Source organism: Glutamicibacter sp. NPDC087344 (genome assembly GCF_044744225.1).
GTDB lineage: Bacteria > Actinomycetota > Actinomycetes > Actinomycetales > Micrococcaceae > Glutamicibacter.
Window position 1 is genome coordinate 383,009 of the sequence record NZ_JBIUXY010000003.1, and the last position, 57,044, is coordinate 440,052.

At 59.1% G+C, this 57,044-nt stretch carries 52 protein-coding genes (2 of these 52 running past the window's edge); 37 read left to right on the top strand and 15 right to left on the bottom strand.

The window, feature by feature from the left end:
- The 3 genes from ACIOWL_RS07085 to ACIOWL_RS07095 form a co-directional block, all read left to right on the top strand.
- Positions 1-1,285: the 3' portion of an ATP-binding protein gene (locus ACIOWL_RS07085; protein ID WP_400383056.1), read on the top strand. The gene continues 320 nt to the left of window position 1, outside the view; 1,285 of the gene's 1,605 nt are visible here — the last part of the coding sequence; its start codon lies off the left edge, out of view; its stop codon occupies positions 1,283-1,285.
- Positions 1,286-1,294: 9 nt separating this feature from the next.
- Positions 1,295-1,966, top strand: coding sequence for a response regulator (locus ACIOWL_RS07090; RefSeq protein ID WP_400383058.1), 672 nt, complete (start codon positions 1,295-1,297; stop codon positions 1,964-1,966).
- Between the two features lie 81 nt (positions 1,967-2,047).
- Complete coding sequence (locus ACIOWL_RS07095) at positions 2,048-3,061, top strand: ADP-ribosylglycohydrolase family protein (RefSeq protein ID WP_400383060.1); 1,014 nt, start codon at positions 2,048-2,050, stop codon at positions 3,059-3,061.
- Positions 3,062-3,099: 38 nt separating this feature from the next.
- Here the strand turns inward: ACIOWL_RS07095 and ACIOWL_RS07100 are convergent, their stop codons facing one another.
- Complete coding sequence (locus ACIOWL_RS07100) at positions 3,100-3,660, bottom strand: hypothetical protein (protein ID WP_400383062.1); 561 nt, start codon at positions 3,658-3,660, stop codon at positions 3,100-3,102.
- Positions 3,661-4,061: 401 nt separating this feature from the next.
- On the opposite strand from ACIOWL_RS07100, the gene ACIOWL_RS07105 reads away from it, so the two are divergent.
- Positions 4,062-6,290, top strand: coding sequence for a polyribonucleotide nucleotidyltransferase (locus ACIOWL_RS07105; RefSeq protein WP_400383063.1), 2,229 nt, complete (start codon positions 4,062-4,064; stop codon positions 6,288-6,290).
- Positions 6,291-6,444: 154 nt separating this feature from the next.
- On the opposite strand, the gene ACIOWL_RS07110 is transcribed toward ACIOWL_RS07105, so the two are convergent.
- Positions 6,445-7,788 (bottom strand): MFS transporter, encoded by a 1,344-nt coding sequence (locus ACIOWL_RS07110; RefSeq protein WP_400383065.1) that lies wholly within the window; start codon positions 7,786-7,788, stop codon positions 6,445-6,447.
- 150 nt (positions 7,789-7,938) lie between these two features.
- Here ACIOWL_RS07110 and ACIOWL_RS07115 point away from each other — a divergent pair, with 150 nt between their 5' ends.
- Complete coding sequence (locus ACIOWL_RS07115) at positions 7,939-8,364, top strand: acyl-CoA thioesterase (protein WP_400383067.1); 426 nt, start codon at positions 7,939-7,941, stop codon at positions 8,362-8,364.
- 77 nt (positions 8,365-8,441) lie between these two features.
- Complete coding sequence (locus ACIOWL_RS07120; RefSeq protein WP_400383069.1) at positions 8,442-9,383, top strand: LysR substrate-binding domain-containing protein; 942 nt, start codon at positions 8,442-8,444, stop codon at positions 9,381-9,383.
- A gap of 96 nt (positions 9,384-9,479) precedes the next feature.
- Here ACIOWL_RS07120 and ACIOWL_RS07125 read toward each other — a convergent pair whose 3' ends face one another.
- Genes ACIOWL_RS07125 through ACIOWL_RS07140 form a run of 4 tightly spaced genes read right to left on the bottom strand, consistent with a single transcriptional unit; the run spans position 9,480 to position 14,308 of the window.
- The gene (locus ACIOWL_RS07125) at positions 9,480-10,100 is read right to left on the bottom strand and encodes a Zn-ribbon domain-containing OB-fold protein (protein ID WP_400383071.1); all 621 of its coding nucleotides are present in this window, start codon (positions 10,098-10,100) and stop codon (positions 9,480-9,482) included.
- Entirely contained in the window at positions 10,097-11,275 is a 1,179-nt protein-coding gene (locus ACIOWL_RS07130; protein ID WP_400383072.1) for a thiolase family protein, read from the bottom strand. The genes ACIOWL_RS07125 and ACIOWL_RS07130 overlap by 4 nt, the downstream gene beginning before the upstream one ends.
- On the bottom strand, positions 11,275-12,633 hold the full coding sequence (locus tag ACIOWL_RS07135) for an MFS transporter (RefSeq protein WP_400383074.1): 1,359 nt from the start codon (positions 12,631-12,633) through the stop codon (positions 11,275-11,277). Before ACIOWL_RS07135 ends, ACIOWL_RS07130 begins: the two co-directional genes overlap by 1 nt.
- Before the next feature lie 49 nt (positions 12,634-12,682).
- Positions 12,683-14,308: an ATP-dependent acyl-CoA ligase gene (locus ACIOWL_RS07140; protein WP_400383075.1), complete on the bottom strand. Its 1,626-nt coding sequence runs from the start codon at positions 14,306-14,308 to the stop codon at positions 12,683-12,685.
- 476 nt (positions 14,309-14,784) lie between these two features.
- Here ACIOWL_RS07140 and ACIOWL_RS07145 point away from each other — a divergent pair, with 476 nt between their 5' ends.
- From ACIOWL_RS07145 to ACIOWL_RS07155, 3 genes are all read left to right on the top strand, one after another.
- A complete protein-coding gene (locus tag ACIOWL_RS07145; protein WP_400383076.1) occupies positions 14,785-15,561 on the top strand; it encodes a cyclase family protein in 777 nt (258 codons plus the stop codon).
- A 97-nt stretch (positions 15,562-15,658) separates the two neighbouring features.
- Positions 15,659-17,311: a thiamine pyrophosphate-binding protein gene (locus ACIOWL_RS07150; RefSeq protein ID WP_400383077.1), complete on the top strand. Its 1,653-nt coding sequence runs from the start codon at positions 15,659-15,661 to the stop codon at positions 17,309-17,311.
- 87 nt (positions 17,312-17,398) lie between these two features.
- The gene (locus ACIOWL_RS07155; RefSeq protein ID WP_400383078.1) at positions 17,399-18,388 is read left to right on the top strand and encodes a hypothetical protein; all 990 of its coding nucleotides are present in this window, start codon (positions 17,399-17,401) and stop codon (positions 18,386-18,388) included.
- 110 nt (positions 18,389-18,498) lie between these two features.
- Here the strand turns inward: ACIOWL_RS07155 and ACIOWL_RS07160 are convergent, their stop codons facing one another.
- The 5 genes from ACIOWL_RS07160 to ACIOWL_RS07180 all read right to left on the bottom strand — a co-directional run bounded on the left by ACIOWL_RS07160 (position 18,499) and on the right by ACIOWL_RS07180 (position 24,926).
- The gene (locus tag ACIOWL_RS07160; RefSeq protein WP_400383082.1) at positions 18,499-20,895 is read right to left on the bottom strand and encodes a bifunctional salicylyl-CoA 5-hydroxylase/oxidoreductase; all 2,397 of its coding nucleotides are present in this window, start codon (positions 20,893-20,895) and stop codon (positions 18,499-18,501) included.
- Between the two features lie 66 nt (positions 20,896-20,961).
- Positions 20,962-22,593, bottom strand: a complete 1,632-nt coding sequence (locus ACIOWL_RS07165; RefSeq protein ID WP_400383083.1) for an AMP-binding protein — start codon at positions 22,591-22,593, stop codon at positions 20,962-20,964.
- Positions 22,594-22,654: 61 nt separating this feature from the next.
- Positions 22,655-23,539: an acyl-CoA thioesterase gene (locus ACIOWL_RS07170; protein ID WP_400383085.1), complete on the bottom strand. Its 885-nt coding sequence runs from the start codon at positions 23,537-23,539 to the stop codon at positions 22,655-22,657.
- Positions 23,536-24,018, bottom strand: coding sequence for a cupin domain-containing protein (locus tag ACIOWL_RS07175; RefSeq protein WP_400383087.1), 483 nt, complete (start codon positions 24,016-24,018; stop codon positions 23,536-23,538). Before ACIOWL_RS07175 ends, ACIOWL_RS07170 begins: the two co-directional genes overlap by 4 nt.
- 59 nt (positions 24,019-24,077) lie before the next feature.
- Positions 24,078-24,926, bottom strand: a complete 849-nt coding sequence (locus ACIOWL_RS07180) for a fumarylacetoacetate hydrolase family protein (protein ID WP_400383089.1) — start codon at positions 24,924-24,926, stop codon at positions 24,078-24,080.
- 131 nt (positions 24,927-25,057) lie between these two features.
- Here ACIOWL_RS07180 and ACIOWL_RS07185 point away from each other — a divergent pair, with 131 nt between their 5' ends.
- Positions 25,058-25,489, top strand: a complete 432-nt coding sequence (locus tag ACIOWL_RS07185; RefSeq protein WP_400383091.1) for a RidA family protein — start codon at positions 25,058-25,060, stop codon at positions 25,487-25,489.
- A gap of 86 nt (positions 25,490-25,575) precedes the next feature.
- On the opposite strand, the gene ACIOWL_RS07190 is transcribed toward ACIOWL_RS07185, so the two are convergent.
- Both ACIOWL_RS07190 and ACIOWL_RS07195 read right to left on the bottom strand, forming a co-directional pair.
- Complete coding sequence (locus tag ACIOWL_RS07190) at positions 25,576-26,460, bottom strand: PaaX family transcriptional regulator C-terminal domain-containing protein (protein WP_400383093.1); 885 nt, start codon at positions 26,458-26,460, stop codon at positions 25,576-25,578.
- A 172-nt stretch (positions 26,461-26,632) separates the two neighbouring features.
- Complete coding sequence (locus tag ACIOWL_RS07195; protein WP_400383095.1) at positions 26,633-27,193, bottom strand: purine-nucleoside phosphorylase; 561 nt, start codon at positions 27,191-27,193, stop codon at positions 26,633-26,635.
- A 124-nt stretch (positions 27,194-27,317) separates the two neighbouring features.
- Between ACIOWL_RS07195 and ACIOWL_RS07200 the strand changes: the two genes are divergently transcribed.
- The 17 genes from ACIOWL_RS07200 to ACIOWL_RS07280 all read left to right on the top strand — a co-directional run bounded on the left by ACIOWL_RS07200 (position 27,318) and on the right by ACIOWL_RS07280 (position 47,333).
- Positions 27,318-27,809 carry an S-ribosylhomocysteine lyase gene (locus tag ACIOWL_RS07200; RefSeq protein ID WP_400383096.1) on the top strand — a complete coding sequence of 164 codons (492 nt, stop codon included), beginning with the start codon at positions 27,318-27,320 and terminating at the stop codon, positions 27,807-27,809.
- Positions 27,810-27,945: 136 nt separating this feature from the next.
- On the top strand, positions 27,946-28,323 hold the full coding sequence (locus tag ACIOWL_RS07205; protein WP_400383098.1) for a hypothetical protein: 378 nt from the start codon (positions 27,946-27,948) through the stop codon (positions 28,321-28,323).
- A 133-nt stretch (positions 28,324-28,456) separates the two neighbouring features.
- On the top strand, positions 28,457-29,878 hold the full coding sequence (locus ACIOWL_RS07210; RefSeq protein ID WP_400383100.1) for a 3' terminal RNA ribose 2'-O-methyltransferase Hen1: 1,422 nt from the start codon (positions 28,457-28,459) through the stop codon (positions 29,876-29,878).
- Complete coding sequence (locus tag ACIOWL_RS07215; protein WP_400383102.1) at positions 29,875-32,397, top strand: polynucleotide kinase-phosphatase; 2,523 nt, start codon at positions 29,875-29,877, stop codon at positions 32,395-32,397. The genes ACIOWL_RS07210 and ACIOWL_RS07215 overlap by 4 nt, the downstream gene beginning before the upstream one ends.
- 353 nt (positions 32,398-32,750) lie before the next feature.
- Entirely contained in the window at positions 32,751-34,511 is a 1,761-nt protein-coding gene (locus ACIOWL_RS07220) for an FAD-binding protein (RefSeq protein ID WP_400383103.1), read from the top strand.
- Positions 34,512-34,527: 16 nt separating this feature from the next.
- Positions 34,528-35,430, top strand: a complete 903-nt coding sequence (locus ACIOWL_RS07225) for a LysR family transcriptional regulator (protein ID WP_400383105.1) — start codon at positions 34,528-34,530, stop codon at positions 35,428-35,430.
- Between the two features lie 98 nt (positions 35,431-35,528).
- Positions 35,529-36,890 (top strand): MFS transporter, encoded by a 1,362-nt coding sequence (locus ACIOWL_RS07230; RefSeq protein ID WP_400383107.1) that lies wholly within the window; start codon positions 35,529-35,531, stop codon positions 36,888-36,890.
- 1 nt (position 36,891) lies between these two features.
- Positions 36,892-37,758: a shikimate dehydrogenase gene (locus tag ACIOWL_RS07235; RefSeq protein WP_400383108.1), complete on the top strand. Its 867-nt coding sequence runs from the start codon at positions 36,892-36,894 to the stop codon at positions 37,756-37,758.
- Positions 37,759-37,851: 93 nt separating this feature from the next.
- A complete protein-coding gene (locus ACIOWL_RS07240) occupies positions 37,852-39,012 on the top strand; it encodes a Gfo/Idh/MocA family protein (RefSeq protein ID WP_400383110.1) in 1,161 nt (386 codons plus the stop codon).
- 26 nt (positions 39,013-39,038) lie between these two features.
- Positions 39,039-39,869 (top strand): sugar phosphate isomerase/epimerase family protein, encoded by an 831-nt coding sequence (locus ACIOWL_RS07245; RefSeq protein ID WP_400383112.1) that lies wholly within the window; start codon positions 39,039-39,041, stop codon positions 39,867-39,869.
- Between the two features lie 58 nt (positions 39,870-39,927).
- The gene (locus ACIOWL_RS07250) at positions 39,928-41,736 is read left to right on the top strand and encodes an FAD-dependent oxidoreductase (RefSeq protein WP_400383113.1); all 1,809 of its coding nucleotides are present in this window, start codon (positions 39,928-39,930) and stop codon (positions 41,734-41,736) included.
- A gap of 29 nt (positions 41,737-41,765) precedes the next feature.
- Positions 41,766-42,050 carry a YciI family protein gene (locus tag ACIOWL_RS07255; RefSeq protein WP_400383115.1) on the top strand — a complete coding sequence of 95 codons (285 nt, stop codon included), beginning with the start codon at positions 41,766-41,768 and terminating at the stop codon, positions 42,048-42,050.
- 44 nt (positions 42,051-42,094) lie between these two features.
- Positions 42,095-43,195 carry an alcohol dehydrogenase catalytic domain-containing protein gene (locus tag ACIOWL_RS07260; RefSeq protein ID WP_400383117.1) on the top strand — a complete coding sequence of 367 codons (1,101 nt, stop codon included), beginning with the start codon at positions 42,095-42,097 and terminating at the stop codon, positions 43,193-43,195.
- On the top strand, positions 43,192-44,871 hold the full coding sequence (locus ACIOWL_RS07265; protein WP_400383119.1) for an FAD-dependent oxidoreductase: 1,680 nt from the start codon (positions 43,192-43,194) through the stop codon (positions 44,869-44,871). The genes ACIOWL_RS07260 and ACIOWL_RS07265 overlap by 4 nt, the downstream gene beginning before the upstream one ends.
- On the top strand, positions 44,868-45,635 hold the full coding sequence (locus ACIOWL_RS07270; RefSeq protein WP_400383121.1) for an SDR family NAD(P)-dependent oxidoreductase: 768 nt from the start codon (positions 44,868-44,870) through the stop codon (positions 45,633-45,635). The genes ACIOWL_RS07265 and ACIOWL_RS07270 overlap by 4 nt, the downstream gene beginning before the upstream one ends.
- Positions 45,636-45,785: 150 nt before the next feature.
- Entirely contained in the window at positions 45,786-47,156 is a 1,371-nt protein-coding gene (locus ACIOWL_RS07275; protein WP_400383122.1) for a M16 family metallopeptidase, read from the top strand.
- 39 nt (positions 47,157-47,195) lie between these two features.
- Positions 47,196-47,333, top strand: coding sequence for a hypothetical protein (locus ACIOWL_RS07280; RefSeq protein ID WP_400383124.1), 138 nt, complete (start codon positions 47,196-47,198; stop codon positions 47,331-47,333).
- Positions 47,334-47,412: 79 nt separating this feature from the next.
- On the opposite strand, the gene ACIOWL_RS07285 is transcribed toward ACIOWL_RS07280, so the two are convergent.
- Positions 47,413-47,697, bottom strand: coding sequence for a hypothetical protein (locus ACIOWL_RS07285; RefSeq protein ID WP_400383126.1), 285 nt, complete (start codon positions 47,695-47,697; stop codon positions 47,413-47,415).
- 311 nt (positions 47,698-48,008) lie between these two features.
- Between ACIOWL_RS07285 and dapB the strand changes: the two genes are divergently transcribed.
- Positions 48,009-48,767, top strand: a complete 759-nt coding sequence (dapB, locus tag ACIOWL_RS07290) for a 4-hydroxy-tetrahydrodipicolinate reductase (RefSeq protein ID WP_400383128.1) — start codon at positions 48,009-48,011, stop codon at positions 48,765-48,767.
- On the top strand, positions 48,764-49,219 hold the full coding sequence (locus ACIOWL_RS07295) for a tetratricopeptide repeat protein (RefSeq protein WP_400383129.1): 456 nt from the start codon (positions 48,764-48,766) through the stop codon (positions 49,217-49,219). The genes dapB and ACIOWL_RS07295 overlap by 4 nt, the downstream gene beginning before the upstream one ends.
- A gap of 88 nt (positions 49,220-49,307) precedes the next feature.
- On the opposite strand, the gene ACIOWL_RS07300 is transcribed toward ACIOWL_RS07295, so the two are convergent.
- Positions 49,308-50,492 carry a heparan-alpha-glucosaminide N-acetyltransferase domain-containing protein gene (locus tag ACIOWL_RS07300; protein WP_400383131.1) on the bottom strand — a complete coding sequence of 395 codons (1,185 nt, stop codon included), beginning with the start codon at positions 50,490-50,492 and terminating at the stop codon, positions 49,308-49,310.
- A 67-nt stretch (positions 50,493-50,559) separates the two neighbouring features.
- Between ACIOWL_RS07300 and dapA the strand changes: the two genes are divergently transcribed.
- The 8 genes from dapA to ACIOWL_RS07340 form a co-directional block, all read left to right on the top strand.
- The gene (dapA, locus tag ACIOWL_RS07305; RefSeq protein ID WP_400383132.1) at positions 50,560-51,471 is read left to right on the top strand and encodes a 4-hydroxy-tetrahydrodipicolinate synthase; all 912 of its coding nucleotides are present in this window, start codon (positions 50,560-50,562) and stop codon (positions 51,469-51,471) included.
- Between the two features lie 19 nt (positions 51,472-51,490).
- Complete coding sequence (locus ACIOWL_RS07310; RefSeq protein WP_400383133.1) at positions 51,491-53,197, top strand: ribonuclease J; 1,707 nt, start codon at positions 51,491-51,493, stop codon at positions 53,195-53,197.
- 290 nt (positions 53,198-53,487) lie between these two features.
- A complete protein-coding gene (locus tag ACIOWL_RS07315; protein ID WP_400383135.1) occupies positions 53,488-54,222 on the top strand; it encodes a hypothetical protein in 735 nt (244 codons plus the stop codon).
- Between the two features lie 191 nt (positions 54,223-54,413).
- Entirely contained in the window at positions 54,414-54,872 is a 459-nt protein-coding gene (locus ACIOWL_RS07320; protein ID WP_400383137.1) for a hypothetical protein, read from the top strand.
- A gap of 47 nt (positions 54,873-54,919) precedes the next feature.
- Positions 54,920-55,381, top strand: coding sequence for a hypothetical protein (locus ACIOWL_RS07325; protein ID WP_400383139.1), 462 nt, complete (start codon positions 54,920-54,922; stop codon positions 55,379-55,381).
- Between the two features lie 183 nt (positions 55,382-55,564).
- On the top strand, positions 55,565-55,969 hold the full coding sequence (locus ACIOWL_RS07330; RefSeq protein WP_400383141.1) for a TM2 domain-containing protein: 405 nt from the start codon (positions 55,565-55,567) through the stop codon (positions 55,967-55,969).
- A gap of 237 nt (positions 55,970-56,206) precedes the next feature.
- Positions 56,207-57,040 carry an ABC transporter ATP-binding protein gene (locus ACIOWL_RS07335; protein WP_400383142.1) on the top strand — a complete coding sequence of 278 codons (834 nt, stop codon included), beginning with the start codon at positions 56,207-56,209 and terminating at the stop codon, positions 57,038-57,040.
- Positions 57,037-57,044 carry the beginning of an ABC transporter permease gene (locus ACIOWL_RS07340; RefSeq protein ID WP_400383144.1) on the top strand. The gene runs 682 nt beyond the window's last position, so the window shows 8 of its 690 coding nt (coding positions 1-8); its start codon is at positions 57,037-57,039; its stop codon lies beyond the right edge, outside the window. The genes ACIOWL_RS07335 and ACIOWL_RS07340 overlap by 4 nt, the downstream gene beginning before the upstream one ends.

The following is a 57,044-nucleotide window of genomic DNA, read 5'->3' on the forward strand; positions in this document are numbered from 1 at the left end:
AACGATTGTGACCTCCAGCCATCCAGATGAGATCGGCACAAAATCAGTCCCGCCCGAAAGCACTGTGCTGGCGGGCCGGGCTTGGAGTGGAGATGTGAACCGCGGGGGCAACAGGGTGCTGATTGCCCAAGTGCCGGTTTATGACGTAGAGGGCGTGATGGTGGGTTTCGTGACGGTCGGCCAGAACTATCCGAGTACCGAAGAGATCTTCAGTGAAGTCGCGCCCACCACGGCACTGGTGCTCCTGGTGTCGGTGCTGTTAGGCGGTGTCGGCTCGGTATTGCTCTCTCGCCGGGTGAAAAAACAAACCCTTGGGATGGAACCGGCAGAGATTGCTGGACTTGTCGAATACCGCGAAGCGCTGCTGCACGGAGTGCGCGAAGGAGTGGTGTCTATTGGCTCGGACCGCAGGATCACCCTGGCCAATGACGAGGCGCGCAAGCTGCTTCAGCTGCCCACGCGGTGCGTGGGACGAACCTTGGAGGAGCTTCAGATGCCCGGGGCGGTCAGCCAGGCATTGATGACCGAGCAGCCTGTCCCTGACCGGCAAATGCTGGTGGGTGAACGGGTCATCGTATTCAACCGTATGCTGGTTTCCTCCTCGGGCCGTGACCTCGGGTCGGTGACTACGTTGCGTGACCGCACGGACTTGACGCTTTTGGAACAGGAACTCGGCGATACCAAGGCCACTACGGATATGCTTCGGGCGCAGACCCACGAATTCGCCAATCAGCTGCACACCATCTCCGGGCTCGTGCAGCTTGAAGAATACGGCGAGGTTGTTAACTTTATTGACGGGGTGAGCTTCAGCCGAAGCCGTATCTTTGAAGAGATCGCCGCCCGCATCACTGATCCGACCATCGCTGCCCTGCTGATTGCGAAAACCAGTGTGGCCACCGAGAAGGGAATCATGATGCAGCTGGGGGAGGAATCCGGACTTGAGCGTTGCGATGACGAACTGGCCCGCGACCTGACTACCGTCATTGGCAACCTCGTCGACAACGCCATCGACGCGGTGGCCGACGCATCGGCGCCGAGCATCAAAATATCGCTCACCGCGAGCGATGGGCTGATTACGGTGATCGTTAGGGACAATGGTGTGGGTGTCACTGAGGACGAACTCGGGGAGATCTTCACCCAAGGCTATTCCACCAAGGCCAGTTCCAGCGCCGGAGGCAGGGGATTCGGTCTTGCCCTCACTCGTCTGATCTGCCGCAGACGCCTCGGTGATGTGCAGGCAAGCAATGACCACGGTGCATGCTTCACCGCCACACTTAGAAAGTAGGACTTCTCCTTGATCAAGGTACTGGTGATCGACGACGACTTTATGGTCGCCAAAGTTCATTCGGGATTTGTGAACAGCGAGCCCGGGTTCGCTGTGGCGGGTGTGGCCTACACCGCCGCGGAGGCGCTACGCGCGGTCAAAACGCTGAAGCCGGATCTTGTGCTGCTCGATATTCATCTGCCCGATATGAACGGCCTTGACCTGCTCCAACGCCTGCGCGAAGCCACACCGGAACTCGATGTGATTGTCATCAGCGCGGCCCGCGAAATGGAAACTGTGCGCCGGGCTTTACGTGGGGGAATAGTCCACTATCTGATGAAGCCCTTTTCTCGCGAGGACCTGCACGACCGGCTGGAGCACTACCGGAAAACCTATCGTTCGATGCGCGAACCGGACCAGCCACTTGACCAGGAAGAGGTCAATCGGCTCTTTGGGCTGGGTGGACAGGGCCGGAAACCATTACCCAAGGGATGCAGTGTAGAAACCATGGGACTTGTCGAGCGGATCCTGCGAGAATCGGCCAAACCGATTTCAGCAAGCGAAACCGCCGAGCAACTCGGCACCTCGCGGGTGAGCGCTCGCCGGTACCTCGAATACCTCGCCGACGAAGGTATCGCCCAGGTCAGCTTGAAATACGGCGGGGTGGGCAGGCCCGAACGGCGGTACTCAGTGGGCGCTTGAGCCCGGAGAACTGTCGGTGCCGTTGGGTACATTGTTGGTAAAGCGTCGACGCTGTTCAACGACGAGTGATTAGGGGACAGAATGAAATTCACCAATGACCTCCAAGACCGTGCGCGCGGGGTCCTGTTGGGGCTGGCCTCCGGTGACGCGCTTGGTGCCGGATACGAATTCAAGCCCGCCTTTGGGGCCGGAGAGCCGGTGGATATGATCGGCGGCGGCCTGGGGGACTTTGCACCTGGCGAATGGACCGATGACACCTCGATGGCTATTGCCATGGCGCAGGCTTTGCTGGCATCTGGTGGGGCGGCCTCGGAGGCTGCCTGCACGCAGATGGTGCAAAGCTGGGCAGACTGGGCCAAGACTGCGCCGGATGTGGGGGTGCAAACCAGTGCGGTGCTACGTGCGGCTCAAGTGTTGGCCCGACAGGATGGAAGGCAGCTTCCGATTGCACCTGACGCCAGGCAGGCGGCAGAGGCCGCGCATCACCGCACCGGACGTTCCGGTGGCAACGGGAGCCTGATGCGGACCGCCCCGCTCGCCCTGGCGTACTTGCATCGTCCCGTGGAGGAAGTTTATGCGGCGGCAGTGAAACTCAGCGCACTGACCCACTTTGATTCGGAAGCCGGCGAGGCCTGCGGTCTGTGGAGCGTGGCGATCCAACACGCGGTGCTCACCGGGGAGCTGGAGATTCGTGCGGGTTTGGGCCTGCTGGCACCGGCGCGAGCCGAGCTCTGGGAACAGCGCATCATTGCGGCGGAAAACGCCGCACCACGGGATTTCGCCAACAACGGCTGGGTGGTCGAAGCATTCCAGGGTGCTTGGAGTGCCATTAGCGCCGCCACGGTACAGGGATTGGATCCGGAACCATCGAGCCAGCAGGTTTTGGTTCGGTCGTTGGAAGGCGCCGTGCGCGGCGGGGTGGATACCGACACCGTGGCCGCGATTGCCGGCTCGTTGATCGGCGCGGCCTGTGGCGCCTCGGCAATTCCCGGGCGCTGGCTTGGGATGCTGCATGGCTGGCCCGGGCTCACCGCCGCAGAGCTGAACGGTATTGCCCTGGAGCTGTCCGCTGAGGGGGCATCGAGCAAGGCCTAGGGCTTCGGGAGCGTACCGGCATTCACCACGTATGCCGGCTATTGCTCAACAGGTGGCCAGTTCTCGCGGGTGGCCTCATAGGAATGCTCTTGGTCCCGGGTCACTACGGTCACGCTTTGAAGGTTCTTGTCCCGTGCGCCAATGCGAAGCATGGTGTTGCTGCCGACGTAGGCTAAGTCGCTGAAAGCATCGGTTTCCCAAGCGTACGGTTCAAGTGTCAGCACCAGGTGCCCGTAGCGCGGCGCCTGGAAAGACTCGATATGGCCGTGCGGGTCACTCGGATACCACTTGAGAAAATCGGCGGGCTCATCGATGTCCATGACGACATCTTCCCAGCCTTCATTGATGTCATCCATCCAATCCTGTTTTTTCTCCTCGGCCCAGGCCGCAAGTTCTTTTTCGGACGACGGGTTGCTTGGCGCGGAATCGGTTGCGCTGGGAACCGCCGGGGTCTGTCGCGAATCGTGTTCAGATGGTGCGGAGGCTTCCGAGGCTTGGACCGTCAGTTCACTAGCTGCTGTCGACTCTGCGTGTGTGCAGGCGGAAACCAGTAGGGTGCCAATGGCAATAAATATCAGGGCTGCGGGTTTGTGATTCATGGACCTTCCTCAGATCAAGTTTTTTGATTTTACTTACACAGCACCGCTTTAAGGTACTTGGGGACGTGCAATGTATCTCGGTCAAGTGAAGTCGTGGTCTTTAACGTGCATAAGTTTTGGTGCCGCCCACATGCCCAAAATCGGCAAAAACTGCGCCGTTGGGCAATTCCCGGTAGGCTTAGATGTGGATCGGTGCACCTTGTGCCGAGTCCCGAATGAAAACAACTCCCAGGACTGACTAACCGTTGGTCCCGACCGCCAGTTTCGCGGTCCTCGGTAGTGATCTTCGCAGGAACCGCAGCCGGTTCACGCGCGGGTCTCGATCGAAGACCAGATCTGGGTAGGGCTAAACGGTTCGCTGATCCAATACATGGGAGCGATTGAAAGGAGTACCCCCTTACATGGAGGGTCCAGAAATCCAATTCGCCGAAGCCGTCATCGACAACGGTCGTTTCGGCTCGCGCACCATCCGTTTCGAGACCGGCCGCCTTGCCAAGCAGGCTGCCGGTTCCGCAATGGTCTACATCGATGAAGAGACCGCACTGCTTTCGGCGACCACCGCCGGCAAGCACCCGCGCGAAGGTTTCGACTTCTTCCCGCTGACCGTGGACGTCGAGGAGCGTATGTACGCTGCCGGCCGCATCCCGGGCAGCTTCTTCCGCCGTGAAGGCCGTCCGTCGACCGAGGCCATCCTGGCCTGCCGCCTGATGGACCGCCCGCTGCGTCCGGCCTTCGTCAAGGGCCTGCGCAACGAGGTCCAGGTGGTTGTCACCGTTCTGGCCATCGATCCAGATGAGCTGTACGACGTCGTTGCAATCAACGCGTCCTCGATGTCCACCCAGCTCTCCGGCCTGCCGTTCTCCGGCCCTATCGGTGGCGTTCGTGTTGCCCTGGTTGATGATGGAAACGGTGCCCAGTGGGTTGCCTTCCCGCGTCACTCCCAGCTGAAGAACTCGGTCTTCAACATGGTTGTCGCCGGCCGCATCGCCGGAGACGACGTTGCCATCATGATGGTGGAAGCCGAAGCTACCGACAACGCGTGGGAACTGATCAAGGAACGCGGCGCAGTGGCCCCAACCGAAGAGGTTGTTGCCGAAGGCCTTGAGGCCGCCAAGCCGTTCATCAAGGTACTGTGCGAGGCCCAGGCTGACCTGGCTTCCCGAGCGGCCAAGGAAACCGTTGAGTTCCCTGTCTTCCGCGACTACGAAGAAGATGCCTACGCCGCAGTCGAGGCCGCCGCTTCGACCCGCCTGGCAGAGATCTACACCATCGCCGACAAGCAGGACCGTGACAACGCTTCCAGCGACTACAAGGATGAGATTCTTGCAGAGCTGACCGCTGAAGGCAAGGGCTTCGAGGACCGCGCCGGTGAAATCTCCAAGGCCTTCGGCTCGCTGACCAAGCACATTGTGCGTCAGCGTATCCTGACCGAGCAGGTCCGCATCGACGGCCGCGGCCTGGCTGACATCCGTCAGCTCTCCGCCGAGGTCGAGGTGCTGCCTCGCGTGCACGGTTCGGCGATCTTCGAGCGTGGCGAAACCCAGATCATGGGTGTCACCACCTTGAACATGCTGAAGATGGAGCAGCAGATCGACTCGCTGTCCCCAGTGAAGTCCAAGCGCTACATGCACAACTACAACTTCCCGCCATACTCGACCGGTGAAACCGGCCGTGTGGGTTCGCCGAAGCGCCGCGAAATCGGCCACGGTGCACTGGCCGAGCGCGCACTGGTTCCAGTGCTGCCAAGCCGCGAGGAATTCCCATACGCCATCCGCCAGGTCTCCGAGGCGCTGGGCTCCAACGGCTCGACCTCCATGGGCTCGGTTTGCGCCTCGACCCTGTCGCTGCTGAACGCCGGTGTGCCGCTGCGCGCCGCTGTGGCAGGTATTGCCATGGGTCTGGTTTCGGACACCGTTGACGGCGAAACCCGTTACGCTGCCCTGACCGACATCCTGGGTGCCGAAGACGCCATGGGCGACATGGACTTCAAGGTTGCAGGTACCGCCGAGTTCGTGACCGCAATCCAGCTGGACACCAAGCTCGACGGCATCCCAGCTTCGGTTCTGGCTGCTGCGCTGACCCAGGCTCGCGAAGCCCGTCTGCACATCCTGAACGTGCTCAACCAGGCGATCGACGCCCCGGATGAGCTGAACGTCAACGCTCCACGAATCATCTCCGTGAAGATTCCAGTGGACAAGATCGGTGAAGTTATCGGCCCTAAGGGCAAGATGATCAACCAGATCCAGGAAGACACCGGAGCGGACATCTCGATCGAAGATGACGGCACCGTACTGATCGGCGCAACCAACGGCGAATCCGCCGAGGCTGCCCGTTCGGCCATTAACGCCATCGCCAACCCTCAGGTTCCTGAGGTCGGCGAGCGTTACCTGGGCACCGTCGTGAAGCTGACCACCTTCGGTGCGTTCGTTTCGCTGACCCCGGGCAAGGACGGTCTGCTGCACATCTCCGAGCTGCGCAAGATCAATGACGGCAAGCGCGTTGAGGACGTTGAAGACGTCGTCGGCGTTGGCCAGAAGATCCAGGTTGAAATCACCAAGATCGATGACCGCGGCAAGCTGTCGCTGGCACCGGTTGTTGAGGAAGACGCCGAGGCTGTAGCCGCCGAGTAATCTCGCCGGTCAGTTTTTACGAAGTCCCGTTCCACCTAGCCGGTGGGGCGGGACTTTTCGTGTTCCTGGGCACACAACAGGGCTGAGGCTGCCGAAAAGGTGCCCCACCGAAACGAATCTCGGCGGGGCACTTGGTGGTTCTCTTTGTGGATCGTTAGTCGGTGACAAGCTCCTTGCCGACGCTCGGCGAACTCGATTTGTCTTCGGTGATGCGAGGTGGGATCAGGGCGACGGCCACGGCAGCGATTACACCTACGATGGCGAAGAAAATGAAGTTGAACTCGAAGCTAACCCCGGTCGCGGCGATCCAGCCACCGATGATTGGACCTGAAATTGCTCCGATGCGGGCGAATGACAGGGCCCAGCCCGTTGCGGTTCCGCGCTGTGCGGCTGGATAGTAGTCAGCGATGTATCCGGTCAAAACGAGCGAGGTGGAGATTGAGCCAACACCCGCAAAAGCAACAAGGCACAGATTCACGAACATGGAGTTCGGGAACATCAGCATCAAGATGCCGCCGGCACCGAGCAGGTAGAACACCACCAAGATGACCTTCTGTCCGTACTTGTCGGCAAGGTAACCCAGGATTAAGCCGCCAATTGCGGAAGCCAGCGAGAAGACCAGCAGGAAGGTCAGTGAGGAACCCAGATCGTAACCGGCCTTGCGCATGATCTGCGGCAACCAAGTATTCAGTCCGTAGACCAAAACCATGCCGCAAAACAGCGAGATCCAAAAGAACACGGTTGAGCGCAGGTACTTGCCGGAGAACATCGCACCCATGACTTCACGCCACGGCACCTTCTTAGCCGGGCTGGCTGGAGCCTGCGGCTGGTAGTTACGAACGTTGAGTTTTGAAGCAAGCGACTTGGCTTCGGTAATGCGGCCCTTGGCCACAAGATATTCCAACGACTCGGGCAGCAGCCAAGCGATCACCGGAAGGACGAGTACCGGCAGGGTGCCGACGGCGATGACCCAGCGCCAGCCGAGCACCGGTAAGAGCGCCATCGCAACCAAAGCGGCGGCGACAATCCCCAGAGAGTACCCCGAGTACATGATGCCGTAGTTCAGCGAACGTTTTTTCGGCGCTGAGTATTCAATGGTCAAGGCGGCTGCAACGGGAATCACTCCACCCATACCCAGTCCACCGAGGAATCGGAATAAGCCGAAGATTTCCGGGGTCGGTGCCAAAGCCGCCCCAGCTTGGGTGATGGTAAAAATCACCATGGAAACAAGTAGCATCTTCTTGCGTCCAATGACATCGCTGAGAGTGCCGATGAACAGCGCGCCAATCAGCATGCCAACCAGTGCGTAGGCGCCCAATCCTCCTAGCTCCAGCGGAGTTAATGACCACTGTTTGTATTCGGCCAGGGCTGGCAAGACCGCACCCAGGACGCCCACGTCATAACCTTCGGCCAGAATAGCCAACCAACACGCGAACAGCACCAACCCCGTAGTTCGTTTGGGAATATTCCACGCTTCAACGGTCTTGCTCGTAACCATGTTGCTCCTCAGCCAGATGTTTCGACGGATTCTCTGATTCACATATTATGGCGTTAACGTGACGAGCGTTACAATAGTTCTAGATAAGTATTTTCGAAACTTCGGGAGTGCATGATGAATGGTGCCGGACGGCATGGGCGAATTGAAGACATGGTTGAAAGCTATCTCGCGGGAGCGCTGGCTGGTACCGCTAACGAGCGTGTTATCGAGTGGGTTGATACCGATGCCGCGGGGCATCAGCACAACTCCGCAATCATGAGATTTGTGGAAGCGGCGGAGTCGAAATTGTTTCGCGAACTTGATCTTCCGGAGTACTTTCCCATCGCTCCGCGCGTACGGCAGGAAGTTGACTACAGGGCCAAGCTCTTTTTCGGTCAGCGTGTCACCACGGCGCTACGTATTGATCGGTTGGGGGAGAAGTCCATGAGCTTTTCGTTTGAGGTCTTCGGCCATGAATACGAGGGGCGGCCAATCGTGGAAGCGGCCTCGGGCAAATTCGTCACCGCTCATGTTCCGCTCGGTTCTGACCGGTCCAGGCCGTGGCCCGCATCAATTCTCCGAGTACTGGTTTCCTAGCGACTAGGTACGCTGACAATAGGTCCCAGCGAGGGTTATCTATACTTTGGGACAGTAGCAAAAGATAGGATCATCCGATGGACTATGGAGTGATGCTCGGCAGCGATATCAAGATTCGACACCTGGTACTAGTCGTGGCAATTTTCGAGTACGGTAGCCTAGCCCGGGCCTCAGAAGGGCTATTTATGACCCAGCCTGCTCTTAGCCGCGCGCTTAAAGAGGCCGAAACTGCGGTTGGCGGAGCGCTGTTCGAGCGTACGCGCCAAGGGATGCTTGCTACCCCAGCCGGCAAGGCATATGTCGAACACGCACGTTCCATTCTCGGTGAAGTAGAGACTCTGCGTAGACGTGTACGAGAGCTCAATGACCCGAACAGCTCGTCGGTTTCTGTAGGAGCTTTTGTTACCGGGGCGAACTTACTGGTACCGCGAGCGGTCGCGCACTTAGCTGAAGACCATCCAAATACCATAATTCGAATCAGCGAGGCACCTCCGGAAACGTTGATTCAGGAACTGATAACAGGTGATCTGGATCTTCTAGTCGGACGAATCACTCCGCATCCAAGTACCGCTCAATTGAAACTTGTCTCACTCTATCGGGAACCCTATCGCATCGTTGCGAAACAGGGGCATCCTGCCCTTGAACGACACAACAAAAAACTGCATCGACTGGCAGAGTTTCCTTGGGCTATGCCGATCGCGGGAACGCCACTGTACGATTCATTGATCGACGAGTTTAACGCATCCGGGGTTCCGTTGCCCAAGCGTCGATTGGAATGTGCAACACCCGCACCGCTGCGAACGTTACTGCTTGAATCTGGTTATTTGGCGATTATGCAGGAGTCGATGGTGGAAACTGAACCGCAGCTGCAGATGCATTCATTGAAGATTTCGGGTCTTGCTCAAGATGTCGGTTACATGCTTAGCCCAGATCGTCCACTAACACGTGCTACAGAACTCCTGATCGATTACCTAACCAGCGAGGCAAACCGTATCGGGCAGCAACTGGCTTCGCTATAGTCGGCCCAAGAGCTTGGCCTGCCGACAGGCATCCACGAATCGTGAATCGGTTTTCTATTCCTGTGGATGCCTGGCAGCGAGAAGGCGGGCATCGAATCAGTTCATTCGAATGAAAATTTCGTCGTTCGTGCCACGGCCATGCTTGGCGGACGCCACTGAACTTGCCCCGTGCGTCAGTGCGAGTTGGATAAGCTCTTGCGCAAACGGCGAATTGATGTCATCCAACAAGATCTTCTTGCCAACAAGTGAACTATTAAATTCATTCCCCCATGGCCTCGGAACGTCCGTTTCATGAACCCTGCTTTCAATCTCAGGTCGGGCTACCAATACAGGGCGTCCCGACTCATCTATTCGAATGTCGACGATGACTTTTTGATCTACGCTGCAACCTGGCAAGAGGTGGCAAACTAAAGAAACATCATTGATATTGCGCACCATTCCTATTCGCCAAGGAAGCCGCTCGGAGAAGTAGGGCTCGTTGCTGACCCGAATGAGTGTTTCGGCCAGTAGAATTCCCGAACCATCAACAGGCTTCCACGAAAATTCTCCACAGAGGCAAATTCTGCACGCATCACTAGGTGGGTACTGGATCTCACCGCAGTCGATGCAAGACTGCAACGTGAGATTGCCGCAGAACGCGCCTCGTAAAAGGCCCAAGGCTGTGGAACTCCGCGCCGCAGGTGGCTGAACGGCATTGAATTGTGATGTTTTGGTCATGATTCGCTCCGAGTCAAGATTGCTGCAGCTGTGCAAAGACCACGGTCATAATTGATCATTCCAAATCCAGACACGAGCCCGGTCGCGCATTCCTTTGTCTGTTCTCCGAGCGGTTTATGCAAGATCTGCCTGAGCAGTTCGACGGTGCCAAGATGCCCACCTGCGGCACCGGCTTGCCCCGTCGAGAGCTGCCCGCCGGACGTGTTATGCGGGAATGATCCATTTGTAGTAAACGTATGGTTGCGGACGAATTCTGGCCCTTCGCCCTTGGCACAGAAACCTAGATCTTCAAACTGAATCATTGAAATGACTGGATAGTCATCGTAAGTCTGCACGACGTCGATGTCCGTATGGGAAACCCCTGCCATATCCCACAATTCTTGGGAATCAACTTGCCATCCGCCACGTGTCTGGATTTCGTCTTTGGGAAAGGCATTATGCCGCTCAATCGCGCTTAGGAGGACTGCGTAGTCGATACCCAGCGCCTCCGCAGTGACGGAATGCATGACGAGGTATGCTTCAGCGCCGGAGCAAGGCATCACACAGTCAAATAAACGGAGTGGGTCGGCAATGAGGCGACTGCGGAGATAGTCGTCAATTGTCAGTGGATCCTTCAATAGAGCAATCGGGTTAGATCCGGCATTCAGGCGTTGAGAAACAGCTAACTTTCCGAAGTCCCCGGCCGTTGCGCCGAACTGACGCATGTAATGGTTAGTCAGCATTGCAAAGCTTCCATTGGGACCAGCTCCGGCGTAGGGATAAGCTGCATCTTGTGAGAAACGGCTGAATGAAGTGACCAGATCACGGAACGCGCCGGGCTTGTTGATGTCGGCACCGATGCAAGCCACTATAGTTGCATCTCCTGCTTGGACTGCCCTGGCCGCTCGCCGGAGTCCAACGAGACTGGACGCCCCACCCATCGCGATTCCATCGACCCATCGAGGACTGAGCCCCAAATGTTGTGTCATGGCTGCTGGACCGTCGGGTGCCAAGGTGAATGATGAAAGAGACAAACCATCGATCTGATCCTTAGAGATCCCGGACTCCTCACAAAGCTTGCGCAATGCTTGTCCGATCCACCACTGAACCGGGTGTTCCGAATGACGTGAATAAGGGACGGTAACAGGTACCGCTACGGCGACGCCTTCGTATCCTTGCCGAATCGAGGCTCGCATCACTTGACCTCGGATTCGACGATGAAATGTTTATCTGGAGTGCTTTCGTGCCCTTGCCCGTTGGCCTGAACTCTGCGCTGACCGAGATTCCTCGAAAATGCCAACGCTATCAAAGTGATGCAAGCCAAAATGATGGCATAGATGGAGACGGGGATGGAGCTGTCATATTTCAGCAGCAATGCCGTGGCGATAAGGGGAGCTAGGCCACCGGCTACAACGGCTGCTACTTCGTGGGCTATCGACATGGCGGAGTATCGAATCTTGGCAGAGAATAGTTCATGGAAGAATGCCGGCTGAGCTCCAATCATTGCGGCATGACATAGCCCGTTGGCCATAAAGAAGGCTAGAAGAATCAATGGCGCAGAATCTGACTGAATGAGCGTGAAGAAAGGGAACGCAAGGACAATGAGCATGAGTGCACCGAATGTATAGACCCTACGGCGACCAATCTTGTCGGATAGATGCCCGAAGAAAAGCGTGGTTCCGAATGACATGATCATCGAAAGCATGCAGCCGATAAGTAGAATTCCTTGGTCAACCCCAACATGGACACCGTAAACGATCGAGAAGGACAGGAATAGGTAGGAGCCACCATTTTCGGCGATGCGCAGTCCCATTCCAATGAGGATTTCCTTCGGATGCGTTTTCAGTGCTTCGATCACGGGGACGCTACTGTGTTTCGGTTCATTTGAATCTTTGAAATCAGTGTTGTCAGGCAACCTGAAACGAATGTACATTCCTACGACAAAAATCAGGAGCGAGAGCATGAACGGAATTCGCCAACCCCAACTGAGGAATTGTTCTTCAGGCAGCAGCTGAACCAAGAAGAATGCTCCTGCGGATAGCACGAATCCCAAGGACACCCCGGACTGACTGAACGCCGAGAGCAAGCCCCGTCGTTCGGCCCCAGAGTTTTCGCTGATGAGAAGGACTCCGCCGCCCCATTCGCCACCTGCCGCAATGCCTTGAACAATTCTCAATAGGATCAGAAGGATTGGCGCAACAATACCAACCTGCCCGTATGTGGGTAGCAACCCCATGAGGAATGTCGCTGCGCCCATGATCGATAGTGTCAAAACAAGAGAAGTCTTCCTACTTACTTTGTCGCCAATATGGCCAAAAATGAGTCCTCCCAGCGGTCGAGCCGCGAAACCTACCGCAAAACCGGCGAATGCACCCATCGTTCCTACAAGCGGGTCGACGCCGGCAGGAAAGAAAAGGCGACCTAAAACTAACGAGGCGGCAGTCGCATACAAGAAAAAGTCGTACCATTCTAGAGCGCTGCCAAAGAGCGAGGCTATCACGTATTTCTTGACGTCGCGAGAGCCGTTTTGCTGAGTAACACCTTTGGTGCCCATTTTGTCCTCCTCAATCGTGGATCTAAAGTCATCGCATGGTGCGATCGGGTTATCTCGTGAGTACATATGTTGAGTTGTCTCTGTCCCACGTTGTTGGTGTGATTCCGGTTTCTCTCAAAACAAATTTCTTGATTTTTCCGTTCTCTGTAGTTGGCAGTTGAGCAACGATATCTACGTATCTCGGAATAGCAAAGTAGGAAAGAATAGGCTGGCAATGATTCATGAGGGTGAGTGGGTCTAAAATAAATCCGTCATTAAGTACCAATGACGCCATCACTTCGTCTTCCGCTAGCTCGGACTGCACCGGATATACAGCGACATGTTTGACAGCAGGGTGTCGACAGATGGCTTGTTCGACTTCGAAAGACGAGATGTTCTCGCCACGTCTGCGAATTACGTCTTTGATCCGGTCCTTGAAAACAAAGTATCCTTCGTGGTCACGGATGACTCTGTCGCCAGTATGTAGCCACAAGTTCTTCCACGTTTCGATGGTCTTTTCAGGCATTTGGAAGTAACCGGAAGAGAATGCGTTAGGCTCGTCAGCGCGTAGTAATAATTCACCCGGTGTTCCATCCGGAACAGCAATTCCTCGTTCGTCAACGACTGCTGCTTCAAATCCTGGACGAACCGTGCCCATTGTGCCAGTCTTACGTTCTGGATAGCTGGAACCAATGACAAAATTTGACTCAGTTGAAGCGAAACCATCGAGAAGGTGAGTGTTGAACCTCGATTCAAATTCTCGTGCGGCTTCAGCTGGAACGCCTGGGGCCAAAATGACTCGCACATTGTGCTGCTTGTCGGCTTCGGAAGGGGGCATGGACAGGAGAAACGGCACCATGGCGCCCAATAGGTAGGTGACGGTTGCGTCTGATTCACGAAGTGACGGGAGAAAGCCCGAAACCGAGAAACGGTGCTTGAAAAATGCGCTAGATCCAGTGATGAGTGCTTGGAAGAACGTGCTTAGAGCATTGGTGTGAAAGAGTGGCAGTGATGTGAGCAGGACGTCGCCGGCGGTCAATTCCAGAATATCGGCGTTGTGAAATGCCCACCAGAAATACTGTGCGTGCGAGCAGACTACACCTTTAGAAACTCCAGTGGTCCCGGAAGTGTAGAGAATGACTAGCGGATCGGAATCGTCCGCATCATGCGCTTCGAGTGTGGAGTCTGACAGTTTCCACTCGTGAGTTGAAAGGTTTGATTCGTCTACGAGGTTCGGTGAATTAGGGCCAATGGTGAGGACAGTCTTTAGTGCCAAGCCCGATACGTCGAGGAGCCCCAGTTTTTCTAGATGATGGTCTCCGGCAACGAGCAGTTCTGCTCCACTGTTTTCGAGCATGTGCTGAAGTTGTTCTCCCTTGGCCGCCGTATTTAGTGGAACCGTTACGGCTCCTAACCAGGCTGCTCCGAGGAAAACTTCAAAGAATTCAGGAATGTTGTCGCATATTAGTGCAATTCGATCTCCTGGAGTGACGCCGTATTGTTTTAGGGTCCAGGCACCGCGAGCGGCGATGTTCGTTGCCTGTGTATTGGTGACAGTACAGCCATCGAAGCGATACAAGACTTCATCTGGAATGGATGACGCCTGCTGAGTCAACATGTTCTGAAGAGATCTTGACCCTGACGGGAACTCTCTTTTGAGGCGATCCAATGGTGGGCGATGAGTGGATTTGGACATGACGGGACACTCCATTTCAATGTGAGAGGTGGGTCACAGTGAAGTTATAGGAATGGTGTGTCGAGCGTCAATAAGTCTCCGCACCTTCGCTTAGGGGTGCTCTCGCACTGAATGCGCCACGGGAATTCTTGCGCGGCAAACTTGCTGCGCCGGGGGCAAGCTCTCGAATCGATTGAAATTGACTAAGGTCATTGCTTTATCTAATTGTAGTGATTGTATTTGCGCTAAAAGATATACATAAGAGGGTTTAGTGTCAGTCTTGATTCACGAAAGCCTGAGGGGTGCAAGTGGTTTGGGGTTGCATTTTCGCTCCATTGGAGGAGGAAAGTGTAATGGTCCGACGGTGACTCATTTGAGGAGGTTGCTTGATTGGTCTTTGGCCTCTGATAGATTTACTAGCATCACCTCGTGACGATCGTCACAGGCGTTCGATATTAGTGCGAGGGTCCAAATTCCAATTTCTGCATGGGAGAAAAATGAGCCAAACAAACATACTTCTCGCTTCCCTGGCATCAGGTACTTTCACGGTTCAGGATCTAACCACTCCGCTGTCCAAAGACACGCCGACTTTAGTTCTGCCCGAGCCATTCGCAAACCTCATAGATTTTAATCTAGAAGAAGTGTCCGCGTACGACAGTCCGGGACCGTTTTGGAAGCACCACAATATTCATACTGGTGAGCACATTGGTACGCACCTAGATGCACCCATTCACTGGGTGACGGGACGGGATGGTAAAGATGTCTCGCAGATCGATCCGAAAAGGCTTGTCGGGGCGGGTGTTGTCCTTGATTTTAGAGACAAGGTGGCAAACAATCCAGACTACCTGATCACCATCGACGACCTAGAAGAATGGCAGAGAAATCACGGCTCGTTCCCGTCGAACGCTTGGCTGTTGTTCCGAACAGGTTGGGATCAGTACGGAAGTGATCGTCAAGCATTCCTCAATGCAGATGAGACTGGTTCGCATACGCCTGGGTTCACGGCCGAGTGCGCGAGGCATATTGCCCTGAATCTGGATATATCGGGCGTAGGAGTCGAAACTGTCGGAATCGACGCGGGCAATGCCGCTCAGCTAGACCCGCCATTTCCAATGCACAATTTTTTGCTTGGCAATGACAAATATGGTGTGACGTCACTGAAGAATCTAGACAAGCTGCCTCTCAGCGGATCCCTAATTGTAGTTGCCCCACTTCCCATCGTTGGTGGAACCGGAGCACCCGCGAGGGTGCTCGCATTGGTTCCCAACGAATAGGCGTTGTTGCAGCCATCACGATCAGGGCTGCCACGCATCATCAGAGTGTCCCATTGCTGTATTCCCGTATGGGGCGCAGAAAACAAAGGAGCGATCCATGAACGTTGCAGAACTAGTCGGAAAAACCCTCGCGGAACTCGGCGTGGGTCATGTTTTTGGTGTTGTCGGCAGCGGCAACTTCACCATTACCAATGCGCTCATTAATCACGGGGTGCCCTATACCGCGGCGCGTCATGAGGGTGGGGCTGCAACGATGGCAGATGCCTATTCCCGTACCAGCGGCGCGGTGGGTGTCGTTTCGGTCCATCAGGGGTGCGGATTGACCAATGCGGCCACCGGCATCGGTGAGGCGGCCAAGTCTCGCACCCCGATGATCGTGCTCGCAGCTGAAGCGGCGCCAAGCGCGGTGTACTCGAACTTTGCCATGGATCAGGACTCGTTCGCGGCCTCTGTCTACGCCGTCTCTGAGCGGGTTCACAGCGCACAGAGTGCGGTCGCAGACACGGTGCGTGCCTACCGCACCGCTGTTAACGACCGCCGAACCGTGGTGCTGAACCTTCCGCTGAATATCCAGGCACTTCCTGCGCCTCACGGAATGGAGGCAACTGAAGTGGCGCCGCGCGAACCGATCCGTCCCTCGCGAGATTCTGTGCGAGCTTTGGCCGTCCTGCTTGAGAATGCGCAACGTCCGGTCTTTGTTGCCGGTCGCGGTGGTCGTGGCGCCAAACAGGAGATTCTTTCCTTGGCCCGCCATACCGGTGCGCTGGTGGCGACCTCGGCAGTCGCCAAGGGATTGTTTAATGCTGACGATTTTGATCTTGGTATTTCTGGCGGTTTTTCATCTCCGCTGACCGCTGAGCTGATTGCCTCGGCAGATCTGATTGTGGGTTTCGGTTGCGCGCTGAACATGTGGACCATGAGGCACGGACACCTGATCGGCAAGGCTGCCAAGGTGGTCCAGGTGGATTTGGACGAACCAGCGCTGGGGGCGAATCGGCCCATCGATCTGGGTGTCGTGGGGGACAGTGCCGAGTGCGCTAAGGACGTGCTGGAGCTATTGCTCGCCCAGAAGACCGCCGTTCGTAAAGGCTATCGCACCCCAGAAGTGAAACAGCGAATCGAGACCCAAGCCCGCTGGCAGCAGGTTGAGTATGCAGATCTGTCCACCGATACGTCGATAGATCCCCGGGCCTTGACCAAGGCTCTGAACGACATCTTGCCGACCGAACGGGTGGTGAGCGTTGACTCGGGCAACTTCATGGGCTACCCAAGCCAGTTCCTCGATGTACCCGACGAAGATGGTTTCTGTTTCACCCAGGCGTTCCAATCGATTGGCTTGGGGCTTTACTCCGCGATTGGTGCGGCTTTGGCACAACCACACCGTCTGCCGGTGCTCGGCACCGGAGACGGCGGGTTCCATATGGCGATCGCGGAGTTGGACACCGCGGTGCGCCTGAAGCTCCCGCTGGTGTGTATTGTCTATAACGACGCGGCTTACGGCGCAGAAGTTCACCACTTTGGCGAGGCCGATGAGGTTCCGGATATGGGTTCGGTAGTATTTCCAGAAACCGACTTCGCCGCCATCGGCCGTGGATTCGGTGCCGACGGGATTACCGTCCGCACCCGCGCGGACCTGGATGCTGTGCAGGATTGGGTGGATTCGAACCCATCCAAACCGCTGGTGATCGATGCGAAAATAGCCTCGGATGGCGGCGCCTGGTGGTTGGCTGAAGCTTTCAAGGGGCATTAGTTATCCCGGTCCCTCACCTGTGCCCTAGGATCTAATTCAAGTGCACTAATCGGTGCACCTAGTGGAGTACTTCCTAGAAAGACCAGTGTGATTCACACCGAGTTTGATTTCAATGAATTATCCGTGGCGTATACCGGCCGGGTTCTTGATGCCGCACAGCGTGTGCGCAATGTTCTGGCACCCTTGGGACTTGTGGGAATCATTGAAGGTCCACACTTCCTGCGCGACACAACCTCGGTCCAGGTTTTACTTGCAGGTATGGAAGATGTCAGTATTCTCACCGGTGACGAGCACGGTGCGGTGAGAACGGTGGCTCTTCGAGAGGCCATCAGCCAACGGCTGGTGGCCTCTCTGGCCGCGTCAGCAGTTTTCCTCAACGATGAGTGTGTCTCCGGAGTGCCGCGACCGGGCGGTGATGATGAAGAGCCTGTCCAGTCATGGGTTGTTTTCGCCGGTGCAGGCCTGCGCGCTGAACACATGGTGATTGCCGCGGCTAAGGACAAAAGCGCACGTTGGCATTATTGGGAAGCGGACGGATGCGGATTTGTGCGATATGCGGGCGAACAGCGTTACCACCGGTTCAGATTCCCGGAAGAATCCGGGGTAGTGGTCGCACTCATTCCCGAGTTCCAAGACATTGATGTTGCAGTATTCGCTAGGCGACAGCGTCACGATTTTGAGTTCAGCGACAACATTTTTCCGCTGGTCTCCTTGGACGAGGGGACCCAGGCCGCACGCCAGCAGGCGCTTGTCTGGAATGACTGGTTTGATCTCAGCCAGGAAACTTTTGACCAGCTGGCCGAATCAACCGGTGTTCCGCGGGCGGCAGCCGAGCTGAAGCGAGGCCTTCAGAAGGGTACTGGGATTTCGGTACTCAGCAACCTGCTGAGGAACCTGAACATAAGCCGTTTGGCCCTAGACTATGCGTTATCAGGGGATACGCCGCAGTCTGCGCAAATCTTTAGTCCTCGGGGGACCTTGGATAAAGTTCGGCTCATCCGAACTGAAACCGCAAGGCGGACTGGATGCAAACCTTCATTCCTCACCGGACTGAAGATGCTCACGTCCGTTCGATAGCGACTTGTGGATACCGTATGAACCAACATGACAGTGCCCACAACTCGTCGAGCAACGGGTCGTGGGCACTGTCCTTGGGGCGGAATCTACAAACTGCGTACGGATCAGGTCTAGATGCTGGGTAACAGGTCGTCGTTTACTGTATCCCTTGTAGGTGTCCAGCGCAGATGGGTTTGCTCGTCCTGGACATTTTCCGCGAGCAGCGACAGGCGCGGGCGGACCGCGTCGGTGCGTGCGCTCGGCGGCTTGCGGCGTCCGGCCTTGAACTGAATCGGCCAGGTGGCTCCCGTTCCCACGTAGTCCTGCTCTGCCGCTGCCTGCAGGGTCCACTGCGGGTTGTACAGGTGGGTGCGTCCCAGCGCCACAAGATCGGCGCGACCTGCCAAAAGGATCGAGTTCACATCGTCGTAGGAGCTGATGGCACCCACGGCAATAACCGTGACTCCGGCGGCTGCGGCAACCTGGTTGCGGATCTTATCGGCAAACGGGGTCTGGTAGCTTCGGCCGAAGGCTGGACGCTCATCGCGGATGATCTGGCCCGAAGAGACATCGATCGAGTTGATGCCGTGGACGATGAATGCCTTGGCGATTTCCAGCGCGTCGTTCTCGGTGTTGCCGCCCTCGGCCCAGTCGGTGGCGGAGATGCGGGCGCCCAGCGGCTTGTGCGCCGGCCACACGGCACGCACCGCGTCCAGTACCTCCAGCGGGAAACGCAGGCGGTTTTCCAGCGAGCCGCCGTATTCGTCGGTACGCTGGTTGGAAAGCGGGGAGAGGAACGAGGAGAGCAGGTAGCCGTGCGCGGCGTGCACCTCAAGCAGGTCGAAACCTGCCTCGTCGGCTCGCTTGGCAGCAACCACAAACTGTTCGCGGACCTCGTCCATCTGGGCGCGGCTGATTTCCACCGGGACGTGGCAGCCCTCGCCGTACGGTAGCGCTGAGGGGGCCAGTACTGCCCAGTTGCCCTCCTCCAACGGCTCGTCAAGTCCTTCCCACATGAGTTTGGTGGAGCCCTTGCGTCCTGAGTGGCCGATCTGGGCACCGATCTTTGCCTGCGAGTTACTGTGCACGTACTGGGTGATTCGTTTCCACGCGGCGCCCTGCTCGTCTGTGTATAGGCCGGTGCAGCCCGGGGTGATGCGGCCGATGTCCGAGACGCAGACCATTTCGGTCATCACCAGGCCGGCGCCGCCCATGGCCTTGGAGCCCAGGTGGACCAGGTGGAAGTCGCCGGGCACGCCGTCGACCGCCGAGTACATGTCCATGGGGGAGACCACCACTCGGTTGGCGAGCTCCAGCTCGCCGATCTTGTGCGGCTGGAACATCGCTGGGGCGACCACCTCGGATCCGTTCAAGCGTGCAAAATCCTGATCCACGGTGGCGGCAAACTCGGGGTCGCGCAGCTTGAGGTTGTCATAGGTGATGCGGCGCGAGCGGGTGAGCAGGTTGAAGCAGAACTGGATTGGGTCCTGGTCCTTGTACTGGCCGATGTTCTCAAACCATTCAAGCGATGCCTGGGCGGCGCGCTGGGTGGATTCAACCACCGGGCGGCGTTCGGTTTCGTAGGCTTCAAGCGCCGCCTGAACCGAGCTGTGCTCGTGCAGGCAGGCGGCCAGAGCCAGCGAATCTTCCATGGCGAGTTTGGTGCCCGAGCCGATGGAGAAGTGCGCGGTGTGCGCCGCATCGCCTAGCAGCACGATGTTCTCGTGGCGCCAGTGCTGGTTGCGCACCGTGGTGAAGTTGATCCACTTGGAATTGTTGGTCAGCACCTCATAGCCGGCCAGCTCGTCCGCGAAGATCTCCTTGATCTTGGACACCGATTTCATGTCGCTCACGCCCGGAGGGAAGACCTCGTTTTCGCTTTCATCGAAGCCGGCGGCGCGCCACACGTCCTCGTGCATCTCGACGATGAAGGTGGAGCCCTGATCGGAGTACGGATAGCCGTGAATCTGCATGGTTCCCGCGTCGGTTTCCTTGACGAAGAACTTGAAGGCCTCGAACACCTGATCGGTCCCCAACCACATGTACTTGGAAACGCGCGGATCCAGGGAAGGCTTGAAGGACTTGGGGAACTTGGCGCGGGTGGCGGAGTTCAAGCCGTCGGCAGCCAGCACCAGGTCGTACTGCGCCATTAGCTCTTCCACCGGCGGGGCGATGGTGGAGAAGCGCACGTCAACACCTAGCTCGATGCTACGGCGCTGCAGCAGCTGCAGCAGCTCCTTGCGGCTCATGGCGGCGAATCCCTGGCCGCCGACGGTGTGCATGGCACCACGGAAGTGGATGTCGATGTCGCTCCAGCGGGCGAAGCGACGAGACATGTACTCGGCGATCACCGGGTCGGCGTTGCCGATGCCGCCCAGGGTTTCGTCGGAGAACACCACGCCGAAGCCGAAGGTGTCGCTGGCCGCGTTGCGTTCCCAGATCGTCACCTCGTGGGCCTCGTTCAGCTGCTTCATCAGGGCACCGAAGTACAGGCCGCCCGGACCTCCGCCGATCACTGCGATTTTCATGGTCTTTGTCCTTTCGCCAATGCCCTTGGGCACTGCGGTCAAAAATTTGTTGGGGTGGACTGCCGGCTAGGACAGCGAATCGGCGTTCAACGCCTCACGCAGCTTGAAGTGCTGCAGCTTGCCGCTGGGATTGTGCGGCAGCTCGTCGACGAAGTGGATTTCGCGAGGGTACTTGTAGGGAGCGATGGTCGCCTTGACGAAGTTCTGCAGCTCCTTGGCCTTGGCTTCGGACTGCTCGGCCCCGTCCACCAGCACCACGAAGGCACATACGATGGAGCCTCGGTTCGGATCAGGGCGGGCGATGACCGCGGTTTCCAGCACTTCGTCGTGCTGGTTCAACGCGTTCTCCACTTCCGGGGCCCCGATGTTGTAGCCGGAGGAGACGATCATGTTGTCGCTGCGGGCCTGGTAGATGAAATAGCCCTCTTCGTCCTTCAGGAACACGTCCCCGGTGACGTTCCAGCCGTCGCTGATGTAGTTCAGCTGGCGTTCGTCATCCAGGTAGCGGCAGCCGGTCGGGCCGATGACCGCCAGCCGGCCGATCTCGTTCGGGCCCAGCTCCTTGCCGTTCTCATCCAGGATCGTGGCGCGGAAACCGGGGATCGCGGTGCCCGTGCGGCCGGGACGGATGTCTTCGCCGGCGGCCGAGATGAACACGTGCAGCATCTCGGTGGAGCCGATGCCGTTGACCAGTTCCAGGCCGGTGGCTTCCTGCACCTGGTGCCAGGTTTCGGCCGGCAGGTGCTCGCCGGCCGAGACGCCGACGCGTAGCGATCGCAGCAGGTCGGCCTTGCCGTTTTTGATGATCGCCCGGTAGGCTGTGGGCGCGGTGAACAGCACCGTCGCTCCGGCCCGGTGGGAGAGCTCGGCCAGTTCCACCGGGGTGGCCCGCTCGGTCAGTAGCGAGCTGGCCCCGAAGCGCAGCGGGAAAACGACCAGGCCGCCGAGTCCGAAGGTGAAAGCCAGCGGGGGAGACCCGGCGAACACGTCGTCCTTGGTGGGCTTGAGGATATGGCGCGCAAAGGTGTCTGCGTTGGCCAGGATGTCCCGGTGGAAGTGCATGGTGATCTTCGGCGTTCCAGTGGTTCCGGAAGTCGGGCCCAGCATCGCCACGTCGTCCGCGGCGGTGTCCACATTCGTGAACTGCCCGGACTTTGCCGCGGCCAGCTCGGCCAGATCCGAGTCCCCCTCGCCACCGAAGGCCACCACGGGGTAGGCGCCATCAGCGGCGAGCACCATGTCCTCGATGAAGCGGTGGTCGCACAGGGCGACTGACGGCCTGGTCAAGTCCGTGATGCCCGCGATCTCCTGGGCGCGCAGCGCGGCCATGGTGGTCACCGCGACGGCCCCCGCCTTGAGCACGCCCAGCCAGCAGGCGACCAGCCAGGCGTTGTTCGGTCCGCGCAGCATGACCCGGTTACCCGGGAGAATGCCGAAGTCCTCCACCAGCATCTGCGCCACCTGGTTGGAGCGGGTCAGCAGCTGCCCGTAGCTGAGGGTGGTTCCGTCGGGCGCCAGCAGGGCCGGACGATCCGCGCCGAAGGCGGCGACGGCGTCGTCGATCAGCACGGTGGCCGCGTTCATCCGGTCGGGGTACTGCAGCTCCGGCAAGGTAAATTCCAGCGTCGGCCACTGTTCGAGTGGCGGTAGATGGTCTCGAGTGAAGCTATCAACGTGGGACGAGGGTGATAGAGGCATGTCGTATCTCCAGAGTTCAATTCGTCGGGTGCGGAACGTGAACGAGTAGTGGGTGAATGAACTAACCGCGCGGGCCGCGAATCATTCCCTCTTGGGCGACGGTAGCCAGAAGCTTGCCGTCCCGGGAGTAGAAACGTCCCAAGGCCAGGCCGCGGTTGTTCTGGCTTGAGACCGCTTCCTGAACGTAGAGCACCCATTGATCCACCCGGCCTTCACGGTGGAACCACATTGAATGGTCCAAGCTTGCGGTGCTCAGGCCCTCGGTGCGCCAAGGCAGTTTCAGGCTACGCAGGATCGGTTCAAGGATGGTGTAGTCGCAGACGTAGGTCAGAGCCGCCCGCTGAATGATCTTGTCATCCGGCAACGGCGAGAATGCCTTCACCCAGACCGCCTGATGCGGCTCGGTGTGTCCTTCAACAGACAGATAGACCGGGGAAGGAACATGCCGCATCTCGAAGCTACGCCCGGTGGACCAGTACTCGGCGTCCGTGCCCTCCGCGCCGGCCAGCGCCTGCGCGGCGCTGTCAAGCGACTCCGGATCCAGATCGAAGGAGCCCTCCGGGGCTTGAATGGACAGGTCCGGGCCCTGCTCCGGCACGTGGAAGGAGCCCAGGGCAGAGAAGACCGGCTTGCCGTTCTGGAACCCGCGCACCTGGCGGGTGGAATATCCGCGGCCGTCGCGCAGGTGCTCCACTTCGTAGCGCACCGGCTCGTGCATGTCGACGGGGCGCAGGAAGTAGGAGTGCATTGAGTGCAGCTCGCGGTCATCGTCCACCGAGCGCATCATGGACATGGCGCCTTGGGCCACCATGTCGCCCCCGTAGGCCTTGGGCCATGGCGCGTACTGCGGGGTGGCATTAAAAGCCTGATCAAAAACTTCCGGTGTTGTTTCGGTGAGTTCGATGGCTTTCAGGAAGGTCTGGGAATCCAGGGTCTGGGAGTTCATACTCGGCGGTACCCTTCCAACGATGCGTCATCAACGTCGTCCAGATTGACCACAATGTTTTCTGGCGTACGGGCGGTGAGCCAGACAAGTTCCTCGGTGACCGACATGTTTGCTTCGACGTGCGGCATGAACGGCGGTACGAATACCCAGTCGCCTGCGGCCATGTCCAGATACTGCTCGTAGTTCTCACCGAAGTAGATCCGGCCGTGGCCACGCAAGACGTAGCCTCCGGTTTCTGCCTCACCATGGTGGTGCGGAAGTGAACGGTAGCCCGGAGTGTTGGAGACCTGCCCGAACCAGATTTTGGTGGCCGGGGTGTGCTGGATACTGACGCCGGAGACTCGAACGCAGTCGCCGGACTGAGCCGTGTTGGTGTCTTCTTCTCCAGACCGGGTGACAACTGGGACCACTACACCGTCTGCGCCGGCATATATTGAGTTGTCGCCTTCGGTGCGGTAGACCATTGGTGTTTCAGTCATGGTTTTTCTCCTTTGGAAATGTGAGCTGAAGTATAGGGTGAAGCGAAGGAACCCAGCGGTTAAGCGTCGGCCGAGACGCGCAGGGTGAATGTGTTTACCAGTTCGCCGATGCCCGGAATTTCGGTGGAGAGCACGTCTCCCGAGCGAAGGAAACGCGGTGGGGTCATCCCCATGCCGACACCTCCCGGAGTTCCGGTGAGCACCACATCCCCGGCACGGAGTGTCGTGAAACTGGAGATATAGGACAGTAGCGATGCTGCCGCGAAGACCAAGGTCCGGGTGTTTCCGCGCTGGACTTCTTCACCATTGATCCGACAGATCACCTCGACACCGGCGACCGGGTCGAGCTCGTCCGGGGTTACGAGGTAGGGGCCAAGTGGGGTGGTGCCGTCAAAAGCCTTGCCTTGAAACCATTGGAGGGTCCGGCGTTGCCAATCGCGCATGGAGATGTCATTTGCCACCGTGTAGCCGGCGATCGCCTCGAGTGCGTCCTTTTCGGTTGCTTGGCACAGGGTAGAGCCAACCACCACCGCCAACTCGGCTTCCCAATCGACTGATTCGGAGTTTTCGCTGAAAATCTGTGCATTCGGATCCGTGAGCGTATCGGCGAATTTGGCGAAGAGGGTGGGGTATTCGGGCAGCTCGCGACCCATTTCCAAAATATGGTCGGAGTAGTTCAGCCCGCAGCAGATGACCTTGGTTGGGGTCGGGATCGGATTGAGGATGGTTGCCTCGTTAGCCGCGATGAAATTGCTTGATCCCGAAACAACGGCTTGCCGTGCAAGATTCCGCCACTGCTCGTCCCGGAGGAATTCGCTGAGGTTTTGGGCCTGCAATGGAACATAACCGCCGTCGACTACCACGGCCGCCAAGCGCTGCGTTTTGAATTGAATCGAAGCAAGTTTCATTGTGTGCTTTCTCCCTGAGACCAATGTATCGACTTTTTTACCGCCGTCACTTATGCTCAATGTAGCACGCATCACAATTTGTGCGCTAGACCTAATTTGGATATCGCATCGAATCTCTGAAGGGGATCATCATGGCCGAAACTACAGTCTTTGAAAACCTCACCGTCAACCCAGAATCTCTGCCAAAGCCCTCTGGCTATGCTCATGGAATCCGTGCAGGTGAGACTGTCTACCTAGGCGGTCAAACAGCTCTGGACAAAAACATGCAGATTGTTCCCGGTGGGATCGTGGAGCAGTTTAGGCAGGCGTTCGGGAACGTGCTGACCACTTTGGAAGAAGCAGGAGGCCAGCCAGAAGACCTAGTTTCGGTCACGATTTACCTCACGGATGTTGATGATTACATGGCCAACGGTCGGGAGATTGGCAAACTGTGGCGCGAAATGGCAGGGCGTAAGTACCCGGCGATGGCCGGCATCGGCGTTAGCCGGCTATGGCAAGAGGAAGCGCTCATCGAGATTCAGGGAGTTGCTGTCATTCAAACCCGGCAACAAGGACGGTCGTAGAACCTACAAAAGCAGCTCGCCTTCCTGCTCATCATGTGACCAGGGAGGCGGGCTGCTTTGGGTACCGCCGCGATACCTATCGGAATTTAGACTTCGGCCGTAGCCTGGGTGCTGATGACATGCTCGGCATGACGAGCTGCCTTGTCTCCCAGGATCTTGTGGAGTTGCCCAAACAGTTCGGATGCTGCAATCGCATTCCAGTCTTCGGGTAGGAGCTCGCTGGGCAACCCGGGGTCCGAATAGGGCAAGCGACGCCATTGAGTGATCAAGATGAGGTAGTCAGCAAATGCCTCGGAGTCCCGTCCAGCGAGGTCCTCTGATGCTGTCAAATCAGTCCACTTCTTGAGCAGCGGTTGGTTGTTCTCCAGAAATTCCGAATACAACAAATCTAGGGACTCAAGGTCCCACCAGAGACCTACATTCTTGGCAAGTTCATGCGTGCCTATATGGTCTGCGAGAAAAAACTCAAAATAGTTTGCCAAGTCATGGCGTTCGAAATAGGAGAGCGCTTCATTTTTGAGATGTTCCGGTGCGATCCACAACCCCGGCGCAACGGCACCAAACCCCATACGAATCAGAGTGGAACGAATCTTGTGTCGGATATTTCGCTGCGACTCGGGTACTGTGAACGTTGCCAGCAACCAGCGACTCGTAGCTGTTGCCCTACGCGGGGAAAAAATCCGTTCATCGCCTTCGGCAAAGGCGACAAGCGCTGAGTTTGAGAGTGCGTAGCCGTTCCTGTTGTTGACCTTGACGCTGTCAATGATTCCACGTTTCTTTAGCCGGGAAATCGACGAGCGTACACCAGCCGATTCAACACCAACGTCATTCATCAATGAAATGATCGTTGACACCTGCAGCTCGCCACCATGGGCACGAGCATAGAGCCCGAAAAGCGAAATGATGAGTTGATGGTGGCGTGGCGTTGATAGTTCGCTGCCACCATTTGGTTGCTCGGTCCGTGGCGTCATGCGCTCACTGTATCGAATGGGAAGCCTGATCAACCATGAAAGCGGTGTCGTTTCGCGTGTTTCGTTGGTTTAACGCCCACTAGAGCTCGACTACAACGTCATATTTCAGGCTGCTGTGCCCGGCCGAATATCGATGCGCTATTCGGCCATTGGGCATCTGGAGCCTTGAATCCTAACGCAGATTCTTGTCAAAGAACTCGCGCAACTGGAAGCTCTTCTGCTTGGCGATCTCATCCCAATCATCGATGGATGCCGAGCTGTCTGCGTAGTCGGAGGGGATTTTGAAGATCTGTAGCGGCACATTGAATCGCTGGCAGATGCTCGCGTAGGCGTAGCCTTCCATATCCACTAGCGACGCTCCGAGCCCGGAAATGTGGATGCGCTGCTCATCGTCAGAGACAAAGACGTCGCCGGTCGCCATGGTGACCTGAAGTTCTGGCAAAAGAACCTCGCCGGTCGGATCAACATCTGCAGAGGGTAGCGGGAAGTCGTGCTGGATTAGCTTCGTCACCTGGTAAATGGTGTCCAAGCTCGGGCGATCCTCGCCCGCGTGGCCAACTACACCTGCGGTTCCCAGTACGATGACACGCTCAACCGAACCATCTGCGAGTTCCCCGGCCAGAGCAACGGATGCGTTGACCTTCCCGACACCTGAGATGACGTGCTCGACATCCGTAAACGCCACAGCCTCGTCGCTATGGGCAAAAACGAGCAAGGTCTTATTGTCCGACATGAAGTTCCCTTCTGAGAAGTCAATCCGGGGTTCGCTGGCGTTCCCGAGAGTCTGTAAAAGTCTAACGGTTACGGTTCATTAACCATCATCACGGTGGGGGATAGTGAGCGGATAGACTTTGAACATGAGTGATATTGAACTTGCAGAAGTTGAGAGTTTCGCGCTGGATCACACCAAGGTGAAGGCGCCCTACGTACGCAAGATCGGCGTTGAGCGCGGCCCCAAGGGTGATGCTATTTCCAACTACGATATCCGTTTCGTTCAGCCGAACCACGGCGAGATTCCAACGGCAGGGTTGCACACCATTGAGCACACCCTGGCGGGGCTGATCCGCACCCGCTTCGAAGGGCTGATCGACTTCTCGCCATTTGGCTGCCGTACCGGCTTCCACCTGATTGCCTGGGGCGAACCGACCCCGGAACAAGTTGCCACCGCGATCAAAACTTCACTCGAGGACCTGGTGGAAAAGGTGACCTGGGATGACGTGCCAGGCACCGAGGCTGTCAGCTGCGGCAATTACCGTGACCACAGCCTGCACTCGGCCAAAGAATGGGCCAAGGTGATTCTGGAGCAGGGTATCAGCCTCGATGCCTTTGACCGCAGCAACATCGCCTAGTCTGTAGTATCCAAGAGCATCGAATCCCGGCTCTGCCTCACGGTGGGGCCGGGATTCTGTTTTTGCCGGTCACCGGTGGCCAGCGGAACAGCAACGACCCAGCGCATACCCAAGTTGTGTGGGTAGCATTAAAAACATGCGAAAAGTTTTGTCCTCAGCCGCAGTTCTGTTGTTTCTTTCCGTGGCGGCGACCGGATGCGCAAACTTCGACGCGGCCGCCACCTCGCCAGTTAGCGACGCCTGTAGCGCGGCGATCCAGAGCCAGAACGAAGCATGGTCAGATACAGACTCAACGAATGAGCAGCTTCAAGCGGCCGAGCTGACGGGTCTCCAGGAGTGCAAAAACATTGATGAGTGGAGCACCGCGGTGTCCTACAACCCGGGTTCCATGGGTTATGACGTGTTGAGCACCGAAGAAGCGGCCAACCTTGTTTATATGGCCTGCGAAAGCGGCGATGTAGAAAACCTGACACCGGTGTGCGCGGACGCGGCTGGCCGAGGTTACTTGAACTGACCATTGCTCTGCGCGTTCCGGGCAACACACAGCAGCGACTTCGTGTACCGCTACGCCAGGTAGGCAGCGAGATTCGGTAGGCTTGCATAAAATACCAAGCCATCGACTAAATGACTGCTGAGAAGGTTGCCCCGTGCTGCTGACAATAACACTGGAACCGCCCGCCGGGTCGGCAATTGACGCTACAGCCCTGTCCCATTTGCTGCGTAAGCACCCCGCCAAGGTGCAGTCATTCGAGCTGCCTGTCGGCCAAGCCCACGTTTTTTATCCAGAATGCAGCACCGAACGGACCACCGCGGCGCTGTTAATGGAAGTTGACCCGGTGGGGCTGGTCCGCAATAAACGATTCCGCGGAGACTCGGGTGTTTTGGACTACTACGTCAACGACCGCCCGTTTGTCGCTTCAAGCCTGATGTCGGTGGCTTTGGGCAAGGTTTTGCGCAGCGCCATGACCGGAGTCAGCGAAACCTACCCGGAACTAGCCGCCTCCCCGCTGCCGCTACGTATTGAACTCCCGGTCGCCTCTGCCCGCGGGCGCTCCGGCGCAGGGCTGGCTCATCGGCTCTTCGCCCCGTTGGGATGGCACGTTGAACAGCGTGTCATCGCGCTGGACGAGAACTATCCGCAATGGGGAGAATCCCAATACAGTTCCCTGGTCTTGACCGGAAATATCCGGTTGGATCTGGCGTTGCGCCAACTGTACGTGTTGCTTCCGGTGCTTGACGATTCGAAACATTACTGGGTTTCGGATGATGAGACCGAGAAACTAGCCAGACAGGGTGAGGGCTGGTTGGGAACACACCCCGAGCGAGAACTGATCACCAGTCGCTACCTTGCCCACCAAAAAGACCTGATCGCGTTGGCCACCACGCGTATGGAATCTGCCATGGCCGCTGTGCCCACGGGCGTGACAAATGGTTCTGCGAACTCCCCGGCAGAAACCACAGCACCGCTACGTGTTCAGCGAGCACTGGATGTCATCGCCGCACTCAAAACCAATGGAGCCCAACGGGTCGTGGATGCAGGATGCGGACCCGGTGCACTGCTGCGCCGGCTGCAGGCTGACCCGTTTTTCACCCGAATCATCGGAACGGATGTGTCAGCACGTTCCTTGGAGCAAGCCGCCGCGGCATTGTTCCTTGAGGAACGAACGGACGCCGAGCAGCAACGCATTAGCCTGCTGCACAGTTCTGTGGTGTACCGGGACGCGCGGTTGGAAGGTTTTGACGCGGTGGTGCTGATGGAAGTCATTGAACACGTAGACCCGACCCGGCTGCCGGCCTTGCAGGACGCGGTGTTTGCCGGAGCCAATCCTCGACTGGTGGTCGTGACGACACCCAACGTTGAGTACAACGTCAAGTATCCAGACCTTGAAGCCGGGGCGATGCGCCATGAGGATCACCGTTTTGAATTCAGCCGTGCGCAGTTCCGCCAGTGGGCTCAAGCTACGGCAACAGATTTTGGATACACCGTTGAGTTCCAACCGGTCGGACCCGAAGACGAACACGTGGGTGCACCTACCCAGCTGGCAATTTTCAGAAAGGACCAGGCATGAGTGAACTCTTGATCCCCGAGACGGGCCTCGTGGTGCTCGTTGGCATCTCCGGGTCAGGCAAGTCCAGCTTTGCGGCCACACACTTTGGTCCCTTTGAGGTCCTCTCCAGCGATTTTTTTCGCGGCCTGGTCGGCAATGATGAAACCAATCAAAGTGCCACCGAAGCAGCCTTTGAGGCGCTGAATTTTGTTGCCGGTAAGCGGTTGGAAGCCGGATTGCTGACGGTTGTTGACGCTACCAGCGTGCAGCAATCCGCCCGGCAGACGCTGATCGAACTGGCACGCAAACACGACGTGTTGGCCACCGCGATTGTCTTGGATCTGCCTATTGGGGTGTGCCTCGAACGCAACGAGCACCGCGGGGACCGCCGGGTGCCCCCGGCTGCGATCGATCGCCAGCACAAACAACTGCGCCGTTCGCTGAAGTCGCTGCGCCGGGAGGGATTCAACCGGACCCACGTGCTCTCCAGCCCGCAGGAGGTTGAGGAAACTACGATCTCCCGGCACAAACTGCTTAATGATTTCCGGGACCAGCATGGGCCCTTTGACATCATTGGTGACGTCCACGGGTGTTTGGATGAGCTGGTACTGCTGCTGGAGAAGCTGGGATATCAACTGGATCGCGACGAACTGGGGCGGCCACGAGATGCGTGGCATCCCGAGGGTCGACGCACGGTATTTGTCGGAGACCTGGTGGACCGCGGTCCGAATTCTCCGGGGGTATTGCGCCTGGTCATGGGAATGGTCGCCGCAGGCCATGCGCTGTCGGTTCCAGGCAACCACGAAGACAAATTGGTACGCGCCCTGCGTGGTTCCAAGGTCACGCTGGGACATGGGCTCGCCGAAACCCTTGAACAACTGGGTGCAGAAGGACCCGGCTTCAAGCGCAAGGTACAGGATTTCTGCAGTTCGCTGATCTCCCATTTGGTGCTTGATGACGGCAACCTGGTGGTAGCCCACGCCGGATTGATCGAAAAGTACCATGGGAGAGCCTCCAAGCGGGTGCGAGCCTTCGCACTGTACGGCCAGGTGACCGGTGAGAAAGACGAATACGGATTGCCGGTGCGGTACCCCTGGGCCCGGGACTACCGCGGCCAAGCAGCTGTAGTGTACGGCCATACCCCCGTCACCGAAGTTGCTTGGATCAACAACACCGCATGCCTTGACACCGCGTGCGTTTTCGGTGGACAGCTCAGCGCCTTGCGTTACCCCGAACAGGAGGTTGTGGCGGTGGATGCGCTGGCGCAATACGCCGAACCGGGCAGGCCGCTGGAATCCCCGTTTGGTCCCCAGCGCGACCCGGGAGTGCTGTCCATGGAGGATGTCACCGGCCCGCTGCACTTGAAGGCAGGCGAGCGGGGGACCGTGCGCCTTAGCGCCCAGCAGGCTGCCGGAGCGTTGGAAACCATGAGTCGTTTTGCCACCGATCCTCGGTGGTTGCGATACCTGCCGCCGACAATGTCTCCTGCCGAATCTTCGAATCGAACGGGGTTTCTTGAACACCCCGACGAAGCGTTCTCTTACTTCCGGAAACTCGGAGTTCAAGAGGTCATCTGCGAAGAAAAGCATATGGGTTCACGCGCGGTCTTGTTGCTGGCCCGTGATCCGAAACGATTTGGCGCATCCGATGGTTGGCTTGGTGCGCTTCATACTCGAACCGGGCGTGAGTTCCTTGACCCCGTGGCCGAGCGCTCCTTCTTGGAACGCGCCCACCAGGCAATGGATGCCACCGGGCTGTGGGAAGAGCTGGGCACTGATTGGGTCATTCTTGACGGTGAATTGTTGCCCTGGTCGCTGAAAGCCGAAGAATTGATCAAAGGCAGCTACGCATCGGTCGGCGCCGCCGCTGTGGCTGCCACGTCCGCTTCGGCAATGATCTTGGAACAAGCAGCTGGCACTGGGCTGGATGTAAGCGCGTTGCTTGAACGCACCCGCCGGCGAAACAATAATGCGTTGGCTTTCCGCGAGTCCTACCGACGGTATGTGGGTGATAAAAACGAGGTTCGATTCGCCGCGTTCCAGGTGTTGGCATCTGAGGCGAAAACCTATGAAAACCTTGACCATGGGTGGCACCTGAAGATCGGGCAGCAGCTGGCGTCGCAGGCGCCGGACTTGTTCACCACCACCTCTTGGATCCGGGTTGCACTGGATTCTGAGGAATCGATGGCACAGGCCGTGCGTTGGTGGGAGGAACTGACCGACTCCGGGGGAGAAGGAATGGTAGTGAAGCCGTGGCTGAATCTCACTCGCGGCCCCAAGGGGTGGATCCAGCCGGGCATCAAGGTGCGCGGCCGCGAATACTTGCGCATCATCTACGGTTCCGATTATCTGGAGGAAGAGAATCTGCGGCGTCTGAAGCAGCGAGCAACCGACCGCAAACGTGCGCGAGCGATGCAGGAGTATTTGCTGGGGCTGGAGGCGTTACGGCTGACCGCCCATGGCGAACCGCTGTGGAAGGTGCACCAGATGGTTTTTGGTGTGTTGGCATTGGAATCCGAACCGCTGGATCCGCGACTGTAATTGTCTGAGGTTGATACCAGAACCGGAGGTCCGAAACCTGAACTTTTTTGGCAGGGCGGGATATTGGGCAATGCCGCACCTTGGAAGATTCGGATAGGTACGAGCGGTGCGGTTCAAGATGTCGTCGGCTGCAACTGGTGAATCTACCCACCGAGCAGAGATTCGTCACGGCTCTTCCGCAAATCGATGATGTCGTGGATTCCCGCGGCAGTCCGTGCTGTGTGGAGACTTCAAATCATTGAGTGCATTTGAGTCATAATCGATGACTAAAAATATCGTGGACACTACATTGTTCTGCGTCACATAATAAACACCAGACCAACAGAAGTCATGTGATGAGTGTTTAGGAGCAGATGATGCCGCGGCAAAAGAGTCAATGGGATCTCGAATACGATGTGCTGGTTTTGGGAACCGGTGCCGGGGGCTTGGCTGCGTCGCTGACCGCCGCGGCCCATGGGGCTTCGGTGCTTACCCTGGAAAAAACCGAGTACCTTGGTGGAACCACGGCCTACTCGGCCGGAACCTGCTGGGCGCCAAACAACAAGTTCCAGCGTGAGCAGGGAATCCTGGATGATTACGAGAAAGCTGTGCGCTATCTCGACCTCGTGGTAGGCGATAAGGCTCCCCGCGAGGCCCGCCTAGGCTATCTTGAAGCGGCACCGAAAATGCTCGATGAGCTTGAGGGCCTTGGGGTGCGATTCCTGCATTCTCCTGCTGTGGTGGACTACCATTCCGAGCTTCCGGAAGCCGGAAAAACCGGGCGTGCACTGGAGCCTGAACCCTTTGACGGACGCAAGCTCTCGGCCACGGAATTCCGTCGGGTGCGCCGCCCCGTGCCGGAGTTCGCGCTGATGGGTGGAACCCTGATGCTGCGCCGCCCGGATGTGGCAACGCTTCTGAAACTGTTTAACGGCACACTCGGCGAGCGCGCCAAGGCTGTTGGCTTGGCTGGGAAGCTGGGGTTGGGGTGGGCTCGTGATCGAGTCACTCGTCCGCGCGGCACCCGTTTGGTGATGGGCAATGGCCTGGTGGCCTCGATGTACCATGAATCGCTCAAGCGCGGCGTAGATTTCCGTTTCAGTGTCCACACCACCGAGCTGATCCGTGGCAGCGAACGGGTCGAGGGATTGGTGATGGTTCATGAGGGCAAGAGATTGAGGGTTCGCGCCCGCCAGGGTGTGGTGCTGGCTGGCGGAGGGTTCTCGCAGAGTCCGGCGCTGCGTGAGCAGTATTTGCCCAAACCCACCCCGCAGTTTTCGCGCGCCGGGGAAGGTGCTACCGGGGATACCTTGGCGCTTGCCGCCGGGGCCGGGGCGGCATTGGGGCAGGATAACGCGGAAAATGCGTTGTGGTTCCCGAGTTCCATTGGCCGGCGTGCCGACGGTTCGCAGGTGGTGTTCCCGCATATTTGGGATCGTGCCAAACCCGGAGTGATCGCGGTCGGCAGTGATGGGAAACGTTTTGTTGACGAGTCCTGCTCCTACCATCGTTTTGTGCGTGCCATGTATGCCACCGAAGGGCGGGCAATCCCCGCATGGCTGATTGTTGATTCGCGCACGTTGGCCAAATACGGGCTGGGCATGATCACCATGCCGCACTTGCCGCGTAAGGCGCTTCAGCGTTATGTGAAGGACGGCTACCTCTACGAATCCGACACCGTGTCCGGCCTGGCCGCGCAGATCGGCATGGATGCCCAGGGTCTTGAAGAGACCGTGCGGCGCTATAACGGTTTCGCCGAAACTGGCAAGGATGAGGACTTTGGCAAGGGGGAGCTGCTTTTCGGGCAGGTCGCCGGGGACCCTGAACACACACCGAATCCGAACCTCGGACCTGTGGCGCGCGCGCCGTTTTATGCCATGGCTCTAGTGCCTACCCCGTTGGCCACGGCCTTCGGTGTGCTCACCAACCCGCAGGCCCAGGCCTTGGACGAGAGTGGCAAGGCAATTGACGGCCTGTATACCGTGGGCAACGATGCTGCCTCGGTGATGGGATCGGAGTATCCGGGCGCCGGAGTGCAGGTCGGTTCGGGCCTGGCTTTTGGTTGGGCCGCGGCTCGGCATGCCACCGCGAGTTTGTCGCTCACCGGTACTCTGGAGGAGTTGATAACCGACTAGGGAAAAGCGGGCAGGCGTGGAAATTCGGTGGCTTGAGGCATTTATCGCGGTGGCCGAGGAGTTGCATTTCGGTAATGCCGCGCTGCGGCTGCGTATGGCGCAGTCGCCATTGAGCCAGACCATCCGCAAGCTTGAACGCTCACTGGGAACCGATTTATTTGTACGCAGCACCCGCTCGGTGGAACTGACCGCCGCCGGCCATGCGTTGCTTCCGCACGCGCGCCAGGTTATGGAAGAGCTGACCATCGCGACCCACGCGGTGAAGGTGCCCCAGGGCAAGGTGTATGGAAAACTTTCCCTGGGGTTCACCGGTGTGCTGAATCAGTTGGCGCTCCCGCCGATGACCCGTGCCATGCGCAATACCCATCCGGACATCGAGCTGACGTTGGTGGGTCGTGTGATGACCCATGACGCAGTGCACCAGCTGGAGGCCGGATCGCTAGACTTGGCGTTTGTCGGGCTGCCCGTGGATTCCACTCGAATCAATTCGAGGCTTCTTGCGCAAGAGGCCTTTGGAATGGTGGTTCCCCAGGAGCATCCGCTGGCCGAGCATCGCTCGGTTCAACTCTCGGCTTTTGCCGATGATTCATTTATCACCCCGCCGATTTCTGCGGGGTCTGCGCTGTACCAATCAACCATTTACGCCTGCACCGATGCGGGGTTTTATCCCACCGTGTCGCAGGAAATCACCGACCCCTACATGACCATGATGCTTGTGGCCGCAGGGGTCGGTGTCGCGTTTATGCCCGAGGGAATCGCCAATGTGGTGCCGCCCGGAGCGGTGTTTGTCCCGTTGGCGGGCAAGCAGTACTACATGAATCACGGGTTGGCATGGTCGGTGCGCCCCGGTTCGCTGGCTCGGGATGCATTCCTTGAATTGAGTGAGGAAGTCTTGCCGTCCCCGGACAAGATTATGTAGTTTTCACGCATAGTCTATGTGTAATTAGGTCGTGGACATAATAAGTAAGTCGGGTCACACTTGAGGGTATTCCTCGCAATGAGGCGAAAGGACCCATCATGCGATCTGCAATTCCCTCCACCAACACCACCACGGCCCCTGTCCGGCCGCAGGCCCGCCGTGCCGCGGTTTCCGGCTTTCTGGGCAGTGCCCTGGAGTACTACGACTTCTTCATCTACGGATCCGCCGCGGCGCTGGTTTTCTCCCACGTATTTTTCCCCGAAGGCGGCGCGAACTCGGTGCTGCTGTCCATTGCAACACTCGGCGTCGCCTACATTGCCCGCCCGCTCGGCGCGGTGCTGTGGGGCCACGTCGGGGACCGCTTCGGCCGCCGCAATGCACTCATGGCCTGCCTGCTGCTCATGGGATTCTCCACGCTGCTGATCGGCCTGCTGCCAACCTATGAGCAGGTCGGCATCTTCGCCCCGATCCTGCTGGTTGTCCTGAGACTCTTCCAGGGGTTGTCCGCCGGCGGCGAGTCGCCGGGCGCGGCCTCGCTGTCCATGGAACACGCGCCGGAGCACCGCCGCTCATTTTTTGCCAGCTTCACCATGAGCGGGGTGATGTTCGGCATCGTGCTGGCCACCGTCGTGTTCATCCCGGTAGCCACCATGCCAGATGAGCAGATGCTCGCCTGGGGTTGGCGCATCCCGTTCCTGGCCAGCATTGTGCTAACCGGCGTGGCTTTCCTGATTCGCCGCCACCTTGAAGAACCTGAAGCATTCACCGAAGCCAAGGACAACAACGAAGTTGTCAAGGTTCCATTTGTTGAATTGTTCGCCCGCCACTGGGGCGCGGTGGTTCGGGTGATGCTCTCCTCGACCTTCGCCATGATGAACACCATCGTGAATGTTTTCGCCCTGGCCTACGCCGTGGAACATAACGGCATTGAGCGAACCAGCATGTTGGCAGTGATCTCCGTGGCAAACCTCGCGGCGGTCTTCACCCAACCGCTGTACGGGATGCTGGCCGACAAGATCGGTCGCAAACCGGTATTCATCGGCGGCGCGTTGGGCGCCGGAGCCATGATTTTTGTGTTCTTCAATGCGATCAGCACCGGGAACGTGACCTTGGTTTTCACCTCGGCCATCATCATGATCGGCGTCTTCTACGCGGCACCGAACGCCACCTACATGGCAGGGTTCCCCGAGCAGTTCCCGGCCAGCGTGCGGTACTCGGGTATGGCCATCGGCCTGATGCTGGGCCTGCTGGTCTCCGGATTCACCCCGGCCATCGGCACCATGATGACCGCCGGCGACACCTCCAACTGGATGCCGGTTGCCTTGATGTGCATGGGGTTCGCAACGCTCTCCGCCATCGCTTTCGCGACCGGCCCGGAAACCTACCGAACCCCCACCGCTGAGCTCGGACTGACCAAACGACAGGTTCAGGCACTGCGCGAGATGCAGGGGACCAAGTAGCATGCGGCAGTCGACCCACCGTATCGGGCTGATCGGCAACGACCTGGACGGGTCGCTGTCACCGAGCCTGCACCAAGCCGAAGCCCACGCCCTCGGGCTGACCCGCTACAACTATGAACGCATCGACCTGCAGAACCAGCCGGATGCCGACCTGGGTCACGTGCTGTGTGAGGCGCTGGCCCAGGGATTCACCGGATTCAACGTCACCCACCCGCACAAGCAGGCAATCATGCGGCACCTCGATGAGATCTCCCCGGACGCGGCCGCCATCGGAGCGGTGAACACCGTGGTGCTTCAGCGCGGACGGCTGGTCGGCCACAACACCGACCGCAGCGGCTTTCTGGCCGGGTTGCGCCGCGGACTATCGCCAGAGGCGCAACGCGGCACCGTGACCCTCTTCGGCGCCGGCGGTGCAGGCTCCGCGGTCGGCGCGGCACTGATGGACTTCGGGGTGGCTGATCTGCAGATCATCGACACCGACCTTGGACGCCTGACGCAGCTTCAAAAGCTGCTGAACACCTCCTTGAGGCCAGGCCAGACGGTGTCCACCGGAACGCCGGAGCAGGCGCGGCAATGGATCAGCGCATCCCACGGCGTGGTGAATGCGACCCCGCTGGGCATGGAAGGCATCGGCGGCGCACCCTTTGACACCTCATGGCTGACCGGCACCCAGTGGGTGGCCGACGTTGTCTACCGCCCGGTGATCACCGAACTGCTGCACGCGGCCCAGAACGTGGGAGGCGCCACCGTCAAAGGCACCGAGATGCTCGTTGAGCAAGCGGCGGACACCTTTGCGCTGCTGGTGGGCACCACCCCGGATCGCCAGCGGATGCGAGCCAGCCTGGAACTCCTGCTCGCCGCCGTCTAAGCAGTCCACCGTAGGGCCGGCACCGCCTCGAACTCCAACGGCAGGGCTCTGCCTAGCCCCTGCCATAGCACCCCAATCCTGAGGATCAAGAGAATGCAAACTCCACCGAACACCAGCAGCGCCCCGGATACCCGCATCCTGCGGGTGGGCATTGTGGGCTGCGGAAACATCAGCGCCAACCACCTCGAAGCATTTCAAGCACTTGACGCGGTGGACGTGGTGGCCCTCTGCGATGTGGACGGTGCCCGGGCACAGGCCCTGGCCGCCGAATACCACGTGGAGCACGCGGTGGATTCGGTGAAGCAGCTGCTGGAATTGGACCTGGATATCGTCTCGGTCTGCACCCCGCACCCCACCCACCACCAGGTGGTGCTGCAAGCGGCGGCCGCCGGGGTGCACGTATTGTGCGAAAAACCCATCGCCGTCAACGTCCCGGCCGCCCAACAGATGGTCCAGGCCTGCCAGGACGCCGGAGTGAAACTCGGGGTGCTGTTCCAGCGCCGCTTCTGGCCCGCGGCGGCCAAGCTGCGCGCCGAAATCGACGCCGGCGCCCTGGGCACCCCGGTGCTGGCCCAGGTCAGCGTGCTGCTGCACCGCGAGCACGAGTACTACTCGGCCACCAACTGGCGCGGCACCTGGGCGGCGGACGGCGGCGGGGTGCTGATGACCCAGGCGATCCACTACCTGGATCTGCTGCAGTGGTACCTCGGGGACGTGGCACGCGTGCAAGGCGCGGTCAACACCTACAAACACGGTGAACACATCGAGGTGGAAGATTCGGCCGCCGCGCTGCTGACCTTCACCAGCGGCGCCATGGCCACCGTGCTGGCCAGCACCGCCGCCGATCCCGCGCTGGGGGTGCAGATCCGTATCACCGGCTCCAACGGGGCCAGCGCAGAACTGAGCGAATTCCCGGAAGGCAGCGACGGGCGGCTCACGCTGCGTACCGGCCAGCACACCATCGCCACCCAGCCGGTGCACCCGGCGCAGCTGGACGCCAATGTGGAGCTGGACCAGATCAACGGGGCGCTCAAAGATCACCACCGCTCGCAGATCACCGAATTTGTGTCCGCGGTCCGCCACGATCGTCAACCGGCGGTCACCGGGCAGCAAGCGGTCGCATCGTTGCAGATCCTGCTGGCCATCTACGAATCAGCCCGCACCGCACGCCCCGTGGACTTGGCCCCCGCCACCCAACACGTGGTGCTCCCACCCGACATCGCCGACCGGCTCTACACCACCGCCCACGCCTGAGAACTTCTGAACTGACAGGACGAGGTATGAACACCGAAACCCAAGAACTCGGACTGGCCCAGCTTTCGCTGCTGAACTGCACCCCAGCCGACTTGCTGTACCTGGCCGCCGACACCGGATTCGACTTCATCGGGGCACGCGTGCGCCCGGTGACAGCTGAAGAAAAACCCTACAACCTGCAACCAGGCTCACCGCTGTTGGCCCAAACCCTCGCCGCGGTGAAAAACACCGGGCTGCGGATCCACGACATCGAGTTCATCTTGCTAGACGGCGGCGATCAGCGCGAGCACTGGCTGCCGATGCTCGACGCCGGAGGGGCGCTCAACGCCCGGACCCTGACCGTCGCCGCCTCGGACCGCAACCTGGACAGGCTGGGAGAGAACCTGGCCAGGCTGACCGAAGACGCGAAAAACTTCGGAATCATGCCGACCCTGGAAGTCATTTCCTATCAAAGCGTGAACAGCCTGGAACTGGCCGCCGAACTGGCGCAGGGAACCGGCTGCCAGATCGTGGCAGACACCCTGCACCTGAGCCGCATCCAAGCCAGCCCCGCCCAGCTGGCCGCCCACGCCGAACACGTGGCCATGCTGCAACTGTGCGATGCTTCGGCCCGGCGCCCGGAGACCCGCGAACAACTGGTTTTTGAATCGCGCAGCGAACGGATGGTCCCCGGGCAGGGAGCCGCCCACCTGGCCGAATTCGTCGCCGCCCTGCCGGCCCAGGTTCCGCTGAGTGTGGAAACCCCCTCGGATTCAACCGTCGCCCGGCTGGGCGCTCGCCGGTGGGCCGAAGAGCTCAAAGCCGGAGCCGAGCAGGTGCTGATCCAGGCACGCACCCTGCGCGCCGCAGCGGTGTAGCCCATCTGCGCCGACCGACTCACCCAACCACCAGTACCCAAGAAACGGACAAAAATTCATGAGCACCGCAACCAAACCCAGCGCACCGGCTGACACCACCGCAGATGTTGTGGTGATCGGCTCCGGAGCCGGCGGGCTTTCCGCGGCAGTCGCCGCCGCCTACCACGGACTGAAGGTCATCGTGGTGGAGCGGGCCGCTGTGTGCGGCGGGGCGACCTCCTACTCCGGTGGCTGGGCCTGGGCCCCTGGCAACCCGTTAGCCAAGGCGGACGGGGTAGATGAGGACCCGGAAGAATTCCGCACCTACCTGCAGCACCGGCTGGGGGAGCGCTACAACGCCGAACGGGTGGACGCCTTCCTTGCCGGTGCCCCGCAGATGGTTGATTTCTTCCACAACCACACCAGTTTGCAGTTCACCCCCGGCGCCCAGATCAAGGACATCTACGGCAAGACCCCGGGGGCTGGCACCGGTCACCGTTCGGTTGGCCCGGCGCCGTACGACGCCCGCCAGATCCCGCGCGAGCTGCGTGCCAAGATGCGCCACCAGCTGTATGCGACCAGCTTCCTCGGGATGGGAATCATGGCCGGCCCGGATTTGGGGAAATTCCTCTCCGCGTCCACCGGCAGCATCCCGGGCCTGATCCACGCGGCCAAACGCGTCACCACCCACCTGTTGTCCCTCGCCGTGTATCGCCGGAACATGCAGCTGGTCAACGGCACGGCGCTGACCGGGCGCCTGATGAAGTCCGCAGACGACCTGGGGGTCGAAATCAGTGTGTCAACCGCTGCCGAGCAGCTGGTCACCGATTCAACCGGGCGTATCACCGGGGTCAAGGTCAAGGGCAGCACCAAGGAATACACCATCACCGCCACCCGCGGGGTGGTGCTGGCGACCGGTGGATTCCCGCAAAACCTCGAACTTCGCCAGGAACTGTTCCCCAAGACCCCCACCGGCGCAGAGCATTGGACGCTGACCCCGCCGGAAGCCGACGGGGCCGGGCTGCGGCTCGCCCAGGCCGTTGGGGCGCGCTTCAACACCGACGTCGCCTCGCCGGCGGCCTGGTGCCCGGTGTCATTGATCCGCTATCCCAACGGCACCACCGGGACCTTCCCCCACATCATGGACCGGGCCAAACCCGGCAGCATCGGGGTGCTTGCCAACGGCAAACGATTTGTGAATGAGGCCAACGGCTACTACGACTACGTCACCGGGATGATGCAGGCCACCGAGGAAGGCCAACAGGTTGTTTCCTGGCAGATCGCAGATTCCCGCTACGTACGCCGCTTCCCGTTGGGTATGGCCAAACCCTTGCCGGTGCCGTTGACCCCGTACCTGCGCAGCGGCTACCTCATCAAGGGGGACACCCTCGCGGAATTGGCCACCAAATGCGGCATTGATCCGACCCAGCTTGAGGCGACCGTCAAGGAATTCAACGCCAACGCCGCCAAGGGCATCGACCCGGACTTCGGCCGCGGCGAGACCGCCTTCAACCGCTACGGAGGCGATGCCAGCAACACGCCGAACCCCACCCTGGGCCCGATCGAGAAGGGGCCGTTTTACGCCGTCAAGGTGGTGCCGGGAAGTTTTGGAACCTTTGCCGGATTGGATGTGGATTCCTCCGCCCGCGTACTGGATCAAAACGGCGCTCCGCTGCCCGGGCTCTTCGCCGTAGGCAACGACCAGGCCAGCGTCATGGGCGGGCATTATCCCGCCGGCGGGATCAACCTCGGCCCGGCCTTGACCTTCGGCTACCTCGTGGGACGGGATCTGGCCGCGGAGCCCGCGCAACACCGCGTGGAGCACACCGCCAGCGCCCGAGCAAACACCCAAGCCACGTCCCGGGTGCGCCTCGGCGCTGGCCGCTAGAAACCAACCACTGATGAGGAATACATGTCATGAACTTTTACGCCATCACCTACACCTACTCACCATCCACCAGCGACGCGCGGGATCAGGTACGCCCCAAGCACGTTGAATTCCTGCGTCGACGATTCGAGAACGGGGAACTGCGGGTCAGCGGGCCGGTTGATTCCGGAGCCGGGGCACTGCTGGTGATCGGCGCAGAATCCGAGCAGGCCGCCAAAACCTTGATGGACCAAGACCCGTTCGCCCTTGAAGGCCTGATCACTGAGCGTGAGATCCGCCGCTGGGATGTCTTTTTCGGCAAGGACAAACTCTAGGAACCCCGGTGCCGGTCCCGTGCCGAGACTAGCGAAGGAAAAACATGATGCTCACCGCCATCACCACGGCTAAACGCCGTATCGACTACCGCCAGGTGCCCACCCCGCCGCCAGCTGCCGGCCGGGCCCTGATCCGGGTGCAGCACGTGGCCCTGTGCGGTACCGATGCGCACATCTGGGACGATGACTATCCGGCAGACCTGCCGGTCATCCAGGGGCACGAATTTGTGGGCCTGATCGAACAGATCGAACCTGGACTAGTCGATGCCCGTGACGGGGTACCGCTGGTGCCCGGTTTACCGGTCGCCGTCAGTCCCATGGTTTACTGCAATACCTGCCCGCCGTGCCTGGCTGGACGCTTTAACATCTGCGAATCAATTTCCTGTTTGGGCTGTTATGAGGACGGTGCGCTGGCCGAAATTCTCAGTGCGCCGGTCAGCAAATTGCATCCGTTGCCACTTGGCCTGCCCAGGTATCTCGGAGCATTGGGCGAGCCAGGCTCCATTGCCATGCAGGCGGTCAATCGGGGCAGGCCACAGGCCGGGGAAACCGCCCTGGTCCTGGGTTGCGGCCCCATCGGGTTGCTGGCCACCTTGTTCCTGACCGAACGCGGGGTGAGGGTGATCGCCTCCGATCTCTCGGAATCGCGAATGGCGTTGGCCGAAGAATGCGGTGCGGTGGCTACCTTTGCGCCGGGAACCGGTGGGCAACTCGGTGATCTCTGGGGTGCCGCCACGGGACCGACGCTGATCATTGAAGCGACCGGGGTCCCGGCATCCTTCGAAACCGCGGTCAGCGTGGCCGCCCCCACCGCACGACTGGTTCAGGTCGGTATTTCCGGCAGGCAAGCGTTGCTGTCACTGCGGGATCTGCCCTTTAAGGAGCTGGATATTCTGGGAAGCCGCAATAGCCTCAACCTGATTCCCGAAGCCCTGGAGGTGCTCGCCCGCCATCAGGATGTGGCGGCACGACTGGTGACCCACCGATTCCCCTTCGACTCCCTCAGCGCCGCTTTTGAAACCATGCTCGATTCCGGCCAGAGCGTCGGCAAAATCGTGATCGATCTCCCCGCGACGGCAGTCACTGGTTTAGCCGCGGCGCATCAGGAAACCCCTCTCGGACAAGAAAGCAGCAACGTGTCATGACAACCACCACTGATTCCACCCCAGCCGTCTTGAGTGCTCTCGACAATCTGGAAACAACCTATGACGTGATTGTCATCGGTTCTGGTGCGGCGGGACTGACCGCGGCGGTCCGGGCCGCCGAGGCAGGAGCCCGGGTGCTGGTGCTGGAGAAAGCTTCCAAACTCGGCGGCACCAGCGCCGCCGGAGGCGGGGTGATCTGGGCGCCGAATAACCACCTCGCGCGCCAGGCGGGATTCGAGGACAGCGCCCGCGCCGCAACCAAGTATCTGCAGGCCGCGGCCGGGCAGGCAATGAGCGCGCAAGACATCGATTGGTTTGTGCGCACCAGCGGGCAGGCCGTGCGATTCCTCGACGAAAAGACCCAGGTCAAACTGGTGCCGCTGGGGCGGCCGGATTACCACATGGAATGGGACGGCGCCGCGCCAGGTGGCCGCAGCCTGGATAACCTTCCATTCGCGTCAACCGACTATCCAGGGTTGGCCCAGGCCTTGCGCCCACCAACCTATTTTCCCTTGCTCAGCATGAGCGAACGCGACGAACTGAACGGGCGAACACCTGAGCCTGCGTTGCTGGAACAGCGGGCGCAATCCGGTGTGCGCACCATGGGAGGCGCGTTGGTCGGCTCCCTCGCGGCGAGCGCACTGGATCGCGGGGTGCATCTTGCAGCTGATGCGGAGGTCAGCGACCTGTCGCAAACCGACCAGGGGTGGAGAATTGAGGTCGCGGGGAAAAACCAGCTCAGTGCGCGCAGCGTGGTGATTGCCTCGGGCGGGTTTGAATGGAATCCGCGGTTGCGCCAGGCCTACCTGAGTTTCGAGGTGACCCCCATCGGCGCTCCGTCAAATGAAGGCGACGGGTTGGAACTGGCCTTGGCCGTCGGGGCCACGGTGAACGACATGACGGCCATCTGGGGTGTACCGGTGATCTCGGTTCCCTCCATCAGCTATGACGGCAAACCCACTGGGCGTATGGCAAATGTTGAAATGACACTTCCGGGGTCCATCACCGTGAACTCGTCCGGTGCACGTTTTGTGAACGAGGCGCTGAATTACCACGATGTGTGCCGCGTCTTCGGGAATACCGACCCGTTGAGCTCCACACTTCAAAACAGTCCCGCGTGGCTGGTCTTCGACTCGGAATACTTCAGGAAGTACCCGGTTGCCGGGTCAACGCCCGGGGTGAAACCGCAGTGGATGAGCAGCGCCCCGACCCTGCCGGATTTGGCTCGGAACCTGGGGATCGATGCGCAAGGACTGCAGCGCAGTGTTGAACGATTTAATGTCGATGCGCGGGCAGGGGTAGATACCGAATTCGGCCGCGGGGCAAGCGAGCAGGACCGGCACCTCGGAGATGCGTTGAATCAACCCAACCCGTGCCTGGCTCCGCTGGAGCACGGACCGTACTATGCGGTGCCAATCCACGCCGGGGTTCTGGGAACTTCTGGCGGACTGGCCACCACTGAGCATGCCCAGGTGCTGGACCGCCACGGCCATCCCATCACTGGATTGTATGCCGCCGGAAACGTCTCGGCCGGTGTGTTCCGCAACAACTATCCAGGAGGCGGGGCGACCTTGGGCTCGGCCGTCACCAGGGGGTACGCGGCGGGCAGCCATCTGGCCGAGGTATTCCTGGCAACCCAGGCGACTGCGGACGCAGCGTTGGAGGCTTCCAAATGATGATTCCCGGACCCGCCGATCCCCGGGCCGACTTTGAGATTTGGGAGGGGAGATTCAATCATCGGGTGGTGCTTGTCACCGGAGCCGCCGGGGGACTGGGCGCACGGGCGGTTCAACGGCTGCACCGCGAAGGCGCAACGGTGATTGCCACCGATCTTCAGCAACCGGTCACACCGCACGCGGCGTTGAGTTTGGCGCTGAACGTGGCGGATCCAGACGCCTGGCACCAGGTAATCAAGGCAGTGCGGGAGGCCTACGGCCGATTGGATGGGGCCTTGTTCTGCCACGGGATCCAAGGACCGGAACAGGCGGTTGAACAGGTACCGGTTGCGGGGTGGAAGAAAACACTGGAAATCAATCTTGACGGGTGTTTTTACGGGCTGCAAACCATCGTGCCGCTGATGAAAACTCGTGGATACGGTCGGATCGTGATGCTCTCATCGATCGCTGGCCGTGAAGGGAATGAAAACATGAGCGCCTATGCGGTCTCCAAAGCGGGGATGCTTACCCTGGCCAAAACCGTGGCCAAGGAGACCGCGATTCATGGGATCACCATTAACTGCATCGCGCCCTCGATGTTTAATACCCGTTTGCTTCAAGATCTCAGCTCGGAACGCAACGCAGCACTGCTCGCGCGGGTACCTATGAAACGGGTGGGGGAGCCTCAGGAATTCGCGGCGCTCGCCGCCTGGTTGCTGTCCGTTGAGTCCAGCTATATGACCGGGCAGGTACTGGACCTCAGCGGGGGTCGCAATACCGCTTAGGCACTCAATGCAGCCGTACGCCATCTCGTTGATGCGCGGTTGGCGAAGCTGACCGGTTGGGTTCTCACGCACAGAGTGCTCTGTGGGAGAATTACTAGACCAATGCCAGCTGGATGCTGGCTGTCTTCGAGCGATCTAAGGACGTACCCAGTGGTCATGATTCCGTTGCCGTTGTATTCGGTGGAGGATCAGCAATTTTCGAGCCTCGATCCGGCGGACCTCACGCTAGTGCATCGCGGTGAGGGCGGGTCGGAAGTCCGTCGCAGTATCTTGCCAGGCGGCGTTCGAGTGCTGACCGAAGCCATGCCCGGGCAACGTTCGACGACGGTAGGTTTTTGGGTGCCGGTGGGGTCGCGCGACGAAGAAGCGGGGCACTTCGGTTCCACCCACTTCTTGGAGCATCTGCTGTTTAAGGGAACCAGCAAACGCACCGCCTTGGAGATCGCCCAGTCATTCGACGCGGTTGGCGGTGAATCCAACGCGGCGACGGCCAAGGAATCTACCTGTTACTACGCCCGGGTATTGGACACCGACCTGCCGATGGCTTTGGAAGTCATTGCCGACATGGTGACCTCGGCGGTGATCGATCCGCACGAGCTGGAGCAAGAACGCGGTGTCATCATCGAAGAGCTCGCCATGGACGCCGATGATGCTACCGATGTTGCCCACGAGCATTTTGTCGCTCGGGTGATGGGGGAGCACTCCCTGGGCCGTCCCATTGGAGGCAGCCCGGAAGAAATCATGAAGATTTCCCGCGAAGCGGTCATGGAACACTACCGGGCTCATTACCGCCCCAGTGAACTGATCGTGACCGCCGCCGGCTCATTGGATCACGACGAGCTCTGCGCCATGCTGATGACGGCGCTGAACGAAGCCGGTTGGGAACTGGACCCCTTGGCTGTCCCGGAGCCTCGACGAAATCCGGAACCGGCAAAAATCACCAGCATCCCCGGACTTGAAATTATCAACCGTCCGGTGGAACAGGCGAATATCATTGTCGGCTGCACCAGCATCACCGGGCATGATGACCGCAGACAGGTGCTCGCGGTACTCAACGCGGTGCTCGGCGGCGGGATGAGTTCGCGGCTCTTCCAGGAAGTGCGTGAAAAGCGTGGGTTGGCGTACTCGACCTATTCGTTCTCTGCTGCCTACACGGATGCCGGGTACTTCGGGATGTATGCAGGTTGCGCGCCGGCGAAGGCCGCTGAGGTGATCGGCCTGCTCGGAGCGGAGCTGGATCGACTGGCAAGCCAGGGGATTTCGGCCGAAGAACTCAGCCAAGCCAAGGGACAGCTGGCCGGTGGCACGGTGCTCGCCTTGGAGGACCCAGGAAGCCGGATGTCGCGATTGGGTCGAGCCGAAATGATTACCGGAGAATTCCAAGACATTGATGAGGCGCTGGCCCGCGTTCATGCGGTCACCGCAGAGCAGGTTCAACAGCTTGCTCAGGAGCTTGCCGCCCAAGAACGGGTGATCACTGTTGTGGGGCCTTTTGACAACGAGGCAGCCCTCGGCCTGTAGTTTGAAGTTTTCTGGCGGGAGGCTGGTTCAAGTCTTTTGATGCAAATCTTGGATCTTGAACCTGCCGCCGTGTTCACCCGGGGTTTGTTTGATGGTGTTTTTGCGCCTGTTTTTGCGCCCATTGGCTTCTTGTCCATCAAGCACCTGCCCGCCACGGATTTGAAGGTCATCCTTTGAGAATCCGAGCTTGGCGGAATACAGCGACTTGATGCGATTCCCAGTGGAAGCGGGTCGTGACTATCAATGAGTTCGCGGCTCAGGCCCCGCGCTGATGCTGGTCAACGGCGGTCCACAGGTCCTCGGGGAAAAGCTTTTTCACGTCCTGCTCAAACTGCTTGCCGTCCGCGGGTTTCTGAACCTTGTCCCCGGTGATCCTGAACGGGAAAGCTATCGCCTGGGCAACTGGTTGCGCTTCCACCTTTTGTGTTTCGGTGCAGGTTGCCCAGCCAAAAGTATTGGGATCGTCAATGCGGAATACTTCCACCTGACACGACGGAGCATCGAAATCTGTTCCTTGGTCTTGGACGAGGTCAACGATCACTTGCTGTTCGTCGTCTGAAAGGGCACCGGGTTCGCTCGATGCGCCACAGCCGCAGAGCCCCAATGCGAGAGTAACTATCGACAGCGTGCCGATTCCGAATCGTTTGGTTTTGTGACCCACCGTAATTGCCTGTCGTTCGTTTTCGTCTATGTACTATTTTTGCCCAGTCGAAGGTGAAAACCAATGACCGCCACCGTGTTGGAATCGAGTATCAGAGGAAACACAGCGTGAGCCTGTCGCGCGAAACCGGTGCGTGAGCGTCTTGTCACGCAAATCAGTGTGATGCAGGTGTTGGCGATAGTCTTTAAGCTATGAGTGCACAGATCAAGGTGGCCGTGCTCGGCGCGGCCGGACGTATGGGGTTGGAAGCGGTTAAGGCCGTCACCGACGCAAAAGATATGGAACTGGTAGCGAGTTTGGGACGCGGAGATGATCTTCAGCTGATCATTGACGCCGGTGCTACCCACATCGTTGATCTGTCCGTCCCGACCGCGACGGAACAAAACGTTCGCTTCGCTATCGAACACGGGCTGCATGCTGTTGTTGGCACCACCGGCTGGGATGATGAACGCCGGGCGGCGTTGGAAGAGCTTTTGAGCCAGCACCCGGATCTCGGTGTGCTTATTGCCCCCAACTTCGCCCTTGGATCGGTGCTGGCCAGCGCGTTCGCTGCGACTGCTGCCAAGTATTTTGAGTCGGTGGAGATCATTGAACTGCATCACCCGAACAAGGTAGATGCCCCCAGCGGCACCGCGGTGCGTACCGCCGAACTAATTGCGAAGTCTCGTGAAGCTGCCGGTGTCGGGCCCAGCCCGGATGCCACCGAAACCCAGTTGGACGGTGCACGCGGAGCGGATGTTGACGGCATCCACGTCCACTCCGTACGACTGCGTGGGTTGGTGGCACACCAAGAAGTGCTGCTCGGAGGCCCGGGAGAACAGTTCACCCTGCGCCATGACTCCTTTGACCGCGCATCATTTATGCCCGGGGTCTTGCTTGGCCTGCGTACAGTGGCCGCCCACCCCGGCCTGACCTATGGTCTGGACGGCTACTTGGAGCTTGGCCAGTGAAGACCAAACTTTGGGTCGGTGGCATCCTGCTCCTGTTCGCGCTGTATATCGGTATGGCCTTCACCCAGGCGTTCCGATTCTTGAGCACCGATTCGGTGACAGCAAAAGTCATGGGTGTTGCGATTCTAGTGATCCCCGCTTTTGGTGTGTGGATCTTGATTCGTGAAGTACTGTTCGGTTTGCGTACCGAGAGCATGGGCAAAACCCTGGCTAAGCTTGGAGAGCTTCCCGAGGATCTCCCGCGAATGCCTTCGGGCCGTTTCGTCCGCGAAGCGGCAGACGCGGATTTCCCACGCCATCAGCACGATGTCGAAGAGAATCCCGAGTCGTGGAAATCCTGGTATCGTCTGGCCTTGGCCTATGAAGCCTGCGGAGACAAACGCCGTGCCCGTAATTCGATGCGAACCTCCATCGGATTTTGGCTCCAAGAACGAAAAACCAGCGCAGCCTAACCGCAGTCTTAACTCGATCGAATAACACAGGTCCCCACCTTCCTACCTGAGGAAGCGGGGACCTGTTGCTGTCCTGACCGGCTCGTGTTCAGCGTGGCAGCGAACGTGCGTTGTTGTCCGGAGGATCGGAGTCTGCGCCGCTGAGCACACGCACCACATATTCCAAGGGGCCGGTCGCCTTGCTGAAACCAAGCCAGAGTCCGAGGACTGCTGTCGCAGCGCACAGGATCCACCAAATGGTTATCGGCTCCAGGAAGTCCTGCAAGAGCGGCAGGAGCAATATATGTCCTACGTAGAGTGTCAGCGGGGCTCGCCCCGCACCGGCCATAAACCGTCCGAGCTTCCCTAAATGGGGGACGGCCAATTGCATGATGCCGATGACCGCGACGGCGCAGGCCGCCGCATGAATGGTGAAAATCAGTGAGTTGCTGTGTGCGGTGGGCAGCCAGAGATAGGCGGATTCTGCCATGAACGGGTCCATGGTCACGCGGGGGAGCCGGCCGGTAAGTACGAGGGTGCTTGCATTGGATAGCGGAATCTTGGTGGTGGCTGCAATCTGGTCTAGAAACTGGCGGGTGGCGAACCAGCCTAGGGCTAGTGTCAGCCCCGCGATTCCGGTACCCCACGCCGTGAACCTTATGGCCGTTCGGGGCAGGGCCAATGCGGTGCGACCGATGGCGATGCCTAGAAGCCCGTAACCGAACCACACCATGAGCGGATAGTAGCCGGTGACCAAGAGGTCCTTGAAGAGAAGTCCTGGTGTTAGCAGGTCGGTGAAGGTGGGATTGTGACCCAACGTTTGGCCCGCCCACGCAAAAGCAAGGGGGCGCCACAGTATAGGCATGATCAGGAGCCAGGAGGCTGAGACTATCCAAATTGTTACTCTTGAGAGTCTGAGAGCCAGTGGAAGCAACAGAAAAAGTAATCCATAGTGAACGAGAATGATTGCGATGCCGTCATTTGCCGGCCCAATAAGCATTCCGAGCACGGCAATTATTGATGCTCTCAGGGCAAGGGCTGAGTAAATCTTGGGGTTGGGATAGCCTCTGCGCGCCATCGAACGAACTAAGAGCGTGAGTGAAACCCCGGCCAAAACCATAAACAAAACCGAGGCTCGCCCAGAGGCTACAGCCCCGGTAAACGTAGGGGAGTAGGCCCCTTGAGACTCTCGCTCGTAGAGGTTAAAAACATGGGCCGCGAACATCCCCAAGATGGCTGCAAGGCGGGCCGCATCCACTCCGAGTAGCCGTGATGGTCGATTCGTTTGGTCCATGAAATCATGGCATCACGGATTCGCTGAAAGATGCCATAGCAACATGCGCGAGTGTAGATTTAATCCCATGGCTACAAGTGCAATTGATAATCAGGCGTTCCCCTTTGGCACGGTGCTGACCGCGATGGTCACACCCTTCACCGACGCCGGTGAAGTCGATTATGAAACGGCTGCAAAATTAGCCATCAAACTAGTGGACGATGGCTGCGACGGATTGGTTGTCACCGGAACCACGGGTGAAACCTCAACCCTGACCGATGAGGAGAACCTCGGGCTGTTCCGCACGGTTGTTGAAGCTGTCGGCGAGCGCGCCGCGGTGCTCGCGGGGTCTACCACCAATGACACCCGACACTCGATCAAGCTTTCGCTGGCCGCCAAGGAAACTGGGGTGGACGGGATTCTGATCACCACCCCGTACTACAACAAGCCAAGCCAAGCCGGAGTTATTGCCCATGTGAAGGCGATTGCCGAAGCTGTTGAACTACCAGTGATGCTGTATGACATCCCTGGGCGGGCAGGTATTTCACTGGCCCCTGAGACCATCATTGAACTGGCTAAGATCCCTCAGGTTATTGCGTTGAAGGACGCCAAGGCCGACTACCAGTCCACCACCACCGTGTTGGCTAAAACCAACCTGCATGTGTATTCGGGTGATGACGGCTTGACCCTGCCATTGATGGCCGCCGGTGCCGTCGGCGTGGTTTCGGTCTCGGCTCACGTCGCGGCAGCTAAGTACCGTACCCTTGTTAATGCAATGCATGCTGGCGATTTGGCCACTGCACGCACCACACACTTCGAGCTGGATCCGATCCAGCGCGGCATCATGGGCCACGTTCAGGGCGCCGTTGCCGCAAAATATGGACTTCACTGGCAGGGTGTCCTGCCGAACACCGTCGTCCGGCTGCCGCTTGTGGCACCGTCGGACGCAGAACTTGATGCTATCCGCACGGACCTACGTGAAGGCGGATGGGATCTGTAACGAAAGGGTATAACCGCATATGACTGAGAATTCAGTAGGAAAGGCCGATTCTGCACGCATGCAGACTCCGGCCAAGTTGAAGAAGGGGACAATGCGTATTGTTCCCCTCGGCGGCTTGGGCGAAGTTGGCCGAAACATGACCGTTTTCGAGCTCGACGGCAAGCTGTTGATCATCGACTGCGGTGTGCTCTTCCCCGAAGAGCACCAGCCTGGTGTGGACCTGATCCTGCCGGACTTCTCATACATCAAGGATCGCTTGGACGATGTGGTGGGCCTTGTGCTCACCCACGGCCATGAGGACCACATTGGTGCGGTGCCGTACCTGCTGCGCCTACGCGAAGACATCCCACTGTACGGGTCCAAGCTGACCCTGGCCTTCGTTGAAGCCAAGCTGGCTGAGCACCGCATCAAAGCCAACACCAACATCGTGGTGGAAGGCGAGATCGCTCAGGTCGGCAACTTCGAGTGTGAATTTGTTGCGGTCAACCACTCCATTCCAGACGCACTGGCAGTGTTCCTGCGCACCGAAGCCGGTACCGTGCTGCACACCGGCGACTTCAAGATGGATCAGTTGCCGCTGGATGGACGCATCACCGACCTGCGCCACTTCGCACGTTTGGGTGAGGAAGGTGTGGACCTGTTCCTGCCGGACTCCACCAACGCCGAGGTTCCGGGTTTCACCGTGGCCGAACGCGAAATCGGTCCGGTCCTTGAAGCCAAGTTCGCCCGCGCCCGCCGTCGCATCATCGTCGCGTCCTTCTCCTCGCACGTACACCGTGTGCAGCAGGTGCTCGATGCCGCGGCAATGCACGGTCGCAAGGTGGCATTCATCGGACGCTCGATGGTGCGCAACATGGGCATCGCCGAACGCCTGGGCTACCTCGATATCCCGCAGGGTGTTTTGGTCGACCTCAAGCAGATCGACCAGCTGCCGGACCACAAGGTGGTGCTGATGTCCACCGGTTCGCAGGGCGAGCCAATGGCAGCGCTCTCCCGGATGGCCAATGGCGAGCACAAGGTGCAGATCAACCCGGGCGACACCGTGATCCTGGCCTCCAGCCTGATCCCGGGTAACGAGAACTCGGTTTTCCGTGTCATCAACGGCCTGATGCGCCTTGGCGCCGAGGTCATTCACAAGGGCATGGCCAAGGTGCACGTCTCCGGCCACGCCTCCGCCGGCGAGCTGCTGTACTGCTACAACATCCTGCGTCCGAAAAATGTGTTGCCGGTCCACGGCGAAACCCGCCACCTGATTGCCAACGGCCGACTGGCCGCACAGTCGGGGGTGCCGGAGGAGAACGTGCTGTTGGCCGAGGACGGCTCGGTCATCGATCTCAAGGGCGGGGTTGCCCAGCTTGTCGGGCAGGTTGAATGCGGTTACGTCTACGTGGACGGCTCAAAGGTCGGCACCATCACGGATGACGACCTCAAGGACCGTGTCACCCTGGGTGAAGAAGGCTTCATCTCGGTGATCACCGTGATCAACCGCCAGAATGGCACCATCATCTCCGGGCCGGACATCCACGCTCGCGGTGTGGCCGAGGAAGATTCGGTCTTTAACGAGATCAAGCCAAAAATCGCGGCGGCGATTGTGGAGGCGGTTTCGAATAATCCGAACCACACCACTCACCAGCTGCAGCAGATTACCCGTCGTGTGATCGGCTCGTGGGTCTCCCGCAAGCTGCGCCGTCGACCCATGATTGTGCCGGTAGTTCTCGAAGCATAGGTCCTCGAAAGCTGCCCAAAATAAAAGAACTCCACTTTTTGGTGGGGTTCTTTTATTTTGGGGAAAACGATCATGAAACAGCCTGGCTACCTGCCAGTGCGATGATTTTCCCGCTACTCGGATCGTATTGCACCCCGCGCACCATCAAGTCAGCCCCTGAATTGAATCCAGATCACGACTGAGTGCGAAATATTGTGCCACGACCAGCCAAAATGTCGAACCCCTCACATAAACTATGGTGAAGTCGATATCGCCTAGATATTGCACTCGCATTCACACTGGGGGAATTCATGGGAAAAACTCTGTTAAAGCGCGCCCTGGGCTCGCTTGCAGCACTTGGACTTGTCGGTGCTTTGGGCTTCGCCGCAGTGCCGGCACAAGCCAGCGAACGTCCGATAGATATTACCGGGTACACGGTTTCATCAATCACCGTTGCGGATTCAAGCTGCCGCAATGTTTCGGTGAAGGCCAGCACCAAGGTTAAGTCGGATTTTGTTGATTCCTACGGCATTATCGACGTCACGCGCAACGGCGGTCTAGTTGATTCGTTGTGGATGGACGGCCGGAAGATTTCGGACAGGGCTTTTATCTGCCCTAGCTATGACGGGCTCGGCGTTTACAAGGTGGGTCCAGCTGACATCAGCGCCGAATACGACTACTGGGATTCGTATTTCGGTGACTATTTCTCGGACTACAGCTACTACACGGACAACACCAGCAAGACGTTCAACGTTCGCGGGAAAACCAAGAGCACGCTGAAGGCCACCCGTTCGGGAAGCAAGGTCACCTTGACCGCCACTGCGCAGGTGTATGCGCCGGAGAAGTACCGTTACGCGCAGTACAACGCCAAGAAGGCGAAATTCCAGGTGAAGTCGGGTAAAACCTGGAAAACCTTGAAGACTGTTGACTTGAAAAAGGGAACGGCGAAAATCACCGTGAAGCAGTCGAAAAAGAAGAGTTACCGGTTGACGATTCCGACGGCAACCTGGGCGGCATCAACCACCACAAAAACCGTGGCCAAATAGCCGGATCAGGTATTCCGCTCGCGCCACAAACTCAAAAGGACCTGCCACCGCGTTCGCATGGCGGGTTCTTTTTTTGTGCCTCCGGGGTGCCAGAAGCGGACCCATACCGACGTTTAACGGCGCCTCAGAAAAACGACACGTCAATGAGCGTATCGTGACGTGTTTTGGTGGCATCGGGTTAGGATGAGCGCATGATCCATCAACGGGCGCGTGCGCTGGGCACCATGAATAAGCAACTGTTTTTTGCGGCTGTCGGCTTGGGCGCAGTAACTGGCGCACTAACGGTCATCGTGATGTTTGACCCGGTAAATTCTGCTGCAAGCCTAGATCTTGAATTCTTATTCACGATTCTGCCCATCGCGCTGCTGTGCGGAGTTGGGGTGGGTGTCCTCTCATGGGCAGGGACGTACGCGGCACTGGGGATCTTGGAATTCCGTGCTCCCGAGGCGACTGCTCTTCTCCAAGCGGCAGGCGGAGGTCTAGGCTCCATGGCTGGCGGCTTGCTTCCAGCCCTAGTGATTTTCACTGCTGTTCTGAGTGAGGACCCGGATGTGGGGATAATCTACAGCTTGTCCGGTGGGCTGCTGGCGGTGTGTTTCGCCCTCGCCTTCGGGGTGATCTTGGTGCTGAACCGATCCAAGAACAATTGACGGGAGAACCTGTGCCTTCTAACGAATGTGGCCCACTGGCAGGGGTTATGCCGCGCCAGTCACAGCGGATCGCACCACGGATGGTTCTTGGATTCGGCCTCGCGGGCGCACTTCTGGGGTCCATTGGCGGGCTCGTTGTCCACTGGCAGGGTGTTCTGAACAGCACTGGCGAAGTCGCGCCCTGGGGAGAACTTGGCATCATCGTTTTCGTGAGCCTGCTTAACGGGGCGCTGCTCGGAATCGTGGCGGGCTTGATCCCCGGACTCGGCACGCTTGGTGGCCTGGCGTTGCACCGTCGATGGAATGCATCAGTCAACGAGACACCTCGACGGCTGTCAGGCCTCGCCGGTGCTGCGGTGTCAGCAATGCTAGTTGCATGCGGGGTGCTCGCGGTCGTCTTGCCGTCCGCGCATGCTGAATTCTGGCTCTGGACCATGAGCACGTATCTTGTGGTTTCCATGCTCACCGCATGGATCCTGATCTCCATGTCCTTGGCTCGCGACTCATGACTCGAGGACTGTGGAAGCGGAAGTCCCACTGGGCGCGGTAGTTGGCGTTATCACTCATCTATCGCTAGTGTGGTTTCCGGGGAATCTATATATCAGATGTGTTTATGACCGACTAGCGAGTCATCATCACGCCCAGTTCCCGCATCATCATCACCATCGTCAGTCGACCTTCGAGGATACTTCATGTCTGTTCCACCAAATCAGCGAAACTACCCCAACAGCGGTAACCCTTACCAGTCAAACCCGTACCAACAGCAGAACGGCAGCGGAGAAGGTGGCAAAAGCTTTATCGCCACCTGGCTGCTGTCATGGTTCCTCGGCGGACTGGGAATCGACCGTTTCTACCTGGGAAAGGTCGGTACGGGAATCCTGAAGCTGGTTACCTTCGGTGGATTGGGCATTTGGGCACTCATTGACATCATCCTGATCCTGGTTGGTGCCATGCGTGATAAGTACGGATACCGCCTTGCCGGGTATGAGCAGCACAAGAAGACCGCATGGATTATTACGATTGTCCTGCTCGTGCTGGGAATCAGCTTCGGGAGCCTGAGCGCCCCGTCCTATATCGAGCAGTGGCAGTCCTTCTAAAAAGTTGTCAATGACCCCGCGAAATCTCGCCGAGAATTTCGCGGGGTCATTGTTTTGTTTTCTCCTAAAAGTTTCTGATCTGGGATGACAAACTGGACTAATGCTGAAGATTCACGCGCGGCACTGTGCCGGAAGCGTTTGATTGGGCAGAATGGGGCAAATGAACGCACCGACAGATCTCCAGAGGCCAGCTGCTCAGCGCGCGCCGCAGATCCAGGATGCAACAGGTGTCCGCCCATGATCGAATTCGATGCAGTCAGCAAGAGCTACCTGGGCGGCACCACGGCGGTCAGCGAATTCTCGCTCGAAGTGCCCGCGCATCGCACTACGGTGTTCGTCGGTTCTTCCGGGTGTGGCAAGACGACACTGTTGCGCATGGTCAATCGCATGGTTGACCCCTCCGCCGGGAGCATTAGGATCGACGGGCAGGACGTCGGTACAGGGTCCGCAGTACAGCTGCGTCGAAGCATTGGCTATGTCATGCAGAACGCCGGACTGCTGCCGCACTTCACCGTCGCGGAAAATATCGCCACGGTGCCACGGCTGGAGGGAACCCCCCGCGGTAAGTCCCGCCAGCGAGCACTGGAACTCATAGCGACGGTGGGACTGGATTCCAGCCTTGCCGACAGGTACCCGCACCAGCTCTCCGGTGGCCAGCAGCAGCGCGTCGGCGTCGCCCGGGCACTTGCCGCGGAACCGAACATCCTGCTGATGGACGAGCCCTTCGGCGCGGTGGACCCGATCGTCCGCACCGAGCTGCAGCAGGAGCTGCTGCGGCTGCAGCGGGAGCTGGGCAAAACCATCATCTTCGTCACCCATGACATCGAGGAAGCGTTCCTGTTGGGAGACCAGGTGGTCATCCTCTCAGGTCAAGCCCGGAAGCTTCAGGTGGGCAGCCCCAGCCAGATCATCGAATCTCCGGCTAACGATTTTGTCGCATCCTTCATCGGGGCCGAACGCGGTCAGCGTGCCCTGCGCCTCAAACAGACGCCCACCGGGACAGTGCTGGTGGACTCCCAGGGCAAGACCCAAGGGCGCTTGGTCGACGAGCAGGACCTAAATCGGGCATGAGCTG

Excerpts from the sequence above, each read along its gene's own strand:
- ACIOWL_RS07165 (WP_400383083.1), bottom strand. The coding sequence starts at position 22,593 with ATGCCTCTATCACCCTCGTCCCACGTTGATAGCTTCACTCGAGACCAT.
- dapB (WP_400383128.1), top strand. The coding sequence starts at position 48,009 with ATGAGTGCACAGATCAAGGTGGCCGTGCTCGGCGCGGCCGGACGTATG.
- ACIOWL_RS07320 (WP_400383137.1), top strand. The coding sequence starts at position 54,414 with ATGATCCATCAACGGGCGCGTGCGCTGGGCACCATGAATAAGCAACTG.
- ACIOWL_RS07100 (WP_400383062.1), bottom strand. The coding sequence starts at position 3,660 with ATGAATCACAAACCCGCAGCCCTGATATTTATTGCCATTGGCACCCTA.
- ACIOWL_RS07135 (WP_400383074.1), bottom strand. The coding sequence starts at position 12,633 with ATGGGCACCAAAGGTGTTACTCAGCAAAACGGCTCTCGCGACGTCAAG.
- ACIOWL_RS07185 (WP_400383091.1), top strand. The coding sequence starts at position 25,058 with ATGGCCGAAACTACAGTCTTTGAAAACCTCACCGTCAACCCAGAATCT.
- ACIOWL_RS07215 (WP_400383102.1), top strand. The coding sequence starts at position 29,875 with ATGAGTGAACTCTTGATCCCCGAGACGGGCCTCGTGGTGCTCGTTGGC.
- ACIOWL_RS07315 (WP_400383135.1), top strand. The coding sequence starts at position 53,488 with ATGGGAAAAACTCTGTTAAAGCGCGCCCTGGGCTCGCTTGCAGCACTT.
- ACIOWL_RS07260 (WP_400383117.1), top strand. The coding sequence starts at position 42,095 with ATGATGCTCACCGCCATCACCACGGCTAAACGCCGTATCGACTACCGC.
- ACIOWL_RS07310 (WP_400383133.1), top strand. The coding sequence starts at position 51,491 with ATGACTGAGAATTCAGTAGGAAAGGCCGATTCTGCACGCATGCAGACT.
- dapA (WP_400383132.1), top strand. The coding sequence starts at position 50,560 with ATGGCTACAAGTGCAATTGATAATCAGGCGTTCCCCTTTGGCACGGTG.
- ACIOWL_RS07335 (WP_400383142.1), top strand. The coding sequence starts at position 56,207 with ATGATCGAATTCGATGCAGTCAGCAAGAGCTACCTGGGCGGCACCACG.
- ACIOWL_RS07190 (WP_400383093.1), bottom strand. The coding sequence starts at position 26,460 with ATGACGCCACGGACCGAGCAACCAAATGGTGGCAGCGAACTATCAACG.
- ACIOWL_RS07240 (WP_400383110.1), top strand. The coding sequence starts at position 37,852 with ATGCAAACTCCACCGAACACCAGCAGCGCCCCGGATACCCGCATCCTG.
- ACIOWL_RS07245 (WP_400383112.1), top strand. The coding sequence starts at position 39,039 with ATGAACACCGAAACCCAAGAACTCGGACTGGCCCAGCTTTCGCTGCTG.
- ACIOWL_RS07205 (WP_400383098.1), top strand. The coding sequence starts at position 27,946 with ATGCGAAAAGTTTTGTCCTCAGCCGCAGTTCTGTTGTTTCTTTCCGTG.
- ACIOWL_RS07180 (WP_400383089.1), bottom strand. The coding sequence starts at position 24,926 with ATGAAACTTGCTTCGATTCAATTCAAAACGCAGCGCTTGGCGGCCGTG.
- ACIOWL_RS07095 (WP_400383060.1), top strand. The coding sequence starts at position 2,048 with ATGAAATTCACCAATGACCTCCAAGACCGTGCGCGCGGGGTCCTGTTG.
- ACIOWL_RS07130 (WP_400383072.1), bottom strand. The coding sequence starts at position 11,275 with ATGCGAGCCTCGATTCGGCAAGGATACGAAGGCGTCGCCGTAGCGGTA.
- ACIOWL_RS07140 (WP_400383075.1), bottom strand. The coding sequence starts at position 14,308 with ATGTCCAAATCCACTCATCGCCCACCATTGGATCGCCTCAAAAGAGAG.
- ACIOWL_RS07265 (WP_400383119.1), top strand. The coding sequence starts at position 43,192 with ATGACAACCACCACTGATTCCACCCCAGCCGTCTTGAGTGCTCTCGAC.
- ACIOWL_RS07145 (WP_400383076.1), top strand. The coding sequence starts at position 14,785 with ATGAGCCAAACAAACATACTTCTCGCTTCCCTGGCATCAGGTACTTTC.
- ACIOWL_RS07330 (WP_400383141.1), top strand. The coding sequence starts at position 55,565 with ATGTCTGTTCCACCAAATCAGCGAAACTACCCCAACAGCGGTAACCCT.
- ACIOWL_RS07170 (WP_400383085.1), bottom strand. The coding sequence starts at position 23,539 with ATGAACTCCCAGACCCTGGATTCCCAGACCTTCCTGAAAGCCATCGAA.
- ACIOWL_RS07105 (WP_400383063.1), top strand. The coding sequence starts at position 4,062 with ATGGAGGGTCCAGAAATCCAATTCGCCGAAGCCGTCATCGACAACGGT.
- ACIOWL_RS07115 (WP_400383067.1), top strand. The coding sequence starts at position 7,939 with ATGGTTGAAAGCTATCTCGCGGGAGCGCTGGCTGGTACCGCTAACGAG.
- ACIOWL_RS07250 (WP_400383113.1), top strand. The coding sequence starts at position 39,928 with ATGAGCACCGCAACCAAACCCAGCGCACCGGCTGACACCACCGCAGAT.
- ACIOWL_RS07230 (WP_400383107.1), top strand. The coding sequence starts at position 35,529 with ATGCGATCTGCAATTCCCTCCACCAACACCACCACGGCCCCTGTCCGG.
- ACIOWL_RS07160 (WP_400383082.1), bottom strand. The coding sequence starts at position 20,895 with ATGAAAATCGCAGTGATCGGCGGAGGTCCGGGCGGCCTGTACTTCGGT.
- ACIOWL_RS07220 (WP_400383103.1), top strand. The coding sequence starts at position 32,751 with ATGATGCCGCGGCAAAAGAGTCAATGGGATCTCGAATACGATGTGCTG.
- ACIOWL_RS07150 (WP_400383077.1), top strand. The coding sequence starts at position 15,659 with ATGAACGTTGCAGAACTAGTCGGAAAAACCCTCGCGGAACTCGGCGTG.
- ACIOWL_RS07175 (WP_400383087.1), bottom strand. The coding sequence starts at position 24,018 with ATGACTGAAACACCAATGGTCTACCGCACCGAAGGCGACAACTCAATA.
- ACIOWL_RS07120 (WP_400383069.1), top strand. The coding sequence starts at position 8,442 with ATGGACTATGGAGTGATGCTCGGCAGCGATATCAAGATTCGACACCTG.
- ACIOWL_RS07195 (WP_400383095.1), bottom strand. The coding sequence starts at position 27,193 with ATGTCGGACAATAAGACCTTGCTCGTTTTTGCCCATAGCGACGAGGCT.
- ACIOWL_RS07110 (WP_400383065.1), bottom strand. The coding sequence starts at position 7,788 with ATGGTTACGAGCAAGACCGTTGAAGCGTGGAATATTCCCAAACGAACT.
- ACIOWL_RS07325 (WP_400383139.1), top strand. The coding sequence starts at position 54,920 with ATGCCGCGCCAGTCACAGCGGATCGCACCACGGATGGTTCTTGGATTC.
- ACIOWL_RS07200 (WP_400383096.1), top strand. The coding sequence starts at position 27,318 with ATGAGTGATATTGAACTTGCAGAAGTTGAGAGTTTCGCGCTGGATCAC.
- ACIOWL_RS07235 (WP_400383108.1), top strand. The coding sequence starts at position 36,892 with ATGCGGCAGTCGACCCACCGTATCGGGCTGATCGGCAACGACCTGGAC.
- ACIOWL_RS07280 (WP_400383124.1), top strand. The coding sequence starts at position 47,196 with ATGCAAATCTTGGATCTTGAACCTGCCGCCGTGTTCACCCGGGGTTTG.
- ACIOWL_RS07125 (WP_400383071.1), bottom strand. The coding sequence starts at position 10,100 with ATGACCAAAACATCACAATTCAATGCCGTTCAGCCACCTGCGGCGCGG.
- ACIOWL_RS07255 (WP_400383115.1), top strand. The coding sequence starts at position 41,766 with ATGAACTTTTACGCCATCACCTACACCTACTCACCATCCACCAGCGAC.
- ACIOWL_RS07300 (WP_400383131.1), bottom strand. The coding sequence starts at position 50,492 with ATGGACCAAACGAATCGACCATCACGGCTACTCGGAGTGGATGCGGCC.
- ACIOWL_RS07270 (WP_400383121.1), top strand. The coding sequence starts at position 44,868 with ATGATGATTCCCGGACCCGCCGATCCCCGGGCCGACTTTGAGATTTGG.